General features: G+C 53.3%; 47 protein-coding genes and 1 pseudogene (1 of these 48 running past the window's edge). 22 read left to right on the plus strand and 26 right to left on the minus strand.

Going from position 1 to position 57,671, the window contains the following annotated elements; genetic code table 11:
• The 4 genes and pseudogenes from UC14_RS15275 to gsiD form a co-directional block, all read left to right on the plus strand.
• A pseudogene (locus UC14_RS15275) lies at window positions 1-1,360 on the plus strand (dipeptide ABC transporter ATP-binding protein); the annotation flags it as partial.
• A 72-nt stretch (window positions 1,361-1,432) separates the two neighbouring features.
• Window positions 1,433-2,989, plus strand: coding sequence for a glutathione ABC transporter substrate-binding protein GsiB (gsiB, locus tag UC14_RS15280; protein WP_112198003.1), 1,557 nt, complete (start codon window positions 1,433-1,435; stop codon window positions 2,987-2,989).
• Between the two features lie 108 nt (window positions 2,990-3,097).
• A complete protein-coding gene (gsiC, locus tag UC14_RS15285) occupies window positions 3,098-4,018 on the plus strand; it encodes a glutathione ABC transporter permease GsiC (protein WP_112198004.1) in 921 nt (306 codons plus the stop codon).
• An 8-nt stretch (window positions 4,019-4,026) separates the two neighbouring features.
• Entirely contained in the window at window positions 4,027-4,947 is a 921-nt protein-coding gene (gsiD, locus tag UC14_RS15290) for a glutathione ABC transporter permease GsiD (protein WP_037036082.1), read from the plus strand.
• 63 nt (window positions 4,948-5,010) lie between these two features.
• Here gsiD and fghA read toward each other — a convergent pair whose 3' ends face one another.
• From fghA to UC14_RS15305, 3 genes are read right to left on the minus strand one after another with little or no spacing between them, the layout of a single operon-like run.
• Window positions 5,011-5,868, minus strand: coding sequence for an S-formylglutathione hydrolase (gene fghA / locus UC14_RS15295; RefSeq protein ID WP_013574737.1), 858 nt, complete (start codon window positions 5,866-5,868; stop codon window positions 5,011-5,013).
• An 11-nt stretch (window positions 5,869-5,879) separates the two neighbouring features.
• Window positions 5,880-7,004: an S-(hydroxymethyl)glutathione dehydrogenase/class III alcohol dehydrogenase gene (locus tag UC14_RS15300; protein WP_013574738.1), complete on the minus strand. Its 1,125-nt coding sequence runs from the start codon at window positions 7,002-7,004 to the stop codon at window positions 5,880-5,882.
• Window positions 7,005-7,047: 43 nt separating this feature from the next.
• Window positions 7,048-7,977 carry a LysR family transcriptional regulator gene (locus tag UC14_RS15305; protein ID WP_013574739.1) on the minus strand — a complete coding sequence of 310 codons (930 nt, stop codon included), beginning with the start codon at window positions 7,975-7,977 and terminating at the stop codon, window positions 7,048-7,050.
• Window positions 7,978-8,175: 198 nt separating this feature from the next.
• Between UC14_RS15305 and UC14_RS15310 the strand changes: the two genes are divergently transcribed.
• The 7 genes from UC14_RS15310 to mglC all read left to right on the plus strand — a co-directional run bounded on the left by UC14_RS15310 (window position 8,176) and on the right by mglC (window position 16,763).
• Window positions 8,176-9,303 (plus strand): YbfB/YjiJ family MFS transporter, encoded by a 1,128-nt coding sequence (locus UC14_RS15310; RefSeq protein ID WP_112198005.1) that lies wholly within the window; start codon window positions 8,176-8,178, stop codon window positions 9,301-9,303.
• Between the two features lie 125 nt (window positions 9,304-9,428).
• A complete protein-coding gene (folE, locus tag UC14_RS15315; RefSeq protein WP_013574741.1) occupies window positions 9,429-10,094 on the plus strand; it encodes a GTP cyclohydrolase I FolE in 666 nt (221 codons plus the stop codon).
• A gap of 175 nt (window positions 10,095-10,269) precedes the next feature.
• The gene (gene yeiB / locus UC14_RS15320; RefSeq protein WP_015689565.1) at window positions 10,270-11,424 is read left to right on the plus strand and encodes a DUF418 domain-containing protein YeiB; all 1,155 of its coding nucleotides are present in this window, start codon (window positions 10,270-10,272) and stop codon (window positions 11,422-11,424) included.
• 270 nt (window positions 11,425-11,694) lie between these two features.
• A complete protein-coding gene (gene galS / locus UC14_RS15325) occupies window positions 11,695-12,726 on the plus strand; it encodes an HTH-type transcriptional regulator GalS (protein WP_013574744.1) in 1,032 nt (343 codons plus the stop codon).
• A gap of 250 nt (window positions 12,727-12,976) precedes the next feature.
• Window positions 12,977-13,975, plus strand: coding sequence for a galactose/glucose ABC transporter substrate-binding protein MglB (gene mglB, locus UC14_RS15330; protein ID WP_013574745.1), 999 nt, complete (start codon window positions 12,977-12,979; stop codon window positions 13,973-13,975).
• 226 nt (window positions 13,976-14,201) lie between these two features.
• Entirely contained in the window at window positions 14,202-15,734 is a 1,533-nt protein-coding gene (gene mglA, locus UC14_RS15335) for a galactose/methyl galactoside ABC transporter ATP-binding protein MglA (protein WP_112151158.1), read from the plus strand.
• 18 nt (window positions 15,735-15,752) lie between these two features.
• Window positions 15,753-16,763, plus strand: coding sequence for a galactose/methyl galactoside ABC transporter permease MglC (gene mglC / locus UC14_RS15340; protein WP_013574747.1), 1,011 nt, complete (start codon window positions 15,753-15,755; stop codon window positions 16,761-16,763).
• A 139-nt stretch (window positions 16,764-16,902) separates the two neighbouring features.
• On the opposite strand, the gene sanA is transcribed toward mglC, so the two are convergent.
• From sanA to UC14_RS15385, 9 genes are all read right to left on the minus strand, one after another.
• Entirely contained in the window at window positions 16,903-17,826 is a 924-nt protein-coding gene (sanA, locus tag UC14_RS15345) for an outer membrane permeability protein SanA (protein ID WP_013574748.1), read from the minus strand.
• A gap of 226 nt (window positions 17,827-18,052) precedes the next feature.
• A complete protein-coding gene (locus UC14_RS15350; RefSeq protein ID WP_013574749.1) occupies window positions 18,053-19,750 on the minus strand; it encodes an NAD-dependent malic enzyme in 1,698 nt (565 codons plus the stop codon).
• Window positions 19,751-19,908: 158 nt separating this feature from the next.
• Complete coding sequence (gene cdd / locus UC14_RS15355) at window positions 19,909-20,793, minus strand: cytidine deaminase (RefSeq protein ID WP_112198017.1); 885 nt, start codon at window positions 20,791-20,793, stop codon at window positions 19,909-19,911.
• 173 nt (window positions 20,794-20,966) lie between these two features.
• Window positions 20,967-21,701: an arginine ABC transporter substrate-binding protein gene (locus UC14_RS15360; RefSeq protein ID WP_013574751.1), complete on the minus strand. Its 735-nt coding sequence runs from the start codon at window positions 21,699-21,701 to the stop codon at window positions 20,967-20,969.
• A 227-nt stretch (window positions 21,702-21,928) separates the two neighbouring features.
• A complete protein-coding gene (artM, locus tag UC14_RS15365; RefSeq protein ID WP_112151156.1) occupies window positions 21,929-22,597 on the minus strand; it encodes an arginine ABC transporter permease ArtM in 669 nt (222 codons plus the stop codon).
• Entirely contained in the window at window positions 22,597-23,313 is a 717-nt protein-coding gene (gene artQ / locus UC14_RS15370; RefSeq protein WP_013574753.1) for an arginine ABC transporter permease ArtQ, read from the minus strand. Before artQ ends, artM begins: the two co-directional genes overlap by 1 nt.
• A 12-nt stretch (window positions 23,314-23,325) precedes the next feature.
• Window positions 23,326-24,057, minus strand: coding sequence for an arginine ABC transporter substrate-binding protein (artJ, locus tag UC14_RS15375; RefSeq protein WP_013574754.1), 732 nt, complete (start codon window positions 24,055-24,057; stop codon window positions 23,326-23,328).
• A gap of 47 nt (window positions 24,058-24,104) precedes the next feature.
• Window positions 24,105-24,833, minus strand: a complete 729-nt coding sequence (artP, locus tag UC14_RS15380) for an arginine ABC transporter ATP-binding protein ArtP (RefSeq protein ID WP_015689572.1) — start codon at window positions 24,831-24,833, stop codon at window positions 24,105-24,107.
• Between the two features lie 210 nt (window positions 24,834-25,043).
• Window positions 25,044-25,625, minus strand: a complete 582-nt coding sequence (locus UC14_RS15385; protein WP_013574756.1) for a lipoprotein — start codon at window positions 25,623-25,625, stop codon at window positions 25,044-25,046.
• Window positions 25,626-25,812: 187 nt separating this feature from the next.
• Between UC14_RS15385 and UC14_RS15390 the strand changes: the two genes are divergently transcribed.
• Together UC14_RS15390 and UC14_RS15395 are read left to right on the plus strand one after the other, a co-directional pair.
• Window positions 25,813-26,139 (plus strand): heavy metal-binding domain-containing protein, encoded by a 327-nt coding sequence (locus UC14_RS15390; RefSeq protein WP_013574757.1) that lies wholly within the window; start codon window positions 25,813-25,815, stop codon window positions 26,137-26,139.
• Window positions 26,136-26,984: an N-acetylmuramoyl-L-alanine amidase gene (locus UC14_RS15395; protein WP_112198006.1), complete on the plus strand. Its 849-nt coding sequence runs from the start codon at window positions 26,136-26,138 to the stop codon at window positions 26,982-26,984. The genes UC14_RS15390 and UC14_RS15395 overlap by 4 nt, the downstream gene beginning before the upstream one ends.
• Window positions 26,985-27,006: 22 nt before the next feature.
• On the opposite strand, the gene UC14_RS15400 is transcribed toward UC14_RS15395, so the two are convergent.
• From UC14_RS15400 to UC14_RS15430, 7 genes are all read right to left on the minus strand, one after another.
• Window positions 27,007-28,041, minus strand: a complete 1,035-nt coding sequence (locus tag UC14_RS15400; RefSeq protein ID WP_013574759.1) for an NAD(P)-dependent oxidoreductase — start codon at window positions 28,039-28,041, stop codon at window positions 27,007-27,009.
• Window positions 28,042-28,197: 156 nt separating this feature from the next.
• Window positions 28,198-29,652, minus strand: a complete 1,455-nt coding sequence (locus tag UC14_RS15405) for a DUF2867 domain-containing protein (RefSeq protein WP_112151154.1) — start codon at window positions 29,650-29,652, stop codon at window positions 28,198-28,200.
• An 82-nt stretch (window positions 29,653-29,734) separates the two neighbouring features.
• A complete protein-coding gene (gene ltaE / locus UC14_RS15410; protein WP_112198007.1) occupies window positions 29,735-30,748 on the minus strand; it encodes a low-specificity L-threonine aldolase in 1,014 nt (337 codons plus the stop codon).
• A 77-nt stretch (window positions 30,749-30,825) separates the two neighbouring features.
• Window positions 30,826-32,547 (minus strand): ubiquinone-dependent pyruvate dehydrogenase, encoded by a 1,722-nt coding sequence (poxB, locus tag UC14_RS15415; RefSeq protein ID WP_112198008.1) that lies wholly within the window; start codon window positions 32,545-32,547, stop codon window positions 30,826-30,828.
• A 295-nt stretch (window positions 32,548-32,842) separates the two neighbouring features.
• Window positions 32,843-33,856, minus strand: a complete 1,014-nt coding sequence (gene hcr, locus UC14_RS15420) for an NADH oxidoreductase (protein ID WP_112198009.1) — start codon at window positions 33,854-33,856, stop codon at window positions 32,843-32,845.
• A gap of 6 nt (window positions 33,857-33,862) precedes the next feature.
• On the minus strand, window positions 33,863-35,515 hold the full coding sequence (gene hcp / locus UC14_RS15425) for a hydroxylamine reductase (protein ID WP_112198010.1): 1,653 nt from the start codon (window positions 35,513-35,515) through the stop codon (window positions 33,863-33,865).
• Window positions 35,516-35,681: 166 nt separating this feature from the next.
• Window positions 35,682-36,581: a lysine exporter LysO family protein gene (locus UC14_RS15430; protein WP_013574765.1), complete on the minus strand. Its 900-nt coding sequence runs from the start codon at window positions 36,579-36,581 to the stop codon at window positions 35,682-35,684.
• Between the two features lie 189 nt (window positions 36,582-36,770).
• On the opposite strand from UC14_RS15430, the gene UC14_RS15435 reads away from it, so the two are divergent.
• Window positions 36,771-38,504 (plus strand): ATP-dependent endonuclease, encoded by a 1,734-nt coding sequence (locus tag UC14_RS15435; RefSeq protein ID WP_013574766.1) that lies wholly within the window; start codon window positions 36,771-36,773, stop codon window positions 38,502-38,504.
• Here UC14_RS15435 and UC14_RS15440 read toward each other — a convergent pair.
• Window positions 38,501-39,490 carry a VirK/YbjX family protein gene (locus tag UC14_RS15440; protein WP_037036068.1) on the minus strand — a complete coding sequence of 330 codons (990 nt, stop codon included), beginning with the start codon at window positions 39,488-39,490 and terminating at the stop codon, window positions 38,501-38,503. The two genes, UC14_RS15435 and UC14_RS15440, sit on opposite strands and share 4 nt — an antisense overlap.
• A 292-nt stretch (window positions 39,491-39,782) precedes the next feature.
• Window positions 39,783-40,004, minus strand: a complete 222-nt coding sequence (cspD, locus tag UC14_RS15445) for a cold shock-like protein CspD (protein WP_013574768.1) — start codon at window positions 40,002-40,004, stop codon at window positions 39,783-39,785.
• 393 nt (window positions 40,005-40,397) lie between these two features.
• On the opposite strand from cspD, the gene clpS reads away from it, so the two are divergent.
• The gene (gene clpS, locus UC14_RS15450; RefSeq protein ID WP_013574769.1) at window positions 40,398-40,718 is read left to right on the plus strand and encodes an ATP-dependent Clp protease adapter ClpS; all 321 of its coding nucleotides are present in this window, start codon (window positions 40,398-40,400) and stop codon (window positions 40,716-40,718) included.
• A gap of 27 nt (window positions 40,719-40,745) precedes the next feature.
• A complete protein-coding gene (gene clpA / locus UC14_RS15455) occupies window positions 40,746-43,028 on the plus strand; it encodes an ATP-dependent Clp protease ATP-binding subunit ClpA (RefSeq protein ID WP_112198011.1) in 2,283 nt (760 codons plus the stop codon).
• A 221-nt stretch (window positions 43,029-43,249) separates the two neighbouring features.
• Here clpA and infA read toward each other — a convergent pair whose 3' ends face one another.
• The 5 genes from infA to trxB form a co-directional block, all read right to left on the minus strand.
• Window positions 43,250-43,468, minus strand: a complete 219-nt coding sequence (gene infA / locus UC14_RS15460; protein WP_002211347.1) for a translation initiation factor IF-1 — start codon at window positions 43,466-43,468, stop codon at window positions 43,250-43,252.
• 93 nt (window positions 43,469-43,561) lie between these two features.
• Window positions 43,562-44,296: a leucyl/phenylalanyl-tRNA--protein transferase gene (gene aat / locus UC14_RS15465; protein WP_015689576.1), complete on the minus strand. Its 735-nt coding sequence runs from the start codon at window positions 44,294-44,296 to the stop codon at window positions 43,562-43,564.
• A gap of 51 nt (window positions 44,297-44,347) precedes the next feature.
• Window positions 44,348-46,069, minus strand: a complete 1,722-nt coding sequence (gene cydC / locus UC14_RS15470) for a cysteine/glutathione ABC transporter ATP-binding protein/permease CydC (protein ID WP_112198018.1) — start codon at window positions 46,067-46,069, stop codon at window positions 44,348-44,350.
• Between the two features lie 2 nt (window positions 46,070-46,071).
• A complete protein-coding gene (gene cydD, locus UC14_RS15475) occupies window positions 46,072-47,838 on the minus strand; it encodes a cysteine/glutathione ABC transporter permease/ATP-binding protein CydD (RefSeq protein ID WP_013574773.1) in 1,767 nt (588 codons plus the stop codon).
• A 148-nt stretch (window positions 47,839-47,986) separates the two neighbouring features.
• Complete coding sequence (gene trxB, locus UC14_RS15480) at window positions 47,987-48,955, minus strand: thioredoxin-disulfide reductase (protein ID WP_015689578.1); 969 nt, start codon at window positions 48,953-48,955, stop codon at window positions 47,987-47,989.
• Between the two features lie 732 nt (window positions 48,956-49,687).
• Here trxB and lrp point away from each other — a divergent pair.
• The 6 genes from lrp to ynfE form a co-directional block, all read left to right on the plus strand.
• On the plus strand, window positions 49,688-50,182 hold the full coding sequence (gene lrp, locus UC14_RS15485) for a leucine-responsive transcriptional regulator Lrp (RefSeq protein ID WP_013574775.1): 495 nt from the start codon (window positions 49,688-49,690) through the stop codon (window positions 50,180-50,182).
• A gap of 120 nt (window positions 50,183-50,302) precedes the next feature.
• Complete coding sequence (locus tag UC14_RS15490) at window positions 50,303-53,749, plus strand: DNA translocase FtsK 4TM domain-containing protein (RefSeq protein ID WP_112198012.1); 3,447 nt, start codon at window positions 50,303-50,305, stop codon at window positions 53,747-53,749.
• Window positions 53,750-53,943: 194 nt separating this feature from the next.
• A complete protein-coding gene (gene lolA, locus UC14_RS15495) occupies window positions 53,944-54,555 on the plus strand; it encodes an outer membrane lipoprotein chaperone LolA (RefSeq protein WP_013574777.1) in 612 nt (203 codons plus the stop codon).
• Window positions 54,556-54,562: 7 nt separating this feature from the next.
• Window positions 54,563-55,906, plus strand: coding sequence for a replication-associated recombination protein A (locus tag UC14_RS15500; protein ID WP_112198013.1), 1,344 nt, complete (start codon window positions 54,563-54,565; stop codon window positions 55,904-55,906).
• A 106-nt stretch (window positions 55,907-56,012) separates the two neighbouring features.
• Entirely contained in the window at window positions 56,013-57,305 is a 1,293-nt protein-coding gene (gene serS, locus UC14_RS15505) for a serine--tRNA ligase (RefSeq protein WP_112198014.1), read from the plus strand.
• A 199-nt stretch (window positions 57,306-57,504) separates the two neighbouring features.
• Window positions 57,505-57,671 carry the 5' portion of a selenate/tellurate reductase subunit YnfE gene (gene ynfE / locus UC14_RS15510; protein ID WP_112198015.1) on the plus strand. 2,290 nt of this gene lie beyond the right edge of the window, so the window shows 167 of its 2,457 coding nt (coding positions 1-167); it begins with the start codon at window positions 57,505-57,507; its stop codon lies off the right edge, out of view.

The following is a 57,671-nucleotide window of genomic DNA, read 5'->3' on the forward strand; positions in this document are numbered from 1 at the left end:
CAGCTTTCCGGCGGTATGCGCCAGCGGGTGATGATTGCGGTGGCACTCGTCCTGTAAACCTGCGTTGCTGATTGCCGACGAACCGACCACGGCGCTGGATGTCACCATTCAGGCGCAAAGTTCTGCAACTGATCCGGGTGCTGCAAAAAGAGATGCAGATGGGGGGTGATTTTTTATCACGCATGACATGGGGGTGGTGGCTGAAATTGCTGATCGTGTGCTGGTGATGCATCAGGGCAACAGTGTGGAAACGGGGGAAGTGAACGCGATATTCCGTTCTCCGCAGGCGCCTTATACCCAGACGTTGCTGGCGGCGGTGCCAAAACTCGGCTCGATGGCGGGTAAACCGCTGCCCGCACGCTTCCCGGCACCCACACAACAGGAAAGCGATCCGGAACTGATTCAAAACACCCTGACGCCAGGCATGCCCCCGATATTACAGGTGCGTGATCTGGTTACGCGGTTCGACCTGCGCAGCGGCATTTTCAATCGCGTGACCCGCCGGGTTCATGCCGTGGAAAAAGTCAGTTTTGATTTGCATCCCGGTGAAACGCTGGCGCTGGTGGGGGAGTCAGGCTGTGGTAAATCCACCACCGGCCGTTCGCTGCTAAAACTGGTGAAGAGTCAGGGGGGCACCATCACCTTTAACGGCCAGACGCTGACTGATATCGGCGGCAGTGAACTGCAACATCTGCGCCGTGATATCCAGTTTATTTTTCAGGATCCCTACGCCTCGCTCGATCCGCGCCTGACGGTAGGATATTCCATTATGGAACCGCTGCTGGTTCACAATCTGGCAAAAGGCGCAGAAGCCGAAGCCCGTGTGGCGTGGTTGCTGGAAAAAGTCGGACTGCTGCCGGAACACGCGCAGCGCTATCCTCATGAGTTTTCCGGCGGCCAGCGGCAGCGAATTTGCATTGCGCGTGCGCTGGCCCTTAATCCAAAAGTGGTGATTGCCGATGAATCGGTTTCGGCGCTGGATGTGTCTATCCGCGCGCAAATCATCAATCTGCTGATGGATTTGCAGAAAGAGTTTGGTCTGGCATTTTTGTTTATTTCTCACGATATGGCCGTTGTTGAACGCATCAGCCACCGCGTGGCGGTGATGTATCTCGGGCAGATAGTGGAAATCGGCTCGCGCCGTGCGGTATTTGAAACACCGCAACATGCGTATACCCGCAAACTGATGGCGGCTGTACCGGTCGCCGATCCGGCGCACAAGCGAAAAGACCAGGCGCTGCTGGTGGATGAAATCCCCAGTCCGATCCGCGGGCTGCACGATGACCCGGTGGTGATGCCATTGGTGAAGGTGGGCGAAGGCCATTTCGTCGCCAGACATACGATTGCGGGTATTTACTGATTTTTGTGGCGGCTTATTTTGAGTCGTCAATTCTTAGTAAGACAAACGGGTAAGACAGGAAAAGGAACTGACATGAATCAGCAGAAATCTAAAGGTAAGAACGTTGTCCGTCAGGCCGTGCTCGCTGCCGCTGTTTTCGGTTCGCTGGCGTCGGCTTCTGCATGGGCGGCAAAAGACGTGGTTATCGCCGTAGGTTCTAACTTCACCTCGCTTGATCCGTATGACGCTAACGACACCTTATCGCAGGCGGTCGCCAAATCTTTCTATCAGGGTCTGTTTGGCTTTGATAAAGATATGAAACTGGAAAACGTTCTGGCGGACAGCTATACCGTCAGTAAAGACGGTCTGGTTTACACCATCAAACTGCATCCGGGCATCAAATTCCAGGACGGCACCGATTTCAATGCGGCGGCCGTGAAGGTCAACTTTGATCGCGCCAGTAACCCGGACAGTCACCTCAAGCGTTATAACCTGTTTAAAAATATCGCCAGCACTGAAGCCGTTGATGACACCACGGTGAAAATCACGCTGAAAGCGCCGTTCTCCGCCTTTATCAACATTCTGGCGCACCCGTCTGCGGTGATTATTTCCCCGGCGGCGCTGACCAAATACGGCAAAGACATCGGTTTCCATCCGGTCGGTACCGGCCCGTATACGCTTGAACAATGGAACCAGACTGACTTTGTGAAAGTGAAGAAGTTCGACGGTTACTGGAAAAAAGGTGAGCCGAAACTCGATACCATTACCTGGCGTCCGGTGGCAGATAACAACACCCGGGCAGCCATGCTGCAAACCGGCGAAGCGGATCTGGCGTTCCCGGTGCCTTACGAACAGGCAGCCTTATTGGAGAAAAATGCCAAACTGGATCTGGTGACGGCGCCGTCGATTCTGCATCGCTACATCAGTTTCAATGTCACGCAAAAACCGTTCGATAATGTGAAAGTGCGTGAGGCGATTAACTACGCGATTAACAAGCAGGCGCTGATCAAAGTGGCGTTTGCCGGTTATGCTGTGCCGTCTGAAGGGCCATTGCCGCAGGGCATCGAATACGCCGCGAAATTTAAACCGTGGCCGTATGATCCGGCAAAAGCCAAAGCATTGCTGAAAGAAGCCGGTTACCCGGATGGTTTCACCACTACGCTGTGGTCCTCACACAACAACAGTACCGCGCAAAAAGTGTTGCAGTTCACCCAGCAACAACTGGCACAGGTCGGTATCAAGGTGACGGTTACCGCCATGGACGCCGCACAGCGTGCTGCGCAGGTTGAGAATGTGGGGCAGAAAGAGGCGGGCATCCGCATGTTCTACACCGGCTGGTCGGCGTCTACCGGTGAAGCAGACTGGGCGTTGTCTCCGCTGTTCTCCACACAGGCCGCGCCACCGAAGCAGTTCAATACCGCGTTCTACAGCAATGCGCAGGTGGATAAAGATTTGACCGATGCGCTGAAAACGACTGACAAAGCTGAGAAAGCTAAACTGTACGCTGATGCCCAGAAGCAAATCTGGAGCGATGCGCCGTGGGCGTTCCTGGTCACTGAACGTCTGGTTTCAGCCAAAAACAAACGTCTGACCGGCTTCTATGTGATGCCCGATACGGCGTTCAGTTTTGATGATGCAGATGTGAAATAACAGGCGGTGAGGCTTTCAGGGCGCGTGGCGCACAGCGTGCGTGCCCTGAACTCGTGTGTTCCGGGTCCGGAACATGGATGTCTACCGTGAAATCACAGACAGCGAATCATGCTTAATTATTTTTTAAAACGATTACTCGGACTGATCCCGACACTGCTGATTGTGGCCGTGCTGGTGTTTTTATTTGTGCATCTGCTGCCGGGCGATCCGGCGCGGCTGATGGCCGGGCAGGATGCCGATGCCAGCGTAGTGGCGCTGGTGCGTCAGGATTTGGGGCTGGATAAACCGCTTTATCAGCAATTCTTCACTTTCTTTGGCAATGCGCTGACCGGTGATTTCGGCCACTCAATGGTCTCAAAACGCCCGGTCATTGATGAAATCAGTTCGCGCTTTATGCCGACCTTTTGGCTGACGCTGACCAGCATGGTGTGGTCGGTGATTTTCGGGCTGGTGATTGGCGTGGTATCCGCCGTGTGGCGTAGCCGCTGGCCGGACAGACTGGGCATGGCGCTCGCCGTTTCCGGTATTTCCTTCCCGGCCTTCGCGCTGGGCATGCTGCTGATGCAAATCTTTTCTGTTGAACTGGGCTGGTTGCCGACGGTGGGCGCTGACAGCTGGCAGCACTATATTCTCCCTTCTGTCACACTCGGTGCAGCGGTGGCGGCGATCATGGCCCGCTTTACCCGCGCCTCTTTTGTCGAAGTGATGCAGGAAGATTATATGCGTACTGCGCGTGCCAAAGGCGTGCACGAAGCGGTGGTCGTGGTCAAACATGGCCTGCGTAACGCGATGATCCCCGTCGTGACCATGATGGGACTGCAATTTGGCTTCCTGCTCGGCGGTTCGATTGTTGTGGAAAAAGTGTTCAACTGGCCGGGGTTAGGGCGGTTGCTGGTCGATTCGGTTGAGATGCGCGATTATCCGGTGATTCAGGCAGAAGTGCTGTTGTTCTCGCTGGAATTTATCCTCATCAATCTGCTGGTGGACATGCTGTACGCCGTCATCAACCCTTCCATCCGATACAAGTGAGTAAGCGCATGAAAAACTGGCGGCGAAATGCCGTACTCGCGGGTTTACCGGTAATCACGCCGGGAACTGTGCAACCACAGGCGGGAAGGACACCGTGGAAAGCGTTCTGGCGTCGTTTTCGACGGCAGCACATTGCGATGATTGCGGGAGTTTTTATCCTGCTGCTGATTGCTGCGGCCATTCTTGCGCCGTGGCTGGTGCCCTTTGACCCGGAAAATTATTTTGATTACGACCGTCTGAACGAAGGCCCGTCGCTGATCCACTGGCTGGGTGTGGATTCGCTGGGGCGTGATATTTTCAGCCGTATTCTGATGGGGACGCGGATTTCACTGACGGCTGGTGTCCTTTCTGTGGTGCTCGGCGCGGCAATCGGCACGGTATTCGGCTTGCTGGCGGGATATTACGAAGGCTGGTGGGATCGCATCACTATGCGCGTCTGTGACGTCCTGTTTGCTTTCCCCGGTATTTTGCTGGCGATTGCCGTCGTGGCGGTGATGGGCAATGGCATGTCGAACGTGATTATTGCCGTGGCGATTTTCAGCATTCCTGCCTTTGCGCGACTGGTGCGCGGCAACACGCTGGTACTCAAACAGCAAACCTATATTGAATCGGCGCGCAGCATTGGCGCCTCTGACGCCACGATTTTATTCCGCCACATCCTGCCGGGCACGTTGTCATCGATAGTGGTGTATTTCACCATGCGTATTGGTACCTCGATCATCACCGCCGCCAGTCTGTCGTTCCTGGGCATGGGCGCACAGCCGCCAACGCCGGAGTGGGGAGCGATGCTCAACGAAGCCCGCGCCGACATGGTGATGGCACCGCACGTCGCCATATTCCCGAGCCTGGCAATCTTTCTGACCGTACTGGCGTTTAATTTGCTGGGGGATGGATTACGGGATGCGTTGGATCCGAAATTGAAGAATTGAGATTTTTGCTTCTCCCCCTTCGCAGGGGAGAAGCAGATGGCTTCTATTTTTAGGAACCTGCACTCATGAAGGGGAGTGCAAAAACTCCGCATGGAATTTCAGGTGATCTTCCACAAATGACGCAATCGTAAAGTAACTGTGATCGTACCCCGGCTGAACCCGCAGTTGTAACGGCCAGCCGCGTTGTCGGGCGATCTCCGCCAGTTTTGCCGGTTGTAGCTGATCCGCCAGGAACTGATCGCTATCGCCCTGATCGACTAAAATCGGGAACGGTTTTTGATCCGCTGGCAATGAACTCAGCAGGTGGCAACTGTCGTATTGTAGCCACTGACTTTCGTCATCCCCCAGATACGCGCTGAACGCTTTACGTCCCCACGGCACCTGAGCCGGATTCACGATGGGCGCAAACGCTGACACCGAACAGAAACGCTGCGGATTACGCAGCGCCAGCATCAGCGCACCGTGGCCGCCCATTGAGTGGCCGAAAATCGACTGACGTTCGCTGACCTTGAAATGGTCGCTGATCAGCGCAGGCAGTTCATCAAGCAGGTAATCGTACATCCGGTAATGCGCTGCCCATGGCGCCTGCGTGGCATTCAGGTAAAAACCGGCGCCCTGACCGAGATCGTAACCGTCGTCGTTGGCGACACCTTCACCGCGCGGGCTGGTATCCGGCATCACCAGAATCACACCGAGTTCTGCCGCGACGCGCTGCGCCCCGGCTTTGATCGTGAAGTTTTCATCATTACAGGTCAGGCCCGACAGCCAGTACAGCACCGGCGGCGGCGCGTCGTGTTGCGCCGGAGGCAGATAAATGCTGAACGTCATGCTGCAATTCAGGCTCTCAGAGGTATGGCGGTAGCGCTGCTGCCAGCCGCCAAACATCCGGTGTTCTTCGAGTAGTTCAATCGAGCTGCTCATTGACACATTCCTTACTTATTAAAATGAATAACCGTACGGATAGATTTCCCTTCGTGCATCAGGTCAAAGGCTTGGTTGATTTCTTCCAGCGGCAGGGTGTGGGTAATGAAATCGTTCAGGGCGAATTCACCGTCCAGATAACGTTGCACAAGGCCCGGCAACTGGCTGCGACCTTTCACACCGCCGAAAGCAGAACCACGCCATACGCGGCCTGTCACCAACTGGAAGGGGCGGGTGGAGATTTCTTCGCCTGCACCGGCCACGCCGATGATGACAGATTCGCCCCAGCCTTTGTGGCAGCATTCCAGTGCGGAACGCATCACATTGACGTTACCGATACATTCGAAGGAGAAGTCCACGCCGCCGTCGGTCATTTCGACGATAACGTCCTGAATCGGCTTGTCGAAATCTTTCGGATTGATCAGATCGGTTGCGCCGAGTTTACGCGCCAGATCGAATTTGCTGGTGTTCAGATCGATACCGATGATGCGGCCTGCGCCAGCCATCACCGCGCCGATAATCGCAGAAAGACCAATCCCGCCGAGACCGAAGATCGCCACGGTGTCGCCTTTTTTCACTTTAGCGGTGTTGATGACCGCGCCCATCCCGGTGGTCACGCCACAACCGAGCAGACACACTTCTTCCAGCGGCGCTTCTTTATTGATTTTCGCCAGGGAGATTTCAGGCACCACAGTGTATTCGGAGAAGGTCGAAGTGCCCATGTAATGGAAAATCGGCTTGCCGTCTTTAAAGAAACGGGTGGTGCCGTCCGGCATCAGGCCTTTACCTTGTGTGGTGCGGATCGCCTGACACAGGTTGGTCTTGCCGGATTTGCAGAACTTACACTCGCCACATTCCGGTGTGTACAGCGGGATCACATGGTCGCCCACGGCCACGCTGGTGACACCTTCGCCGACGGCTTCGACGACACCGCCGCCTTCATGGCCGAGGATCGCCGGGAAAACACCTTCCGGATCTTTGCCGGACAGCGTGTAAGCATCAGTATGACAAACACCGGTGGCGACAATACGCACCAGCACTTCGCCTTTTTGCGGCGGCATCAAATCCACTTCTTCGATGGACAGAGGTTGATTCGGGCCCCAGGCGACGGCCGCACGTGTTTTGATCATTTGCATTTTTTAGCTCCAGTCAGGTGTTTTTACTTATTCGGATTTTAAGTTAATAAGTCGGATGCAACGCCGGATCGTGTTCTGCGGCGAGCGGATGTTTCAGTAACGGGATCACCCCGTCATTCTGTTCGATGATCAGTTCTTTCAGCGCCCGGACATTCGGACTGAACGCATCCCGGCGCCAGATAAGCCAGGTGGCGGTATCGGCGAATTCATCCGGCATTTCGTGAATTTCTACCCGCTCGTGGCCGGGCAACTGTTCCAGCACAGAACGCGGGATCATGGCGATACCCGCACCGCTGGCGACACAGGCCATCATGGAATGATAGGACTGAATCTCCAGGGTGTTAGCGACCGGCACATTCATGTGTTTGATCCAGCCCTGTAAACGCTGGCGGTAGGAACAACTGGGGCGGAATGCAAAAACGGTGTGGCCGCTGCGACCCGCAGGCACTTCCAGCGGCGACTCGCCCGGCGGGGTAATCACTACCATGCGTTCGCGAAAAGAAATACAGCCATTGATATCGTCAAAATCGATCGGACCATCAACCAGGGCTGCGGCGAGACGTCCGGCACGCACGCTGTCGATGATTTCTCCGGAAGTCGCCGTCACCAGCGACAGCGCCACTTGCGGAAACTTCTGATGATAAGCGGCGAGCAAAGAAGGCAGGCGTGTTGCCGCCGTGCTTTCCATCGACCCCAGCGCGAAATTCCCGGCCGGTTCACCGGCATGCATGATGCTCATCGCTTCGTCGCTCAGCGCCAGAATGCGCTCGGCGTAGTTGAGGAAGTTATGGCCCATGGCGGACAGGCGGATGCGTTGCTTCTCGCGGATAAACAGATCGGTGCCCAGTTCGAGTTCGAGCTGGCGCAGGCGGGTGGTCAGGTTCGACGGGACACGATGCAGTTGCTCTGCCGCACGCGCCAGCGAACCGGTTTCCGCTACGCAGCAAAACATCCGTAACTGAGTGAGATCCATGATGGGTTCCTGTGTTCTCTAATCGTAAACAAGTTGGTTTGTATTATTCAGTTTCCGTGATTGTACTCATAAGGCATCATAGCGACAACTTCCAATTAACTTTCTTTTAAGAAATCTGCTGTTTTCGGCGACAGGTTTGAGTATGTTTACTCACTGTTTCTAATATGTTGCATTGCGGTTTCTTTTGACGGAGCAGTTATGGCTTTTCGTATTGCGCTAAGTGGTTTTCTGGCTTTTGTCGTCGCGATGGGTATCGGGCGTTTTGCCTTTACGCCGCAGGTTCCTTTAATGATAGCTGAACATCAGTTCAGCCTGACCGGCGCGGGGCTGGTCGCCGCGTTCAACTATCTCGGTTATCTGTGTGGCGCGTTTGATGGCATGCGTGCCAGCAAACATCTTGAACGCCGTTTGTGGCTGGGCGTGTGGGGCGGCGTGATCCTGACATTGCTGTCGGCGGTAATTTCCGGCGAAGTGCTGCACAGTATTGTGCGCTTCCTGATCGGCTGGACCAGCGGCTGGGCGATGGTCATGGTATCAGCGTGGTGTAACGAACGGCTGGCGCATTATGGCCGTCCGGCAATGAGTGCCGCGGTGTTTGCCGGGCCGGGCGCGGGGATTTTCCTCAGCGGCATGCTAGCGGTGGGTATTCACAGTTTGCAGCTCACCTCTGCGCAGGCCTGGTGTGTTTACGGCGTGCTGGCGCTGATTTTCGTGGCAATTATCACGCCGAATCTGCCGCGCAAAGGCGACCTGCACCGTTCGCACATGGCGACTGAGCCGCTGATAATGACGCCTGCGCTGAAACGTCTGGTGTGGAGTTACAGTCTGGCGGGCTTTGGCTATATCCTGCCCGCGACGTTTTTATCTCAGATGGCGAGTGCACGTTTTCCTGACAGTCTGTTCGCGCAGTTTGTCTGGCCGGTGTTTGGCGGCGCTGCGGTTATCGGCATCATCATCGGTATTCTTACCCGCCATTGTCTGACTACGCATACCCGCCTGGCGCTGACACTATGGATTCAGGGGCTGGGGATTTTGTGCGCGGAAGTGGTGCCGGGCGTCAGTGGTCTGGTGCTTGGCGCGCTACTGACCGGCGGTGGTTTCCTCAGCGTGGTGCAATTGGCCTTACAATACAGCCGCGAGCTTGCACCCAATCACAGCCGTTATATGGCCGGGTTGCTGACGACCGGTTACGCTGTTGGCCAGTTATTCGGACCGGTTCTGTCGGCGATTTCTACCGCGCTGACCCATCGTCTGGAGCCTGCGCTGTATGTCGCGCTGGCCGGTTTTATTATTGCCGGGGCGCTGGTCTTCCGGCATAAACGATAAGTTGCAGCTATTTCATCCATCATGAAGCACATTCACTGGATTCTGAACCGGCTCTCTACTACAGTAAGCCACCTCATTTTAGCGTGATCTGCGTCAAAGTGATTACATCTGCCGGAGAAGAAAGAATGCCAATCCTGAGTAAAGAAGCCATTTTGGTTCACGAGGCCCTGTTAGCCCGTGGTCTGGAAACCCCTCTGCGTGAAGCTTTGCCGATCGACAATGAAACGCGCAAGCAGCGGATCCAGGAACATATGACCGGCATCATGCAGCTTCTCAATCTGGATCTTTCCGATGACAGTCTGGCGGAAACGCCGCACCGCATCGCCAAGATGTATGTGGATGAAATCTTCTCCGGACTTGATTACGCCAACTTCCCGAAAATCACCGTCATCGAAAATAAGATGAAAGTGGATGAAATGGTCACCGTGCGCGATATCACCCTGACCAGCACCTGCGAACACCATTTCGTGACCATCGACGGCAAAGCGACTGTGGCGTATATCCCGAAAGACACCGTAATCGGCCTGTCGAAAATCAACCGCATCGTGCAGTTCTTCTCACAGCGCCCGCAGGTTCAGGAGCGTCTGACCCAGCAGATACTGGTTGCCCTGCAAACCCTGCTCGGCACCACCAATGTCGCGGTTTCCATTGATGCGGTGCATTACTGCGTGAAAGCGCGTGGTGTGCGTGACGCGACCAGCGCAACGACGACGACTTCGCTCGGTGGTCTTTTCAAATCCAGCCAGAATACGCGACAAGAATTTTTAAGAACCGTCCGCCATCCGTCGTAACTAAAGCCGCAGCGGTGTTCGCTGCGTTCGGAGACCCGAATCACTGACATCAGTCAGCTCATCGGGTTCTTCTCGCTGGCTGCCATGCTGCAACTTCATTTACTTGGATGGTAGCCACCCTGATTTTCTTCCCTTATTCTTAAATATCTCAATAATCTTCAAAAGGAATGTCAGGGTGCGCTCACGTATTGCCACGCTCGACTTTGCCCGTGGTCTCGCCATTTTTGGCATTCTTCTGCTCAATATCAGCGCCTTCGGTTTACCGAAAGCCGCTTACCTGAATCCGGCATTTGCCGGAACGCCTTCAGCTTCTGATACCTGGACCTGGGCGGTGCTCGACGCGCTGGCGCAAGGCAAATTCCTGATGATGTTCGCCATGCTGTTCGGCGGCGGTCTGTTTTTATTGCTGCCGCGCGGCAAACACTGGATCCAGGCCCGGCTGTCGATTTTATTACTGTGCGGTTTTCTTCATGCCACCCTGATGTGGGACGGTGATATTTTGCTGTCATACGGGCTGATTGGTCTGGTGTGCTGGAGGATGGTGCGGGAAGGGCGCAGCAGTCAGTCGCTGATTTCAACGGGCATCATTTTGTATCTGATCGGTGTGGCCGTGCTGGCGATGCTGGGATTTATTACCTCGCCAAAGCCCGGTAGTTTCTGGCTTCCGGGACCGGCGGAAATTCAGTATGAACAATACTGGCGGCTGAAAGGGGGTTGGGAAGCTATCCGCAACCGGCTCGATTTACTGTCATCCAGTTTGCTGGCGATTGGCGCGCAATACGGCTGGGAACTGGCGGGCGCCATGCTGATTGGCTCCGGCCTGATGCGCAGCGGATGGCTCAAAGGTGCGTTTCGCGTCTCGCATTACCGCAAGGTCGCAGCCGTACTGTTACCGCTTTCATTGCTGATTCAGATCCCGGCGATTTATCTGCAATACCGTACCGGCTGGGACTACCGCTGGAGCGGTTTTCTGTTGCAGGTGCCGCGTGAAATTGGCTCGCTGATGCAGGCGGTGAGCTATCTGGCGCTGTGCTACGGCTTCTGGCCGCTGATTTCCCGCTGGCGCATAACGCACTGGATTTCGCAGACTGGCCGCATGGCACTGACCAATTACCTGTTACAGACGCTCATCTGCATCACCTTCTTCAATGTTTTCGGCTTCTATCAGCACTTTGACCGCCTGCAACTGGTCGCACTGGTCCCGCTGGTCTGGGTGTGCAATGTGCTGGTGACATTGCTGTGGTTGCGTCATTTCCGCCAGGGGCCGGTGGAGTGGCTCTGGCGTCAACTGACGGCGAAAGCAGCGGGTGAAGAACTAAAAGCTGCCTGAACCTGACGTTGATATATCATCCTAAATGATGGATTTGGGATGAAGGTTGCATATTTGTATGTAAACGTTTTCTTTCCTGTGACGAGATTCACGCAGGCGTTTTCGCAAAATGTTTAGGATAGCGGTCGTGCCTCTCCGATGACCACTACACTAAAAAAGGAAACGCCATGCGCACTTCACCTCGCTTCTCTTTGTCTGGTTTCTTTACCTCCTGGGTCAAAAATTTCCGTATTCCTCCGTACCATTCCCTGACTGATCACGGAGCGACGCATGGTCACAATTCGTGATGTCGCCCGGCTGGCGGGGGTTTCTGTCGCCACCGTGTCACGTGTTCTGAACAATCCGTCTATTGCCAGCAAAGAAGCGCGCGAGCAGGTGTTACAGGCCGTCGCCACGCTGGGATACCGGCCCAATGCCAATGCGCAGGCACTGGCGACGCAAAGCAGCGATACCATCGGCGTGGTGGTGATGGATGTTTCAGACCCGTTCTTTGGCGCGCTGGTGAAAGCCGTTGATACCGTCGCGCAGCAGCATCAGAAATACGTCCTGATAGGCAACAGCTATCATATTGCTGAAAAAGAAAGGTACGCCATTGAAGTCCTGATTCGTCAGCGCTGTAACGCACTCATTGTGCATTCCAAGGCGCTGGGGGATGACGAGCTTTCGCGATTTATGGATCAGGTGTCGGGCATGGTGCTGATTAACCGTGTCATTCCGGGCTACGAGCACCGCTGTGTCTGGCTTAACAACGTCAGTGGCGCGGAAATGGCAACCCGCCTGTTGCTGTCTCAGGGGCACCAGCGCATTGGTTATATCGGTTCAAGTCATGGCATCGAAGATGATTTACAGCGTTATCAGGGTTACTCACAGGCAATGATGCAGGCAAATCAGAGCGGTGACGCGCCCCCTGCCGCATGGCGGGCGCAAAGTTCGCCGGATTTGCAGGGTGGAGAAGCGGCAATGGTGGAACTGCTCGGGCGTAATCTGCACCTCAGCGCGGTGTTCACCTACAACGATTCGATGGCTGCGGGGGCGATGGCCGTGTTGAAAGAAAACGGAATTAACATTCCCGATGACTTTTCGCTGATCGGTTTTGATGACATTCCGATTGCCCGCTATACCAGCCCGAAAATGACCACTGTGCGTTATCCGATCGTTTCCATGGCGACGCTTGCCACTGAACTGGCTTTAAAAGGTGCGGCAGAACAGTTAGCTGCGGGCATTTCGCATTGCTTCATGCCTACGCTGGTCAGACGCCACTCGGTAGCTCCCTGGCAAAATGTGGCACCCGTCACTTATTGATCAAATAACGCGATGTAACCGTTTTCAATCTGTGAGAACTTTCACAGTTTATTAACATCGGGCGCATTATGATTCATTCGTTTTAAATATGATTCAATTTGGGTCCGGTTTACCGGACTTGTTTCACAGCGAGTCAGGACGTTATAAGTCAAGGATGGCAGGCACCCACAATCGTGACGTGGAGCTGTACTGCTCCCGCAGGGATTTCCGGTGCCAAATTCTGTAACACCCTACATAACCGGAGATACAAATGAATAAGAAGGTCTTCACCCTGGCGACTCTGGCTGCAAGCATGATGTTTGGTTTTGCCGCACATGCTGCTGATACTAAAATCGGTGTCACCATCTACAAATATGACGACAACTTCATGTCCGAAGTTCGTAAAGCCATTGAGAAAGATGCGAAAGCCACTCCAGATGTGCAACTGCTGATGAATGACTCGCAAAACAGCCAGTCTACCCAGAACGACCAGGTTGACGTTATGCTGGCGAAGGGTGTTAAAGCGTTGGCCATTAACCTGGTTGACCCGGCTGCTGCCCCGGTCATCATTGAAAAAGCCCGCGGTGCTGGCATTCCTGTCGTTTTCTATAACAAAGAACCTTCCCGTAAAGATTTAGACAGCTACGACAAAGCCTATTATGTCGGGACTGATTCTAAAGAATCCGGCGTGATCCAGGGTGAGCTGATTGCTAAACACTGGAAAGCTAACCCGGCCTGGGATCTGAACAAAGACGGCGTGATCCAATACGTGCTGATCAAAGGCGAGCCGGGCCATCCGGACGCTGAAGCGCGTACTAAGTACGTCATCAGCACCCTGAATGGCAAAGAAGGCCTGAAAACTCAACAACTGCAGCTTGATACCGCCATGTGGGATACCGCACAGGCGAAAGACAAGATGGATGCGTGGTTATCCGGTCCTAACGCTAACAAAATCGAAGTGGTTATCGCCAACAACGATGCGATGGCAATGGGTGCTGTAGAAGCGCTGAAATCCCATAACAAAACCAGCATTCCGGTATTTGGTGTGGATGCCCTGTCAGAAGCGCTGGCACTGGTGAAATCTGGCGCAATGGCCGGTACCGTGTTGAACGATGCAAACAACCAGGCGAAAGCCACGTTTGATCTGGCGAGAAATCTGGCTGACGGTAAACCAGCGGCCGAAGGGACTAACTGGAAAATCGAAAACAAAGTCGTGCGTATTCCTTATGTCGCCGTGGATAAAGACAATCTGTCTTCCTTCGTGAAATAAGAATGCAACGGCAGCAGTAACGACAGACAGCAATAAAAAACAAAGCTAAGCAGTGGCAAAAATAATTGCGGTTAAGCCGTAAATAAAGACTAAGTATGATTAGACGTTAATGCTTATCTGACAGGACGTCATGTCGCTCTGCGTGTGGTGCGTATACCGGCCATACGCAGGGCTGACATCAGGTATTAATACACCCGTTTATTTTTATCTTTAGCCAGGTATAACTATGGCCGATAATACGTTATCTGACACAACATCAAAACCGGACGAATTCCTTCTGGAAATGAGTGGTATCAATAAATCATTTCCTGGCGTCAGGGCGTTAGATAATGTGAATTTAAAAGTGCGTCCTCATTCTATTCACGCCCTGATGGGTGAAAATGGCGCAGGTAAATCCACATTATTAAAATGCCTTTTCGGGATATACAGCAAAGATTCCGGTACCATTCTTTTTCAGGGACAGGAAGTTAATTTTAAAAGTTCGAAAGAAGCGCTGGAACAAGGCGTGTCGATGGTCCATCAGGAATTAAACCTGGTGTTGCAACGTACGGTCATGGACAACATGTGGCTGGGACGTTATCCGACCAAAGGACTATTTGTCGATCAGGACAAAATGTACAAAGACACCAAGGCGATTTTCGACGAACTGGATATTGATATCGACCCGCGCGACAAGGTCGGTAAGTTGTCCGTTTCGCAGATGCAGATGATCGAAATCGCTAAGGCGTTTTCCTACAATGCAAAAATCGTCATTATGGACGAACCGACGTCCTCGCTGACGGAAAAGGAAGTGAACCATCTGTTCACCATCATCCGTAAGCTGAAAGATCGTGGCTGCGGCATTGTGTATATCTCGCATAAGATGGAAGAAATCTTCCAGCTGTGCGATGAGATAACCATTCTGCGCGACGGTCAGTGGATTATTACTCAGCCGCTGGAAGGCCTGGACATGGATAAAATCATTTCCATGATGGTCGGCCGCTCACTGAGCCAGCGTTTCCCTGACCGCCAGAACGTACCGGGTGAAGTTATCCTCGAAGTCCGTAATCTGACCTCGCTGCGCCAGCCTTCCATTCGTGATATTTCCTTTGATTTACACAAAGGGGAAATCCTCGGAATTGCCGGTTTAGTCGGTGCAAAACGTACAGATATCGTCGAGACGTTATTTGGTATCCGCGAGAAAGTCGCCGGAACCATTAAATTACACGGCAAAAAAATTAATAATCACAGTGCCAATGAAGCCATTAACCATGGTTTTGCACTGGTGACGGAAGAACGTCGTTCCACCGGTATTTATGCATATCTGGACATCGGCTTTAACTCGCTGATTTCTAATATTCGTCAATATAAAAATAAAGCCGGTTTACTCGACACTGCCCGGATGAAAAGCGATACCCAATGGGTTATCGATTCCATGCGGGTGAAAACGCCGGGACATAAAACCAGCATTGGTTCATTGTCGGGCGGTAATCAGCAAAAAGTTATTATCGGGCGCTGGTTATTAACCAACCCTGAGATATTAATGCTGGACGAACCGACGCGCGGCATTGATGTTGGCGCTAAGTTTGAAATTTACCAGTTAATCACCGAGTTGGCGAAAAAAGAGAAGGGGATCATTATTATCTCCTCTGAAATGCCGGAGTTGCTGGGTATTACTGACAGAATATTGGTTATGAGTAATGGACAGGTTGCGGGTATTGTTGAAACTAAAAATACCTCGCAGAACGAAATATTACGCCTGGCTTCCTTGCATCTCTAATTTTTAAGGGTTCTTATTATGAAAGCATTAAATAAGAAAAGTGTGCTCACTTATTTAAAAGAGGGCGGGATTTATGTGGTCCTGCTGGTCTTACTGGCCATTATTATCATCCAGGATCCGAGCTTCCTCAGTCTCGTCAACTTAAGTAACATTCTGACTCAGTCATCCGTGCGCGTTATTATCGCACTGGGCGTGGCAGGGCTTATCGTCACCCAGGGTACTGACCTGTCAGCCGGGCGTCAGGTCGGGTTAGCAGCGGTTGTTGCGGCCACCATGTTGCAGGCGATGGACAACGTCAACAAAGTATTCCCGAATCTGGAAGTGGTGCCCATTCCGCTGGTTATTCTGACCGTGTGTATTGTTGGTGCATTAATTGGTTTGCTGAACGGTATTATTATCGCTTACCTGAACGTAACGCCGTTTATTACCACGCTGGGCACGATGATTATCGTCTACGGGATTAACTCCCTGTATTACGATTATGTTGGTTCTTCACCGGTCGCAGGCTTTGACCCGGGCTTCTCCCAGTTTGCACAAGGCTTTATCCATTTAGGTGGTCTGAAGCTTTCCTACATTACGTTCTACGCGCTGATTGCGATCGCCTTTGTCTGGGTGTTGTGGAACAAAACCCGCTTCGGTAAAAACATCTTTGCTATCGGTGGTAACCCTGAAGCCGCGAAAGTTTCCGGCGTTAACGTCCCGTTAAACCTGATTATGATTTATGCATTGTCTGGTGTGTTCTACGCGTTCGGCGGTTTGCTCGAAGCGGGGCGTATCGGCAGTGCGACCAACAACCTCGGCTTTATGTATGAACTCGATGCCATCGCAGCCTGTGTGGTCGGCGGCGTGTCATTCGCCGGTGGTGTGGGTTCTGTGGCAGGGGTGGTGACAGGGGTGCTGATTTTCACCGTCATCAACTACGGCCTGACCTACATCGGCGTGAACCCTTACTGGCAGTACATTATCAAGGGCAGCATCATCATCTTTGCGGTGGCGCTGGACTCTTTGAAATACGCCAAGAAGAAATAAGTGATCGGGCAGTAAAAACAAAAGGCCGCATACGCGGCCTTTTTGCTGTCGTAAATTCGGAACCGGACTGCTCCCTCCCCTTTCGCAGGGTGAGGCGCTAAAGGCCAAACCCTTTCGAAGGGGAGGCGCAGTCCGGTTCTTACTGCTGGAAAGGATTTCTGCCCACCGGTTTCGGTGGTTCAGGTTGCGGTGCCGGTGCGGCATCCTCGGTTTCATCCTGAGCGGCGTCATTGGCTTCCTGCTCCGCTTTGACTCTGGCCGCTTCGTCTGCGGCCGCTTTTTCCGCAGCAGCTTTATCCGCTGCTGCCTTATCTGCCGCGGCTTTGGCGATAGCGGCTTTCTTCTCGGCTTCAAGTTGCTGTTGTAATGCCAGCAGTTGTTCCGGTGTTACCGCCGGGTAGCCCTGGGCATCGTCCGGAATGGTGTGTACCGCAGGAATAGGGATCAGCGGGCCAAGGAAGCGGGGTTCGCGTTTAAGCAGATACAAATCCGTCAGCGCGCCGAGGCGGGCGAAGATCTCGCGGCTGCGCACGCTGAGCATATTTTTTGGCGATGGTACGGCGAAACATTGTGCCTGAATGCCCATGTGCAGCGCGATAAACAGCGCGCGTTCGCAGTGGAAACGCTGGGTGATAATGATGAAATCGTTAGTGTCGAAGACTTTACGGGTACGCACGATGGAGTCGAGCGTACGGAATCCGGCGTAGTCGAGCACGATATCGCTGGCGGGAATACCGGCGGCAATCAGATCGCGGCGCATGGTGCTCGGCTCGTTATAACTTTGCTGTGCATTGTCACCGCTCAGCAGCAGATATTTTACCTTGCCGCTGTTGTAGGCATTAATCGCGCCCTGAATCCGGTACAGGTAATACTGATTAATGACGCCGGTGCGGTAATACTTCGCTGTTCCGAGCACCACGCCGACCTGACGGTGCGGCAGGGTTTGTACTTCGTCATAAATGTAGGGCTGGGTACGTAAGCTTATCCACTGATCAAGCCCAATAGCGACAGCCAGCATCAGAATAATGATGCCGAAAACGCCAGCTATAAGTCGCTTAATCATAGGTATCCCTGTTATGACCGGATGGAAATCGGATCCAAGGCTACTTTACCTGTTCGGGGTTCGCAATACGTTGGACTCTGCATCCACAGGCTTCGCAGCTTTTTTCAGCACTTTTCAGTGAATTACTTCTTAATCTGCGCGACGTACTGCAATTTGGACGAAAAAAAAGACCAATGCATAAGGCATTGGTCTGGATCATAGCCGGACTTCTTTTACTACCGTCGGATCAGAAAGACGTGCGCTTATAACTTCGGTACTGCGGTGCCCAGAAGTTGTGCTCAATGGCTTTCGACAGAGAATCTTCTGACGTTACCATCGCCACGCCCTGCAACTGCGCGGCCTTACCGACGGCCATCGCGATGCATTTAGACACGCCCTGAATATCGTCAACGTCCGGCAGCAGCGAGCCTGTGCCTTCTGTGGCCAGCGGCGAACACTCTGCCAGTGTTCTGCTGGCGGCCATCAGCATCCCGTCGGTAACGCGGGTGGCGCCCGAGGCAATCACACCCAGCCCGATCCCCGGGAAGATGAAGGAGTTGTTGCACTGTGCGATAGGGTAGAGCTTGCCTTTGTGGCTCACCGGTGCAAACGGGCTGCCGGTGGCGACCAGCGCGGCGCCGTCTGTCCAGTTCAGGATATCGGCAGGTGTGGCTTCCACGCGGGACGTCGGATTGCTCAGGGGCATCACCACCGGACGTGCACAGTGTTTGTGCATTTCGCGGATAATTTCTTCGGTGAACAGCCCCGGCTGGCCGGAAACGCCGATCAGCACGGTTGGCCTGGCGTTACGCACCACATCCAGCAGGGAAACGCTGTCGCTTTCCATGCCCCAGCTGGCCAGTGCGCTGCTTTTCTGCACCAGTTTGCTCTGGAAATCCAGCAGGTTAGGCAGTTTATCGGTGAGCAAACCAAAGCGGTCGACCATAAAGACTTTGGCGCGGGCTTCTTCTTCGCTCAGACCTTCAGATTTCATCTGCGCAACGATTTGTTCTGCGATACCACAACCGGCAGAACCCGCACCGAGGAAGGCGACTGTCTGATCGCTCAGTTTGCCCCCGGCGGCTTTACTGGCGGCAATCAGGCTACCCAGCGCCACGGACGCTGTGCCCTGAATATCGTCGTTAAAGCAGCACAGTTCATCACGGTAGCGTTCGAGGATCGGCATGGCATTCTTCTGTGCGAAATCTTCAAACTGCAGCAGCACATTTGGCCAGCGGATTTTTACGGCCTGAATGAACTGATCAACAAACGCTTCATATTCTTCACCCGTAATGCGCGGATGACGCCAGCCCATGTACAGCGGGTCGTTGAGTAACTGCGGATTGTTGGTACCGGCGTCCAGAACCACCGGCAAGGTATACGCCGGGCTGATGCCGCCACAGGCGGTATACAGGGAAAGCTTACCGATCGGAATGCCCATGCCGCCGATGCCCTGGTCGCCCAGACCGAGAATGCGTTCGCCGTCAGTCACCACCACCACTTTTACGTGTTGTTTGGTGGCGTTCTGCAACATGTCATCGATGTGGGCGCGGTTGGGATAAGAGATGAACAGGCCACGGGCGCGGCGGTAGATATCTGAAAAGTGTTCGCAGGCCTCGCCGACGGTCGGGGTATAAATCACCGGCATCATTTCGCTGAGATGGTTGTCCAGCAGACGGTAGAACAGCGTCTCATTGGTGTCCTGAATGTTTCTCAAATAGATGTGTTTATCGATGTCGGTTTTGAAATTCTGAAACTGGCGGTAGGCACGGTCAGCCTGTTCTTCGATGGTTTCCACCGCTTCCGGCAGTAAACCGTGAAGGTTAAAGTTGCTGCGCTCTTCTTCAGTAAAAGCGCTGCCTTTATTCAGTAACGGAAACTCTAACAGGATCGGGCCAGCGTGGGGAATGTACAGGGGGCGTTTACTTTCGTATTCAAGTTCCATCGTTTTACTCTTCCGGTTTTCAGAATGTTGTTTTTTATATTTCGGAGCGGTGAGGGTAACAGAGAGGAAATAAGGATTTCAAATGACAAATGTAATGACAATGTTATGTAACTAAAGACTCCGGAAACAGAGTCTTTAGTGTTAACCGGCTCACACTATCAGCAGGTCAGCGTGGTGATATCTTTGCAGCCCAGTGCTTTTAACGTGGCACGCGTGGCATCGTTTTGCGTGATCAACGCATCTTTTTGCTCGACCAGTACTGCACGGCGCACTTTCAGGCAATCTTCACCTGACATATTCAGCAGGATTAACGCGGCCTGCAAAGGAGGCAGGCTCGGATTGAATGCGGCGTTTTCGGCGTAACGGCCACCGAACTGTTTGCCGTTATGAGTTTCCAGCGCCACACCACTGTGCGACTTACTGTAAGGCGCATGACTTTGATTGCAGGCATCCAGTGCCATGAGTGCCAGGGAGTCGGTGCTTTCCAGTGTGTAACCGTGATTCACTTGGTCCATCAGCAGGGTGGTGATGTCCAGATCCTTCGGGCCGAAGGAGTGCGGCAGATAATCGCCAAGTGTTGCTACATCACGATCGGGCAGATGGATATCCAGCGCTGTGCCGCTGGTCAGCTCATTCATAAACTGACGACAATGCCCGCAAGGGGTGTAATTCACGGTGATGGAGGCCAGACGGGTTTCACCACGCAGCCAGGCGTGCGTGACTGCGGATTGCTCAGCGTGAACCGTTTGTTGCATCGGCGCACCGGCGAATTCCATGTTGGCACCGAAATACAAATTGCCTGAAATTCCGCGTGCAACCGCACCGACATTGAAATGAGAGATAGGCGTAACGGAACAGGCTGCGGCCAGAGGCAGCAGGGCAAATGCCAGCGCGTCATCGTCCAGTCCGGTAGCCTGTTTTATCTGCGCAACATCAGCCGCAGTGAGCATTGCCGGGAAGTCATCATGACGCAAACACGGCTCAAGCGCGGAGGATAAATTTTCAGGGAGTGCCGCAAAGGCGGTGTGAAAACGTGCGTGCATAAACATTCGATCTCGCAGTGATTACGGTTGAACAGTGTAAAAGTCATTCCATGAATGTAGTGTGATGAATGTCACTTTTTCGATGTAATAAGTTCTGCTTCGTTGCATATTTGGGAGATGTTACGCAGAACAGCCGCCTTTCCAGACGGCTGTTAAAAAAGGATGACGGGGAATCAGTGAGCCGGGAACCACTTGTCATTGATCTTTTTAAATTCGCCGTTAGCTTTGATCCCTTCCAGCGCTGTGTTCAGCTTCGCCAGCAGTTCCTTATTATCAGGACGCACCGCCATGCCGACGCCGGTACCAAAGTATTGCGGATCTTTAATCAGCTCGCCGACTTCACCCAGATTCGGGTTGGATTTCAGCCAGCCGTTCAGCACGGCGGTGTCGCCTAACAGCCCGTCCAGACGACCACTTTTCAGATCCAGAATCGCATTCTGATAGCTGTCGTAACCGACGGTAGTGATTTCAGGATGCTTTTCCATCAGGTATTTCTGGTGCGTGGTGCCATTTTCCAGGCCAACACGCTTACCTTTCAGATCCGCAATAGAAGCAAACTTGCCTTTCGGCCCGATAATCATTGCCGTGTTAGCGTAGTAAGGCTGGGTGAACGTCACCTGTTTACTGCGCTCTTCCGTGATATCCATACCGGAAATAATCACATCGAAACGACGGAATTTCAGTGCCGGGATCAGACCATCAAACGGCTGATTGGTGAAGGTACAGGTTTCCTGCATTTGCTTACACAGCGCGTTCGCCAGGTCGATATCAAAACCAATAATCTGGTTGTCAGCGCCGATAGATTCAAACGGCGGATACGTGGCGGAAGTACCGAAACGAATGGTGTCCGCAGCGGTGGCAGTGAAAACCGTGGCAGACAAGAGGGCGGCGAGGATCAGCTTTTTCATGCAATATATTCCTGTTCAAAAAATGACATTCCCTTCATGGTACAGTTTACTGATTTTATTAATTTAATCGGGTAACTGGCAGGAAGTGAAACCTGAGAACAAAGTGCCACTAAATGAATTTATATGCAATAAATTTGATTAAAAAATTATAAATTGAAACAGGGGGATGTTTTTTCCGGCACAAAAAAAGGGACGATTTCTCGTCCCTTCAGATTCTTCTCTGGCTATCAGTTACGGCGTTCAAATGCCAGTGCACGACGCTCAATCAGGCGCATCATCAGGGTCAGCAACCCGTTCACGCACAGATAAACCACACCGGCCGCACCGAATACCATCACGTCATACGTACGACCGTACATCAGCTGGCTGTGACCCATCACATCCATCAGCGTAATGGTGTAGGCCAGCGAGGTACTTTTAAACACCAGCACCACTTCGTTGGAATACGATGACAGCGCGCGTTTAAAGGCGTACGGCAACAGAATGCGCAAGGTTTGCGGCTTCGACATGCCAAGTGCTTCGCACGACTGCCACTGGCCGGACGGAATAGCGCGTACCGCACCGGTAAACAACTGTGTGGTATATGCCGCACTGTTCAGCGCCAATGCAAACATCGCGCAAAGCCACGGCTGCGACAGGACTTCCCATAACCACGGAATTTCGCGGATCGACGGAAACTGGCCCGGTCCGTAGTAAATCAGGAAGATTTGCACCAGCAACGGTGTGCCGGTAAACAGCGTGATGTAACCTTTAACGATCTGACTGGCAACCGGCACTTTCAGCGTCAGAACGACGGTGAAAATCATCGCCAGTAACAGTGCAACAATCAGTGCCGCCACGGTCAGTGTCAGGCTGGTGTGCAATCCTTTCAGGACTTCAGGTAAATATTCCCACATCAGGATGCACTCCGTTCAAAGCGTGTGGTACGCAATTCGATACGTTTAATCACGAACTGGCTGAACAGGGTAACAAGCAGATAGATACACGCCGCAATCACATACCAGGTAAATGGCTCCTGCGTACGGGTCGCAATGCTTTTGGTTTGCAGCATCAGGTCGTTCACGCTGATAAGGGATACCAGTGCGGTATCTTTCAGCAGCACCAGCCACTGATTACTCAGCCCCGGCAACGCATGACGCCACATCTGCGGCATGATCAGGCGGAAGAAAATCGCCGACTTTTTCATGCCCAACACCTGACCGGACTCCCATTGCCCTTGCGGCACGGCTTTCAGTGCGCCGCGCAATGTCTGCGATGCATAAGCCGAATACAGCAGGGAAAGGGCGATCACACCACACACAAACGGGCTGACTTCGAAGTTCTCAATCGGCAACTTGATCGGTATGGCGAACAGGCCAAGGTTGATGCTGAAGCCATCGGCCAGCACCATCAGCAGTTGTGAGGAACCAAAATAGATGAACAGTACCACCAGGATTTCCGGCAGACCGCGCAGCACGGTAACCCACGCGGTGCCCAGCCAGCTAAGCGGCTTCCACGGCGCGGATTCCCAGACTGCGAAAATCATCGCCAGCACCAGGCCGAGGATCAGCGCACAAACGGCAAGGCCGACGGTCATCCCGGCGGCGCTTGCTAAAGGTTGGAATTCAGTCATTGATAGGCAAACTTATTGCTGGAACCATTTTGAATACAGCGTCTTGTAAGTGCCGTCTGCTTTCACTTTTGCCAGAGCATCATTCAGTTTAGTCAGCAATTCGGTATTGTTCTGACGAACCGCAACACCCAGGCCGGTACCGAAGTAAGTCGGGTCAGTGATTTTGTCACCCACAGCGGCCAGATTTTTGTTCTGTTTCAGCCATTCATTCACCACGGCGGTGTCACCGAATACGGCATCCAGACGACCGTTTTTCAGGTCCAGTACGGCATTCTGATAGCTGTCGTAAGGTACGGCGGTGATTTCAGGGTGCTTATCCATCAGGTATTTCTGATGAGTCGTGCCGTTTTGCATACCGACTCGTTTGCCTTTCAGCGCAGCAACGTCAGTGAACTGACCAGAATGGGCGATGAAAATAGCAGAGTTATCGTAGTACGGGTTGGTGAAAGCCACTTGTTTCTGACGTTCAGGCGTGATGTCCATACCGGAAATCACCGCGTCAAAACGGCGGAATTTCAGGCTCGGGATCAGGCTGTCGAACGCCTGATTGGTGAACGTACAGGTTGCCTGCATCTCTTTACACATGGCGTTCGCCAGATCGACGTCAAAGCCCTGGATCTGATTGCTGGAGTCTACAAACTCAAACGGAGGATAAGACGCTTCCATCGCGAAACGGATGGTATCAGCAGCGCTGGCAGACAAACTGACGGTAGCCAGAACCGCGGCAATTACTAATTTTTTCATCGCAAACTCCGTAGAAACATCAATCAATGTATTGATAGAAATACAGTTTAGTGGGAAAGGTAGCTGGCAAACTCTTTGGTTTGCGGCTGTGCGAAAACGGAGGCATCGCCTTGCTCGACAATGCGGCCATTTTCCATGTACACCACGCGGCTGGCGGTCTTACGCGCAACTTCAACTTCGTGGGTCACGATAACCTGAGTAATGCCGGTGCCGGCCAGTTCGCGAATAATGCTGACGATCTGGGCGGTGATTTCCGGGTCAAGCGCGGCGGTAGGTTCATCAAACAGCAGAACCTGAGGCTCCATCATCAGCGCACGGGCAATCGCCACACGCTGTTGCTGGCCACCGGAAAGATGCAACGGAAAACGATCGGCGTAATCGGTCAGACGCAGACGGGTCAGCAATTTCTGGGCACGCGCGAGCGCAACGTCTTTGGTCAGCCCCAGCACTCGCATAGGCGCTTCCAGTAAGTTGTCGAGCACCGTGCGGTGCGGCCACAGATTGTATTGCTGGAAAACCATGCCGACGTTCTGACGCAATTCGCGAACGGCTTTTTCATCCGGTTTGCGGGTGAAATCGAAGGTATTACCGGCGATCTGCAAAGTGCCTGAACGCGGCATTTCCAGCAGGTTCAGAACACGTAACAGGGAGCTTTTGCCTGCACCACTTGGGCCGAGTAAAACCAGAGTTTCACCGGCAGGGCAGTCGAGCTGAATGTCAAAAAGCGCCTGATGCACGCCGTAGAAGCAGTTGATGCTATTAAGTTGAATACTCATGCGCAAATAGTGAATAGCCATTGATGCCGCAGATGGTAACTTCCGCAGCATAGTTATGCAACGATCGCGGCTTAAAAATTATGTGTTACCGCAGGAATGCCAAAGTGTAGCACATCATATTGTTAAACCGCTGTGACGGGGATGTTGGTCAATGACGATATTCATCACTGACCCACATTATGCAACCGCTATTTTAGAGAAAGGAATGGCTTACTGGTGTTCTAAAACCTGGCGCAGTGTGCCACTTGAAGCGAAATCGAGGTTTGCCATATAACGCACATCATCAACCGTCCAGCATTGGCCTTCACGCACCATCAGCACTTCATCTTTCCAGCTTGTCGATGCGCCTTTGTCTTTCTCATGTGTGAAGGTGACACGCAGGGGAATGTTACGGGCGTCGGTGTTCGGTATGGTGGAGGCGCTGTCTACGGAGGCAGACGTCGGTCCATCAAACAGGCTGGAGAAAATGTCACCATCGCCAGAACCAGCACCCGTTTTCTCGTTCGGTGAGGCGGCGATATCGACTTTCGGATGTGACTGCGCTTTCAGCAGCGCATCATACAATGCGGTGCTCAGATAAGGTCGGTATGCCGCCAGTTGGCTGGAATTGGGTAATCCGCTGCCGCCTTGTTTAATGCGAAAATCATAGAATTGCTGAGCAACGCTGTCAGGGCCGCCATCGACACAGGGTGCGGTGCGGCTGCCAATGTCCTTATATGCAGGTTCTACCGTGGTGCAGGCACTTAACATCAGTACCAGCGGGATGGCGGCGACAAGGGTTTTCTTTTTCATTGTATTCCTTACTGAAAGATTGAACATTTTCACCATGACGTTCTTTACCATACAGTATAAAACCGATTTGGCTTAATGCATGACGAAGAGAAATCAGTCAAAGGTAATACCTTGATCTCTCAAGCAGGGTTTATGCTATTAATGACATTATTGCCAGGATTTGGACGACAACTGATAAGGAATACGCATGCAAATTTCAACCACTCCGACCCTCGAAGGTTTCACCATCGCTGAATATTGCGGCGTAGTGACGGGCGAAGCGATTTTAGGGGCAAATATTTTTCGTGATTTCTTTGCTGGTGTGCGCGATATCGTCGGTGGGCGTTCCGGCGCTTATGAAAAAGAGCTGCGCAAGGCGCGTGAAATTGCTTTCCGTGAACTGGAAGAACAGGCGAAAGAGCGCGGTGCGAACGCGGTTGTCGGTATTGATATCGATTATGAAACCGTGGGCAAAGACAGCAGCATGCTGATGGTCAGTGTGTCCGGCACCGCAGTGATTGTGCATCGCAAATGATCTGTCAGCGTGTGAAACGGGGTCTGTTCACTGTCGCATTACTCATGCTGGCCGGTTGTCAGCACGCCAGCCAGCAGGGCGCGGATGCGCCATTCCGGCTGGAAACGGCGCGACAGGCGCAGGGCGCAGATCAGCGGATCCGTTTTCTGGTGATCCATTACACCGCTGAAGATTTCAACAACGCATTAAATACGCTTACAGATGAGCACGTCAGCGCACATTATCTGATCCCGGCGCAACCGCCACTTGAAGCGGGTAAACCGGTGGCGTGGCAACTGGTGCCTGAAAATATGCGCGCCTGGCATGCCGGTGCCAGCGGCTGGCGCGGGCGTACCAATCTTAACGATACGTCGGTGGGCATCGAACTGGAGAACAAAGGCTACAGCAACTATTTGCTCGGCAAAAAATTCTATCCGTTCCCGCCTGCGCAAATAGATTTACTGGCTAATCTGAGCCAGGAGATTGTCGCGCGTTATCAGATAGAACCGCGCAATGTGGTGGCGCACAGCGATATCGCGCCGCAGCGCAAAGATGACCCCGGTCCGCTGTTCCCCTGGCAGGAAATGGCCGAACGTGGGATTGGCGCGTGGCCGGATGCGGCGCGGGTGAATCAGTATCTGGCGGGACGTAATCCGCAACAGCCTGTCGATCAGGCGCAGTTGCTGGTGTTGCTGAAAGCGTACGGATATTCAGTGGAAGATAATATGACGCCGCGTCAGCAGCGTCGGGTGATTGCGGCATTCCAGATGCATTTCCGCCAGAGTGATTATCGCGGCCATGCGGATGCTGAAACTGAAGCGATCGTCCGGGCGCTGTTACAGCAGTTTCCGGAGAAGAACGACTGAAACCAGCGACTGACCTGTACGGTCAGTCGCGTTTCGGACCGATGCCGTGCAGCCCCTGAAGTTTACCGTGATCGCGTAACCAGTCGGCGGTGCGGATAATCCCCTGATCGAGTGAAATCACCGGCACATAACCGAGTTCTTTCTGCGCACGCTGTGTGTCGAGCGTGAGATCGAAATTGAGTTTTGCCACACTGTAATGCGTCAGCACCGGTTCTTTCTGCGAGCTTTTGCTGATGCGCTCCATGCCCCGCGCCATCATATCCAGCAGCGGATACGGTACCGAACGGATGCGATATTTGATATCCAGATTTTCCATCAGTTGTTTCACCAACGTACACAGCGGACGCGGTTGCTGATTTGTAATATTGAACGCGCGACCTGATTCTGTTGCCTGCGACTGCGTCGCCAGCCACATTGCATGCACGGCATTCTCAACGTAGGTCATGTCCACCAGCGCTTCTCCGCCGCGTGGCAGCATCAGTGTTCCGCCATATTTCAGCATTTGCAGCAAACGCGGCATCATGACGTTGTCGTGCGGGCCGAAAATGCCCTGCGGTCGCAAAATGGTGAAATGCGTTTGTGGATTCGACAATGCCAGCGTGTGGATCACCTGTTCACCGGCGGCTTTGCTGCGTGCAAAGGAGTTGGCGAAACGGTGCGGGCGAAAGTCTTCCTGAATATCACGGTGATGGTGAAAATCGAAGTAGATCGCCGGTGACGAAATATGCACGAAGTTTTCCACACCATATGCCGCGGACCATTCACCCAGACGCCGTGTGGCGCGCACATTCGCCAGCTCGAATTCCTGTTCACTGCCCCACGGCGACATCAGCCCTGAGCAGTGCCAGACGGTATCGATATCTGCCAGCAGGGCTTTGGCCTGAGCAGACACCAGCGTGGTGAGATCGGCGTGAATAAATTCTGCGCCCATTTTCTGCAAAAGCGATCCCATGGCGGCATTCCGTCCCGTCGCCCTGACTTTGATGCCTTTATTTCGCAGAAACTCAACGGCATTTCTTCCAAGACCGCCGCTCGCACCGGTAACCAAAACCTTCATATACAGGCCAATGCCTTCATAAATAGAGAAAAATTGTTGTCAGCGTCGGGGTTCTGGCACCCCTGAGCAATAAGGGTGCCATTCTTTCGTGAAATTGTGCGGGTTGCAATGGGAAAGGGGGAAAGCTGTGTCTGAAAGCAGATTAAATGACCCTCTTTAGCGTCCGCAACGGTCTTTCTGCCGGGCAAGGCTGGCGATGCGTTTTGCCATACCACGAAAAATAAACTGATGAGCGGGCATCATACTGAACCAGTAAAGCAGGCCGCTGAACCCTGCCGGATGCCACCAGGCGCGCACATCCAGGCTGCGGCTTTCACCGTGGTCGGTAATCGTGAACGTTAAACGACCGAGCCCCGGCGCTTTCATGCCGAATAACAGCGCCAGTTCGCGCTGAGGTTTCAGGCCGATCACTTTCCAGCCATCAATTTTATCGCCAGGTTTCAGGAAATCACGATCCGGACGGCCGTATTTCACGCCGCCGCCGAGTAAATCGTCGATCCGTGCCCGCGTTTTCCACAAACCGTTGGCATAGAAATACCCTTCAGCGCCCCCAAGCTGCTGAATGACTTTCCATAATGCGGCTTTTGACGCCGACGTTTCCAACGTGAAACCCGCCTGTTTCGGATAATAACCGTAGCCTGGACGCCAGCGCGCACGGGCGTCAGGATCGTATCCCCAGTCCGGTGAATCCATGATCTGTTGCTGTTCTTTTTCCAGCGTACTGCGGATCGCCTCATCAATGGGGATCAGTGTTTGCGGGATCAGCTTTTGCAGTTTCTCACTGTCGGCCGGTAAATCGTGGTTCAGCCCCTGGATCAGCGCTTTTGCCAGTGACGTCGGCACGGAGGTGATCAGGCTGAGAAAATATACCGAAACAAAAGATGTTGGCAGGGGAACGGGGAGCAGCCAGCGGCGTTTACCGCTCATCGCGATAAAGCGTTTAAACAGCGTCTGATAGCTGATGTATTCCGGCCCCGCCGCCTCCAGAATCTGATTTTCTGTGGCAGGCAGTGTCACCAGCCCCTGTAAATAATTAAGCAGATTTTCCAGTGCAATGGGCGATGACTTTGAGCGAACCCAGCGCGGCGGCGTCAGCACCGGCAGGTTGTACACCATGTCACGCATCACTTCGAACGCGGCAGAACCGGCACCAATCACGATGCCGGTGCGCATTTCCGTCACCGGAATGGTACTCATGCGCAGCAAATCGCCGGTGAGTTTTCTCGCCTGCAAATGCGCTGAATGATTGCCTTCCGGCTGCATTGAGCCGAGATAAACAATGTGCTTAATGGAGGAATCTTTCAGTGCCAGCAGAGTGTGCTGCGCCGCCTGCCGTTCTTTTTCCAGTAAATCATCATCTTCTGCCATGGCGTGAACCAGATACACCAGCACGTCAGCGCCTTCAAAGGCGGCAGCCAGCGTTTTACTCTGATAGACATCCGCGAAGCAGCAGCGGACGTTTGGCCATTTTTGCTGTTGCAGCCATTCGATACGGCGTGCGGCGGCCGTGACCTTGAAACCTTGCTGGCTCAGATGCGCCGTCAGATGTTGTCCGATATACCCGCTGGCACCGAGAACGACGATCCGGCCAGTGTGTGTCGTGATTGGCATTTCCATTTGCTCGGTCAGTGTAAGGGAGATAAAGCAGAAAGTACGGCGATACCCGCGCAGGCTATCGCCGTCAACCGGATTGTCAGGCGTGCTGATGCAGGAATTCCTGCCACAGCGCCACGACTTTTTGCAGATCTTCACGACTGATATTGATATGCGTCAGCACGCGTGTGACCGGCCCCGCACTGATGATCACACCGCGCTCCTGCATCCACGGCCCCATTTTGGCCGCCAGTTCCGCGCTTTGTTTAATGTACAGCACATTGGTTTGGGCACCGGGTTCAGCGATTTCTACGCCGATTTTGCGCAGTTCCTGTGCCAGCCACTGTGCATTGTCGTGGTCATCTTGCAGACGTGAAACGTTATTTTCCAGCGCGTAAATTGCTGCTGCGGCCAGAATACCGGACTGGCGCATACCGCCACCGGTCATTTTGCGCCAGCGGTTAGCACGCTGGATGTACTCTTGGCTGCCGACCAGAAGGGAACCAATCGGTGCGCCCAGACCTTTCGACAGGCAGATGGTCAGCGTGTCGCAATACTGAGTGATCTCACGTAATTCCACGTTCAGTGCCACTGCCGCATTCATGATACGCGCGCCATCAATGTGCAGTGCCAGCCCTTTTTCACGGGTGAAGGCGAACGCCTTTTGCAGATAATCCAGCGGAAGCACTTTGCCACTGTGGGTGTTTTCCAGGCTCAGCAGACGGGTCCGGGCAAAATGGATATCATCGGGCTTGATGGCTGCCGCGATCTTATCCAGCGGGATAGAACCGTCAGCATCCATGTCCAGCGGCTGAGGCTGGATACTGCCGAGCACCGCGGCTCCACCTGCTTCATACATATAATTGTGAGCTTTCTGACCAACAATATATTCTTCGCCACGCTGGCAGTGCGTCAGCAACGCCACCAGATTGGCCTGCGTACCGGTTGGTAAAAACAGCGCCGCGTCTTTGCCACACAACTTTGCCGCCATGTCCTGTAAAGCATTTACCGTTGGGTCATCGCCGTAGACATCATCGCCGACTTCAGCGCGGGCCATGGCCTGACGCATAGCTTCACTGGGGCGGGTTACGGTATCACTGCGTAAATCGATCAACGTGGCTTCCTTCTGGGTGAATGCCCCTTAAGGGGGCAGGTATGATTATTTAATCATGCACTATAGCCCTGTCGGGGTTATCGCAGCCAGTTGGTTTTTGCCAGTTCGACCACTTCGTCGCCCCGGCCGCTGATCACCGCGCGCAGCATGTACAGGCTGAAGCCTTTTGCCTGTTCGAATTTTATCTGCGGTGGCATCGCCAGTTCTTCAGTGGCGGTGATCACATCGATCAGCACCGGCCCCTCGTAGGCGAACGCATCCTGCAAGGCGGTGTCGATATCGGAGGATTTTTCAACCCGAATACCTTTGATGCCAGCAGCTTCAGCGATAGCGGCGAAATCCGGGTTTTTCAGCTCGGTGCCATCCGTCAGATAACCGCCGGATTTCATTTCCATTGCGACAAAGCCCAGTACGCTGTTATTGAAAATAATGATTTTCACCGGCAGCTTTTGCTGCGCCAGCGTCAGGAAATCCCCCATCAGCATGGCAAATCCGCCGTCGCCGCACAGCGCCACAACCTGACGTGAGCGGTCAATGGCCTGCGCACCAATCGCCTGCGGCATGGCGTTGGCCATCGAGCCGTGATTGAACGAGCCGAGCAAACGGCGCTGGCCGTTCATTTGCAGATAACGACACGCCCAGACGGTCGGCGTGCCGACGTCGCAGGTGAAAATCGCATCGGCAGCGGCAAAGCGGCTAATCTGCTGCGCCAGATATTGCGGGTGGATCGGTTGCTTGTCGTTCGGCGTCGCCAGCCCGTCGAGATCTTTGCGCGCTTCCTCGTAATGCTTCAGCGCCTTGTCGAGGAACTTGCGTTCATTTTTTACCTGCAACTGCGGCAGAAGGGCGGTCAGGGTGGATTTGATGTCGCCGACCAGCGCCATATCCACATGGCAATGTGCACCGATGCTGCCCGGATTGATATCAATCTGAATGATTTTGGCATCGGTCGGATAAAACGCGCGATACGGGAATTGCGTGCCGAGCAGGATCAGCGTGTCGGCATTGAGCATGGCATGATAACCGGAAGAGAAGCCGATCAGCCCGGTCATACCGACGCTGTACGGGTTATCCCATTCGATATGTTCTTTGCCGCGAAGTGCATGCACCACCGGCGCTTTCAGGGTTTCAGCCAGTCTGATCACTTCATCGTGCGCACCCGCGCAGCCGCTGCCACACATCATCGTAATGTTGGTCGCGCCGTTCAGCAGTTCCGCCAGCTTTTCCAGTTCTGTAGGCTGTGGCGTGACTTTTGGCAGCACAGGCGGATACCAGCTGACTTTAGCATCTTCCGGCGCAGGCTTGAGCGCCACATCGCCCGGCAGCACAATCACCGACACGCCACGGTTGAGAATGGCTTTGCGCATGGCGATCGCCAGCACCTGCGGCAGTTGCTCGGGATTGCTGATCAGTTCGCAGTAATGGCTGCATTCACGGAATAATTCGGTCGGGTGGGTTTCCTGAAAGTAACCGCTGCCGATTTCACTCGACGGGATATGCGCGGCAATCGCGACAACCGGCACATGATTGCGATGGCAATCGAACAGGCCGTTGATCAGATGCAGGTTGCCCGGGCCACAAGAACCGGCGCACACCGCCAGTTCGCCGGTGATTTGTGCTTCGGCTCCGGCGGCGAATGCGGCCACTTCCTCATGGCGCGTACCCAGCCATTCGATGGTACCCATGCGGTTCAGGCTGTCGCTTAACCCGTTCAGGGAATCGCCGGTGACGCCCCAGATCCTTTTTACGCCTGCTGCCTCGAGAGTTTTCGCCAGGTATGCTGCTACGCTTTGTTTCATAGTCCCTCCGGTGCGCCCGTCATCCTTCGAGCTGCCTCTGCGTTGGCTGCTTTCGCGAACCCGGTCACATACTTATGTATGCTCCCGGCGATTCACTCAGTTGCCGCCTTGATCCAACTCGAATGATTTAGGGCTAATTTTCAAATAAGTGGATTAAGCATAGTCCACTGATTACATCCTTGAATGTTCAGCCTTAAACCATACAAAAATATGCGGAGGAGGGAGGTGAAGAATTGTAAATCTGCCCGCGCAGACTGTAAAAAGTCATGAGCGGGCAGTGAGTTACTGCGGGAGATCAGGCGAGGGTGACGTCGCCCTGGAGCTGACAGCTACAGGCCAGCACATAACCCTGAGCGACCTCTTCGTCGGTCAGTGTCATGCGGCTGGTGGTCTGGTAATCACCGGAAAGTATCCGGGTTTTACAACTGCCGCAGACGCCTGCACGGCAGGCTGCGGTGACCGGCAAACTGTGCTGTTCCATGGCTGCCAGCAATGTCGTTCCAACCGGTACGCGGTAATTCTGTAACGGTGTCAGGCGGGTCAGCGTCAGTTGCTGGTCGGCAGACACTTCAGTTTGCTGTGCCTGAAACTGCTCTTTGACGATATTCTCTGCCGTTGCGCCCAGTTGTTTCACCCATTCTCCGGCCAGTTGCATATAAGGCGCAGGGCCGCAAATCATTACCCGACGTTCACGGATATCCGGCACCTGACTTTGCAGTAGATCCTGGCTCAGGCGACCGGCGATTTGGCCGGGTTTTGCATCCTGTTCCACAAGAAGAATCAGATTAAGCTGCGGATACGCTGCGGCCAGTTGCTGCCATTCTTCGGCAAAAATGATGTCCTGCGGGCTGCGCACGCTGTAAAACACCTGCACGCTTTGCGCCGGATGATGCGCCAGAATATCGCGCGTGATCGACATAACTGGCGTCACGCCACAGCCAGCCGCCAGCAACAACAAAGGCTGTGGCGTATCGCAGGTGAATTCCCCCTGCGCATCGCTCAGCCAGAGATAATCACCGGCTTTCACCTGCTGCGTCAGCCATGGCGAACCTTCGCCGCCCCCGATGCGGCGCACCGTCAGCTGAATAAAGCGGCTATTGCCCGGTGTGGAAGACAGTGTATAGGCACGCTGTACGTCACCACTCTGGCCAATATTCACCAGAGCAAACTGGCCGGGACGGTACGAATACACATCGTGATTAATCAGCGACAGCGTGCGGACATCCGGCGTTTCCTGTGTGACGGAATACACCTGCATGCGGTTCTGGCACAACGCGGTCGGCTGATCGGGAAATAAAGGAAATTTCATGTCAGCTTACTCCGGCAGCATGGTTTTCAGATCCTGCTCAACCGAGGTGATTGCGCGCAGGCCAAATTTTTCATTCAGGATCGCCAGCAGGTTATCGGTGAGGAAGGCCGGTGCCGTCGGGCCGGTGGCGATATTTTTTACGCCAAGCGACAGCAGGGTCAGCAGGATCACGATCGCTTTCTGTTCAAACCAGGAAAGCACCAGACTCAGCGGTAAATCATTCACACCACAGCCTAATTTCTCGGCCAGATTCACGGCCAGAATAATGGCGGAATAGGCGTCGTTACACTGGCCGACGTCCAGCAGACGAGGCAGGCCTTCAAGCGTACCGAAATCCAGTTTGTTGAAGCGGTATTTGCCGCAGGCCAGCGTCATGATCAGGCAGTCCTGCGGTACGCTAAGCGCCAGATCGGTGAAGTAGCTGCGTTCTCCGCGACTGCCGTCACACCCGCCGATCAGGAAGATGTGGCGCAGTTTTTTTGCGGCAACCAGATCGATGACGGTGTCTGCTGCGCTGAGTAAGGTCTGGCGGCCGAATCCGACGGTAATTTCCTGTTCAATCTCGCTGTAACGGAAGCCCGGAAGCTGCAATGCCTGCGCAATGACCGGCGCAAAATCTTCGCCTTCCAGATGCTGCACGCCCGGCCAGCCGACAATGCTGCGGGTCCAGATGCGGTCGCCATAATTGCCGACATTCGGGTCAATAATACAGTTTGAGGTCATGACGACAGGGCCGGGGAATTTGGCGAACTCCACCTGCTGATTTTGCCAGCCGCTGCCGTAGTTACCGGCCAGATGCGGGAATTTTTTCAGTTCGGGATAACCGTGCGCCGGCAGCATTTCGCCGTGGGTGTAAATATTGATACCGGTGCCGACGGTTTGCTCGAGCAGCATCTGCAAATCTTTCAGGTCGTGACCGGAAATCAGAATCGCTTTACCTGCCAGCGGACGGACATTGACCGCCGTCGGTTGCGGATGTCCGTAAGCATCGGTTTCGCCTTTGTCCAGAATGGCCATCACGCCAAAGTTCATTTTGCCGATTGCCATCGCGTTCGCGAGCAGCTCGCCCATGTCGGACGGTTGCGTGCCCAGCCACGCCATCAGGCGATGATATTCGGCGTAAATGGCGCTATCAGACTGGCCCAGAACATGCGCGTGCTCCATATACGCCGCTGCACCTTTCAGGCCATACAGGCACAGCATACGCAGGCCGTGAATGTCATCACCGATCTGCGCTTTGTCACCGTTGAGCGCAAATTGCTGTGCCTGCTGTTGCAGCTCGCTGAGATTATCGCTCACCAGTTCCAGTGTGGCCAGCGGATGGTTAATGGTGATTTCCGCATCCATCAGACGGCAGCGGGTAGCCAGCGATTCGCGATAAAGAACGGCTTCACGGGCATAGCCGACGATACGCTCAGAATCGAAGTTTACGTTGGTCAGCGTGGAGAAAAAGGCGCGGGGTGCGAAGCTGTCGATCTCTTCATCAATGATGCCATACCCGCGTGCGGTCAGTGCCCAGGCAGATAAACCTTCTAACACCGCGACCAGTAAGTCTTGTAAATCAGAAGTTTCGGCTGTTTTGCCACACATACCTTGCGCATACGCGCAACCATTGCCCACCGGGGTACGGACTGTTTGTTCACATTGCACACAAAACATAATGAGGTCCTTTTAAAGTTGCATTTGAAATGCTTGTTTTTATGCAAGCCTAGAGCTGGCTGAGACAGAAATGAAGGGATTTTTAAGACAAAGTGACGCGGAGTTGATTTACCGCAAGTTTTGCCGGGCGGTTCCCGCTGCGGGATGGCAGCGGGACGGGCAGGGATCAGGCAGAAAAAAAGGCCATTAAGACCGGGGCAATCAGGCTGAGGATAAAGCCGTGCACCACGGCCGGAGGCACCATATCCAGTCCGCCGCTGCGCTGTAACACCGGCAGGGTAAAGTCCATGGATGTCGCGCCGCACAGGCCGAGAGCCGTCGAACGACTGCTGCGCACCAGTGTCGGGATCAGCATGATGGCGCAAAGTTCGCGGGCAAGATCGTTAAAGAAGGCCGCGCTGCCAATCACCGGTCCGAAAGAATCTGTCAGAACGATGCCTGAAAGCGAATACCAGCCATAACCGGAGGCGATGGCCAGCCCGGTTTTCAGCGGTAAACCCAGCAGCAGTGCGGCAAGTGCACCGCCAATCAGGGCGCTGAGGGCCACCACGATTGCTACCATCATGCCGCGACGGTTCAGGATAATCTGGCGCAGGGTCATGCTGCTGTTGCGCAGTTGCAGACCGACCAGCGCCAGCAGGAATAACAACGCGATTTCGCTGGCCTGCGACGCGAAGGTAAGCCAGTGCCATTGTGTCAGACCCAGCGCAAAACCCCCGACCACCACGCCGCACAGTTTCAGTGATTCCAGTGCCATGTGAATGCGGGACGGCAATTTTTCCTGTTTATACTGCGTTTTCCAGGGCTTGCGGCGTTCCAGCAACCACAGCGCGGCGTAGTTCATCACGAAGATGCACAGGAAACAGACGGCGGCATATTTGAAAATCAGCAGCAAATTGGTGCTGAGATTGTCCAGGAAAGCCAGACTGATGCCCATAATGAACAGGATGACGTACACCATCCAGCTCAGTAACTGGTTAACAAGATGCAACAGGGCACGGTTTTTGAGCGGAATAAGGTAGCCGGCAATCAGCGGCAAAAGAATAATTAACAGCCCGGAGTACATGATGCAAAAGTCCCTGAAAAGTAAGATCCCATGAGTGGCGCGCAGCACATAAAATGCCGCCCGCCACGCTAACGAAAAGTTATCTGACTGTAAAGCAGCTTCGGCACGCAGAGATATCTCTGCGTGCTTGACCTGAACCGATTTTTAACGCCATGCTCAGGAAAGTTTTGAGCACACAGGAGGCGTCTGATGTATCTGGAACGTGTTGATATTGTCGGTTTTCGCGGGATTAACCGCCTGTCTTTGACGCTGACGCAGCCCGCGCAACGTGGCGCATCGATTACCGGTTCTGCCCATCAGGGGCAGGCCGAATCCTTTCTGACCAACACCGTGTTAATCGGCGAGAACGCCTGGGGGAAATCCAGCCTGCTCGATGCGTTAACTCTGCTGCTTTCCCCCGAATCTAAATTGTACTGCTTTAAAGAGGAGGATTTCTATTTCCCGGCAGGCGAAGAGGAGGCCAAATCACAGTACCTGCACGTGGTGTTTACATTTTGCGAGAACCAGGCCGGTCATCATATGTCGCCGCGCTTTAATCCGCTCTCACCGCTTTGGGTGAAATGTGCCGATAAACTGAACCGTATCTATTATCGTCTTGAAGGAGAGCTGGACGACGATGGCAGCGTGATGACGCTGCGCAGTTTTCTGTCGTCCAACGGTCAGCCTTTAAATCTGACGACGATTGACCCGCTTGCGCAGGCGTTGATCCGCCTGAACCCGGTATTACGCTTACGCGATGCGCGCTTTATTCGCCGTCTGCGCAGCGAAACACTGGCGCCGCGGCTGGCAGTCAATAATGAAGAGCTGGCAAAACAGCTTGATGAACTGACGCGCGAATTGGTTCACAGCCCGCAGACGCTGAAAAACAGTGAACTGCGCAGTGGCCTGTCGGCGATGCGACAGTTGCTGGAACACTATTTTGCCGAGCAAGGGACGTCCAGCAGCGCACCCTGGCAGCAAAAGCGTCATGGCCGGGCGGAGAGCCGCCGCGCATGGCGTTCGCTGGATAACATCAATCGCATGATTGCCGAACCCAACAGCCGCAGTATGCGGGTGATGCTGCTCGGCATGTTCTCGACATTGTTACAGGCGAAAGGCTCGGTGGTGCTGCATCCGGATGCCCGGCCACTGTTACTCATTGAAGACCCCGAAACCCGTTTGCATCCGATCATGTTATCGGTGGCCTGGGGATTACTGGATCAGTTGCCGTTGCAGCGCATCACCACCACCAACTCCGGCGATTTGTTGTCGCTGGTGCCCGTTGAGCAAATATGCAGACTGGTGCGTGAGTCCGGCCGCGTCGCGGCTTACGCCATCGGTCCTGAAGGGCTGAGTATGGAAGACAGCCGCCGCATCGCTTTCCATATCCGTTTTAACCGTCCCTCGTCTTTATTCGCCCGCTGCTGGCTGCTGGTGGAAGGCGAGACCGAAGTCTGGTTGCTGAACCAGCTGGCGCGTCAGTGTGGTTATCATTTTGAATCGGAAGGGATAAAGGTTATTGAGTTTGCACAATGTGGCCTGAAGCCTCTGCTGCGTTTTGCGCGGCAAATGGGCATCGAATGGCATGCGCTGGTCGACGGTGACGAAGCCGGTCGCAAATATGCTGCGACAGTGATTGCGAACGTGGAAAACCACAATGATACGCTGCGATATCGCCTGACGGCGTTGCCGTCGCAGGATATCGAACACTTCCTGTATCGCGAGGGTTTCGAAGACGTTTACCGCAAGAATGCGGCGATACCGGACAATGTGCCGATGTCGCCGAGAAGAATTATCGATAAAGCCATTCACCGCAGTTCGAAGCCAGATCTGGCGATTGATGTGGCACTTGCGGCCTCGTTGCGGGGAACCTCGTCTATTCCTCCGCTGCTGCGGCAAATGTTTTCCCGCGTGGCATGGCTGGCACGCGGCAGGGCGGATTAAGCGGCGTGGCTGTTTTCGGTTATCACGGGGTTGCCATGTCCGCTGGAAAAAGTGTGACGGATCTGCGTTTCCAGATCGTCTAACAGCTGGTAACGGCGACGGTATTCCGAGCGTCGTTTACTGGCGATTTCTTCCAGCGGGCGATGGGCAATCTGTGAGGGTAAGTGGAAATAACCGTCATCGCCCGGTTTAGCATCCAGCGTTTCCCAAAAACTGTCGTAATCGGCAAACACCATGCCTTTGCGTTTTTTGTAGCGCGGGTTTTCATAAATATGGGTGTGATTTCCCACCGCCACGATTTGCTGCATGCCGGTGACGTCCGCGAGTGTGGTCAGCGCTTCAATCACCAGACGTTTAGGGAATAAACCGTGGCAGGCTTTGGTCGCTGTTTGTATTTCCAGATGATCCACGTGCGCGCGTGGCCCCTGTAACGCGCCGATAAACAGCGTAGGACGCCCCTGATATTCAATAAACGAAAACGTCACGATCGCAATCGGTTCACCCTGCGGAGTATTAAATGTCAGGGTGGCTTCGCCTTCTTTATCGAGACGGCTGATGGCATTAAAGGCGACAAAAAAATGTTGCCCCTCTTTGCCTGTCAGCGTGGCGATCGCCATCGGCTTTTTATTCAGATAACCGTGATTAATAGCGTCGGGCAGGCAATGACCAATCATATCGTAGTGATCAGTGATGCGTTTCATCGCCTGTTGCGGCGTGATATTTGCCGACTGATACGCCCTGTGCAGCTTACAAGGCAGGCTGGGCATGGCGGTCAGGATTTCGTCGCGCTGCGGATGCTGTGCCAGATAATCAAGCATCCCAAACGTTCTGCGCGGGTGCGCCAGCGTGCGGAAGAGGAATTTGAGGCGATAGCGTGGTAATTCCCATGATGGCCCCGGCGTTATCTGACGGGTGAGCAATGCCTTCATTAACTGAAGGCCGGTAAGTGGCGCCTTTTCTACAGAAGGGTAGCTGAAAGTAGTCATGGAAATACCTGTTGTCGTGAGCCAGAGTTTTGTGGTGGCTATTTCATCAGGCCAAGAATAAACAGGTATACAACGGTGGGAATTATGGAGAAATTGCATGTAATTTGTTGAGATGATGTTTAGATTTACATCCTCATATGACGTGTCTTAGCAATTTGTGTCTAAAAAATGTACTTTTTTTCACGCTCAGGACTTGAAGCCGGAAGCATTCTCCCCCATAAATAAAAATGCCAGTCAGTAAGTGACCGGCATTTGCAGTTGAAGCGTTATCTGATGCGTGATGCTGAACCGGTCAGGCGACCACTTCACTTTCCACTGGAATAATGAGACTGGCATGATTCCCCTTTGGGCCTTCATGAACGTCGAAATTGACCTGCTGGCCGGCTTTCAGAGTCCGGTAACCCTCCATCTGGATTGTGGAGTAGTGAGCGAAGATGTCTTCACCGCCATTTTGCGGGCAAATGAAGCCAAAGCCTTTAGCATTATTGAACCATTTAACAGTACCCGTCTGCATGCTTCTTCATCCCTCTCATGACTAGTCTGGTAGTAAATAGATAAAGCCAGTTGAGTGAGCCCGAAGGCCGGAACACGGCGGATAAGCGTCTGTTCAGGCCGGTTTAAACTCCGTTCAGCTCACGAATTTACACTCTAGTGGAATAGAGTTAGACGTCAAGGAAACGGCATTTGTCGCGGGGGAGCAGATAACCAAAGTTTGAAGCAGGTAACGCTATTGACATATTTTGTTAAGTTTTGCCCGGCGTTGTCTGACGTACGTAGACATTTTGTGCAGCGGCAAGGTGAGGCCAGAGATGGTAAAATACGGTAATAACAGCGCGAGGCTCTGCAGAAAGTCTTCCCGTTTGTGTATTTGGCTTCCAATACGATCTTCACAGGTGATGAACAGGCAATGGGTAATAATCAAGACTGGCTAAATTTTGAACATTTGGCGGCGGATAAGCAAAAGGATGAGGTAAAACCGCCATCTATGTATAAAGTTATATTAAACAACGACGATTACACTCCAATGGAATTTGTGATTGACGTTCTGCAAAAGTTCTTTTCTTATGATATTGAACGTGCAACGCAACTGATGCTCCAGGTGCACTACAGAGGTAAAGCGATATGCGGCGTTTATACTGCCGAAGTCGCGGAAACCAAGGTCGCACACGTAAATGAGTACGCCAAGGAGAATGAGCATCCGTTGCTGTGTACGCTGGAAAAAGCCTGATTAAGGCAATCTATTTGGGAGGTGCCTATGCTCAATCAAGAACTTGAACTCAGTCTCAACATGGCTTTCGCAAGAGCCCGTGAGCACCGGCATGAGTTTATGACCGTGGAGCACCTGTTGCTGGCGTTGCTCAGCAACCCTGCTGCCCGTGAAGCGCTCGAAGCTTGTACAGTTGATTTAGTGGCCCTGCGCCAGGAACTGGAAGCCTTCATCGAGCAAACCACACCCACCTTACCTGCCAGTGAAGAGGAACGTGACACCCAGCCTACGCTGAGTTTCCAGCGCGTTCTGCAACGTGCGGTATTCCACGTGCAATCTTCTGGCCGCAGTGAAGTGTCCGGCGCCAACGTTCTGGTCGCGATTTTCAGCGAACAGGAATCTCAGGCTGCCTACTTACTGCGTAAACATGATGTCAGCCGCCTTGATGTGGTGAACTTTATCTCGCACGGCACCCGTAAAGATGAATCGTGTAGCCAGGCGCAAAACAATGCGGAAAACCCAGTTAACGAAGAACAGTCGGCGGGGGAAGATCGTATGGAGAACTTCACCACTAATCTTAACCAGTTAGCGCGCGTAGGTGGTATCGATCCGCTGATTGGCCGTGACAAAGAACTGGAGCGCGCCATTCAGGTGCTCTGCCGTCGCCGTAAAAACAACCCGCTGCTGGTGGGCGAATCCGGCGTAGGTAAAACGGCCATTGCCGAAGGGTTGGCATGGCGAATCGAGCAGGGCGATGTGCCGGAAGTAATGGCGGATTGCACCCTGTATTCTCTGGATATTGGTTCGTTGCTGGCGGGTACCAAATACCGCGGTGATTTCGAGAAACGTTTCAAATCTCTGCTGAAACAGCTGGAGCAGGATAAAAACAGCATTCTGTTTATTGATGAAATCCACACGATTATCGGTGCCGGTGCGGCGTCAGGTGGTCAGGTGGATGCGGCGAACCTCATCAAACCGTTGCTGTCGAGCGGCAAAATCCGCGTGATCGGTTCGACGACCTATCAGGAATTCAGCAATATCTTTGAGAAAGATCGCGCTCTGGCACGGCGTTTCCAGAAAATTGATATTACTGAGCCAAGCGTTGAAGAAACCGTCCAGATTATTAACGGCCTGAAAACCAAGTACGAAGCGCATCACGATGTGCGCTACACCGCAAAAGCGGTGCGTGCGGCGGTCGAGCTGTCGGTCAAATACATTAATGACCGTCATCTGCCGGACAAAGCCATCGACGTGATTGACGAAGCGGGCGCACGTAGCCGGTTAATGCCGGTCAGTAAACGCAAGAAAACCGTGAATGTCAGCGATATCGAAAGTGTCGTAGCGCGTATTGCCCGTATTCCGGAAAAAACTGTGTCTGCGACAGACCGTGATGTCCTGAAAAGTCTGGGTGACCGCCTGAAAATGCTGGTCTTCGGACAAGATCCGGCCATTGAAGCACTGACCGAAGCGATCAAGATGAGCCGCGCCGGTCTGGGTCAGGATCACAAGCCTGTCGGTTCGTTCCTGTTCGCCGGTCCAACCGGGGTGGGGAAAACCGAAGTGACGGTTCAGTTGGCGAAAGCGATGGATATCGAACTGCTGCGTTTTGATATGTCCGAATACATGGAACGTCATACGGTCAGCCGTCTGATCGGTGCGCCTCCGGGATATGTCGGTTTTGATCAGGGCGGTTTGCTGACGGATGCGGTGATTAAACATCCGCACGCCGTCGTGCTGCTTGATGAAATAGAGAAGGCGCATCCGGATGTCTTCAACCTGCTGCTGCAGGTAATGGACAACGGTACGCTGACCGATAACAACGGTCGCAAAGCAGATTTCCGTAACGTGATTTTGGTGATGACCACTAACGCCGGTGTGCGTGAAACGGAACGTAAATCGATTGGTCTGGTGCATCAGGATAACAGCCCGGATGCGATGGAAGAGATCAAACGGACCTTTACGCCGGAATTCCGTAACCGTCTGGACAACGTTATCTGGTTCAACCATTTGTCTACGGAAGTTATCCAGCAGGTTGTCGACAAGTTTATCGTCGAACTGCAGGCGCAACTGGATGCGAAAGGCGTTTCTCTGGAAGTCAGCGACGAGGCTCGCGACTGGCTGACAGTGAAAGGCTATGACCGTGCGATGGGTGCGCGTCCGATGACCCGTACCGTTCAGGAAAACCTGAAAAAACCACTCGCTAACGAGCTGCTGTTTGGTTCACTGGTGGATGGCGGTTCCGTCTCTGTGGCACTGGATAAGGCGGCTGACAAGCTCACTTATCACTTTATGAGTGCGCAGAAGAAAAAACCGGAAGGTGCGGTGCATTAATTTTTCATAAAGCATGAAAAAACAAAAGGCGATGTGAAAACATCGCCTTTTTTCTTTCTGAAATTCTTTATTTAATTGCAGTAATTAGTGAGGGATTTCAGAAAGGATAATGGAACAAAACGCCGGATTGCGGATACCACAAAACGCCCTTGCAACAGCAGGAAGGGCGAAAAGGGTATCCTCAGGTATCGCCGGAAAATCAGCGATGAGTGAGCCGCTTATTAACGGCTACGGAAGACAATGCGGCCTTTGCTCAGGTCGTACGGGGTCAGCTCTACAGTGACTTTGTCGCCCGTCAGGATGCGGATGTAGTTCTTACGCATTTTACCGGAGATGTGAGCGGTAACTACGTGTCCGTTTTCTAATTCTACACGGAACATAGTGTTTGGCAGCGTATCAAGTACGGTGCCTTGCATTTCAATGTTGTCTTCTTTGGCCATCGAATCCTCTAGGTCTAACTACCATAGTTTTTAACCGGCAAGATAATGCCGAAAAACCCACATTATGTAAAGAAGTATGGTCCATGACCGCACCTATTCCCTATCCTTCGGGAACACCGGCAGGTCTTCATCATGTGGGGATAAGTCTTGTGGCAACCAGCAATCCGGTGCTAACGCGCGTTGCGAAAGTGCGGATAACTGCTGCAAAAATTGGCGGCGGGGGATCTCTCTCGCACCCAGCGACGCAGTGTGAGGGTTGAGCACCTGACAGTCAATCAGTTCTCCTCCATTGCGGGAAAAATGTTGGCAAAAAAGCATAAGCGCGCACTTAGAGGCATTCTCCCGCCGGCTGAACATCGACTCACCGCAAAATAATCCGCCGACAGAAACGCCGTACAAACCGCCAACCAGTTCTTCACCTTCCCAGACTTCAACCGAGTGCGCGCGTCCGGCTTCATGCAATTCCTGATAACCACGCTGCACCAGCGGCCCGATCCAGGTGCCATCTTCACGCTGCATGGCGCACGCATGGATCACCTGCTCAAATTGCTGGTTGAGGGTGAAACGAAACGGCATCTTGCGCATAAAACGTTTCAGACTGCGGCTGGCGTGGCGTTCTCCCGGGACCAAAATTGCGCGGGGGTCAGGTGACCACCAGAGGATCATTTCCCCCGGCTCGAACCAGGGGAAAATGCCATGCTGGTACGCGGAAAGCAGGCGGGGAGCGGTAAGATCGCCCCCGATAGCCAGCAGGCCATTCGGCTCCTGCAATGCGGTTTCAGGTTCCGGGAAATTCAATGAATTGGCCTCAAGCTTAACTAACCGCATAGATCTCCTTATCCGGCGGACACGTCCGCCGTAAAACCACAAACAACCCCGTCAGGCGCGGGCAAGGAACCTTGCATAACGACTTTGTGCCGCGGCTAACGTCTGGTGATCGCCTTGTTCCACAATCTGCCCCTCTTCCATAACACATATCCTGTCGAGGGCTTCCAGACCGTGCAAACGGTGCGTCACTAAGAGTAGCGTCTTATTCTGACAATGCTTGTGCAGCAGTGCCAAAATGTGTTGTTCCGTTTCTGCATCCAGCCCTTCCGTGGGTTCATCCAGCAACCACAGTGGCGCGTCATGTAACAAAGCTCGCGCCAGCCCGATACGACGCTGTTCGCCGCCGGAAAGCTGACGTCCGCCTTCACCGAGCCAGGCATTCAGGCCTTCGTTTTCCAGCAGGACATGTAAATCAACTTGTTTCAGAGCATCGGCGATTTGTTCGTCGGTGCTCTGCGGCGATGCCATGCGCAGGTTTTCGCGCAGCGTGGTGTTAAAGACGTGCGCACGCTGGCTGACGACGGTGATCATTTTGCGCAGTGTCGCTTCATCATAATCAGCAACCGGATGACCGTTGATTTCCAACGTACCGTTGCTGATATCCCAGGCGCGAGTCAGCAGTTGCAGCAGGGTGGATTTGCCACAACCGGTCTGACCAAGCAGGGCGATGTGCTCACCGGCACGGACATCCAGATTGATATTTTTCAGCACCGGCAAAGGTTGCCCCGGATAGGTGAAATTCACATTTTTCAGCGACAGACTAACCCGTTCACCGGCCAGCGGGCCCTGAGACGGGAAGGTCACATCTGCGGGCTGGTCGATGATCTGGCTGACGCGCTGAGCTGAGGCGATAACCTGCCCGAGATGCTGGAATGCGGCGGCTACAGGTCCCAGCGCTTCGAATGCCGCCAGCGGGGTGAAGACAAACAGTGCGATCAGTGCGCCCGGTTGCGGGAACTGGTTGATACCACCGGCAGCCAGCCATAGCATCAGTGTGACGGTCAGACCGGCCGCCGCGATCACCATTGCCTGAGACAGGCCCGTGAGTTTTGCCTGCTGCTGCTGGCGCAACATCCAACGCTGTTCGATATCATTGAGTTGCTGGCGGAACCGCGACTGAGCGCCGAAAACCACCAGTTCAGACTGCCCCTGTAACCACGATGTCAGTTGCATCCGGTAGTTACTGCGCAGCGCCGTCAGTTCACGTCCGGCAGGTTTTCCCGCGCGGTAGAAAATCACCGGCAGGAGCAGCATCAGCACCAGCATAATCGCGCCCAGCGTCAGCGCCAGTTTCACGTCGAGGAAGCTCAGGCCGAAGGTCACCAGAATGATCACCACCAGCGCACTCACCAGCGGAGAAATGACCCGCAGATATAAGTGATCGAGCGTATCGACATCGGCGACCAGGCGGTTAAGCAGGTCAGCCTGACGGAAATGTGCAATTCCCCCCGGTGACAGCGGCAGAATTTTTGTGAATGTAAACACCCGCAAATGCGCCAGCACACGGAAGGTCGCGTCGTGGCTGACCAGACGTTCAGCATAGCGGCCTGCGGTACGAAATATCGCAGCACCGCGCACACCGGCTGCGGGCAGCATATAGTTGAAGCTGTATAAACCGGCGACACCGGCCACTGCCGAGGCTGCCAGGAACCAGCCAGAGAGCGTCAGCAGGCCGATGCTCGCCAGTAAGGTGACGATGGCCAGAATAACACCCAGTGACAGACGGAACCCGTGGCGGCGGTACAGAGTAAGATAAGGCAGAAGGGTTTTCATCATTAAAGCTCCTTATTCCGCCGGGAAAGCAGACTGGCGAATAAACCGTTCTGAGTCACCAGTTGCGCGAAGGTGCCACGCTCAGCGATCAGGCCTTTCTCCATCACCCAGATTTCGTCATAGTCACGGGTATCTTCCAGTTGATGCGTTACAAGCAGTGAAGTCTGTGCTTTAGAGGCTTCGCTCAGCGCGCTCATCACACGTTTTTCGCTGTGCGCATCCAGGCTGGCGGTCGGCTCATCGAGCAGTAACAAACTGCATGGTGAGAGCAGGGCGCGGGCAACGGCGACGCGTTGCGCCTGTCCGATAGATAACCGCGCAGCACTGTCACCCAGTTCAGTTTCCAGCCCCAGCGGTAACAAGGGTAGAAATTCATTCACATACGCACGTTCAATGGCGGACTGAAGCTGTTCGTCACTGACCTCCGGCTGATTAAGCAGAATGTTGGCGCGCAGGGTAAGTTCGGGCAGATACGGGTTCTGGCCCACCCAGCTCAGCTGTTTACGCCATTCGTCACTACGCAATGATTTCAGTTCAATACCGCTGGCAGTAAGGGAACCCTGGTAAGGCAGGAAGCCCAGCAGGGCGTTGAGCAGGGAGCTTTTCCCCGCGCCGCTCAGGCCGACAATCGCGATACGTTGTCCGGTCTGAATGCTAAACGTTAACGGACCGGCCAGCGTTTTGCCTTGCGGTGACTGAATAATGACGTCGCGGGCTGCCAGTGCCACTGTCTGCCCGGCTGGCCAGGGTTGCTCGCCGTCACCCATATCGGCACTTTCTGCGCTCAGAAACGTGACTAAACTTTCTGCTGCGCCGATGGCTTGCGCTTTGGCGTGGTAAAACGCGCCCAGATCACGCAGAGGCTGGAAAAACTCAGGGGCAAGTATCAGTACCAGAAAGCCAGCGAACAAGGTCACAGGCGTGCCGTAACTGCCAAAATTGAGTTCACCGAGATAGGAGAAGCCGAAGTAAACCGCGACAACGGCGATAGAAATAGAGGCGAAGAATTCGAGTACAGCGGAAGATAAAAAGGCCAGACGCAGAACGTCCATCGTGCGGGCGCGGAAGTTTTCAGTTGAACGCTTAATCTGGTCGATTTCCGCTGTGCCGCGATGGAAAAGGCGAAGCGTATCAAGACCGCGCAGGCTGTCGAGAAAATTCCCACTCAGACGCGCCAGCGCGACAAAGTTACGACGGTTCGCATCAGCGGCCCCCATACCGACCAGTGCCATAAACAGCGGGATCAGCGGCGCTGTCACCAGCAAAATAAGCCCGGCGGCCCAGTTAATCGGGAAAATACTGACCAGAATGAGGAGGGGAATAATACCTGCGAGAGCGATCTGCGGCAGATAACGGGAATAGTAATCCTGCATATCTTCGATTTGTTCAAGAATAATGCTGGCCCAACTGCCAGCCGGTTTTCCCTGGATCCAGGCAGGTCCCAGCTTCTCGAGACGATCCAGCACCAGCTTGCGCATTTCCTGACGGATAACACGTCCGCAAATAAAGCCCACCTGTTCACGCAGCCAGGTGACCACAGCGCGCAGAACAAACGTCAGCGCCATTAACAGGAAACTTTGCAGCAGGGCATCACGCGGTGTGTGGTCAATGATCAGGCTGTGCAGTAATCCGGCCATCAGCCAGGCTTGCGCGAGGATCAGCAAACCGGAAAGTAAACCCAGCATCATAGACAGACGGATCCAGCCTTTGGCGCGTGAGCTTTGTTGTTTTAACCAGCGGATAAGTTCTTGTTGTCGTGTTTTATTCATCAGGCATCAGTCTGTGCAGCAATCCGGATGGGAGGGCGCTCATGTTACATGCTTGGCTCAACACTGAAAACAATAAGGCGGCAATTAAGCCGCCTTATTCGTTACTCTTTGTATGGACTCTTGGTCCGATAACTAGCCGCAGGCGTAATTATAAATCCGGGGCTTGAGATAAACCGTCCAGATAGCGTTCTGCATCCAGTGCGGCCATACAACCGGTTCCGGCAGAAGTGATCGCCTGACGGTAGATATGATCCATAACATCGCCCGCTGCGAAGACGCCCGGAATACTGGTCTGGGTGGCGTTGCCATGAGAGCCGGACTGCACTTTGATGTAGCCATCTTTCAGTTCCAGCTGGCCTTCAAAAATGCCGGTATTCGGGCTGTGGCCGATAGCAATGAACACGCCCGCCACATCCACTTGCGATTTCTCATCAGTGCGCACGTCGAGCAGGCTCGCGCCTGTCACACCCATCTGATCGCCGACCACTTCATTCAGGGTCTTATGGGTATGCAGAACGATATTGCCGCTGGCCACTTTGTCATTCAGACGATCCACCAGAATTTTTTCTGCACGGAAGTTGTCACGACGGTGAATCAGATGCACTTCAGAGGCAATATTGGCCAGATAAAGAGCTTCTTCAACAGCGGTGTTGCCACCGCCGACAACCGCGACTTTCTGGTTGCGATAGAAGAAGCCATCACAGGTTGCGCAGGCTGACACGCCGCGACCTTTAAAAGCTTCTTCAGAAGGCAGACCGATATAACGTGCTGAAGCGCCGGTTGCGATGATCAGCGCGTCACAGGTGTATTCACCGCTGTCACCGGTCAGGCGGAACGGACGGTTCTGCAAATCGACTTTGTTGATGTGGTCGAAAATGATCTCAGTATTAAATTTGGTGGCATGCTCATGCATACGTTCCATTAAGCCCGGACCGGTCAGACCCTCCGGATCGCCTGGCCAGTTTTCCACTTCGGTAGTGGTGGTCAGCTGACCGCCTTTTTCCACACCGGTAATTAATACCGGATTGAGGTTTGCACGCGCAGCATAAACCGCTGCGGTATAACCCGCCGGACCGGAACCCAAAATCAATAACTTACTGTGTTTAACCGTACTCATGCGTAATTCATCTCCGCGATGGCGACAAGCGATAAACCGATTGTAGGGAAAACGGCGCAGTAAAAAAAGTAAACTCAGATGTTGTTAACGATTTGTCTGATAGTTTTTACTGCTTAACCCGCGTAAAAAGGATTTCGCCAATATTGATGAGGCAGATAACTGTTTGATGGATAGGATGAAAAACCAGCATTCCGGCGACCGATCGTTGTGAACGTTGTTCATCAGAACGCGTTAATTTAGCCACAATTCAGGATTGTTTGTAGGGATTTGGCCGAAATAATGGGTGAGATGCGTTGTTATTGTTCATAGATAAAAGACAGCTAAAAAGGGGGCGTCCGCTTTTCAATCTGGCACGTTCTTCTGATTTTGCTTCTTTTACTTTGACAATCCGCTGTGCATTTGCGAAAACATCAGGGGAAGAAGAAATTAACTGCCTGTCTGTGACTTGAATTTATGCAATTGGCTGCTACGGACCCGTCCTGGTATTGCTTTTTGGTTTTTATGTCGCAGCAGGGTTTAGTGAATCAGGTTGGTGGTTTTCAATCTATTAATTTCACAAGGTTATTTCTTTTGAGTATCCGTTTTATGGCCGTGTTCCTTTTGACAGGGGATCAACGCGGCTTTTGGATGCGTAAACCTTAATCATCGGGTCTTCGCTTGGGACAACCCTTAGACATTGAAGTTGGCTGGGGTATGGCAGGTGCAGGGAAGGACAGCAGAGAGACAATAATAATGGTAGACAACAAAAAACGTCCGGGAAAAGATCTCGACCGTATTGACCGTAACATCCTCAACGAATTGCAAAAGGATGGCCGGATTTCAAACGTCGAGCTTTCCAAACGTGTGGGATTATCTCCAACTCCATGTCTGGAGCGCGTTCGTCGTCTTGAACGTCAGGGCTTCATCAATGGTTATACTGCATTGCTCAACCCGCATTATCTGGACGCATCGTTGCTGGTATTTGTTGAGATTACCCTCAATCGCGGCGCCCCGGATGTGTTTGAACAGTTCAATGCGGCAGTACAAAAACTCGAAGATATTCAGGAGTGTCATCTGGTTTCAGGGGACTTCGACTACCTGTTGAAAACCCGCGTACCTGATATGTCTGCTTACCGTAAGCTGTTAGGTGAGACTTTACTTCGTCTGCCAGGTGTTAACGACACCCGCACCTACGTGGTGATGGAAGAAGTGAAACAGACAAATCGCCTGGTCATTAAGACCCGGTAATTGTTCTGGTGCAAAACCTTGTCATTTTAGCTACACTCCTGTGTATCTATACAGCTATGGCGCCGGGGAGTCTCGGCGCTGTTGCTTTTTCTCAGTTCACAGGAACCTGGAGAGCCTTTCTTGAGCCAGGAATATACAGAAGATAAAGAAGTTACCCTGAAAAAACTGAGCAATGGCCGCCGTCTTCTGGAGGCTTTGCTGGTTGTGGTAGCGATTTTTGCTGCTTATTTAATGGCGGCATTGGTGAGTTTTAACCCCTCTGATCCAAGCTGGTCTCAGACAGCCTGGCATGGGCCAATTCATAACTGGGGCGGTGGTGTAGGTGCATGGATGGCCGACACGCTGTTCTTCATCTTTGGCGTATTTGGTTACGCTATTCCACCTATTATTCTGTGTCTCTGCTGGGCGGCTTTCCGTCAGCGGGATAAACAGGATTTCGTCGATTATTTTGCCCTTTCGCTGCGCCTTATTGGCACGCTGGCGCTCATTGTCACGTCTTGTGGTCTTGCAGCCGTCAACGTTGATGACCTGTATTACTTCGCTTCCGGCGGTGTAATCGGCAGTTTGCTCAGTACCGCGATGACACCTTACTTTAATAATGTGGGGGCGACTCTGGTGCTGTTATGCGTCTGGGCTGCTGGCCTGACCTTATTTACCGGCTGGTCCTGGTTGACGATCGCCGAAAAGATCGGTGGTGCCGTGCTGGGTGTAACAAATATCGTGACCAACCGGTCCCGTCGTGACGATGATTATGATTACGACGAGGAGGACGCTCCGCTACTGGAAGACGATGACGCAAAACCGGCTGCTAAAGTCGCGCCGGCCGTCGCTGCTGCAGCGGCTCCTGCAACTGCCGCCGCTTCCGAAGCTGATGAAGATGACGTGCTGTTCTCTGCGCCTTCGGTGAATGAACCTGTGGCGCAGGCATCTTCTGAGGCTACCGCACCTGCTGCGAGCGCGGCTGTTGCTGAACCGGTACAGGCAGCGGATCCTTATGCGGCTGAGCCGCCGGTTGCTAATATTTCACCGCAGCCAGCACCGGCAACGGCCATTCCGCCGTTATACAATTTCGAGATCCCGGAAGAAACACCAGTGCCGCGCCATCCGCAGCCCGTTCAGCAATCGCCTTCACCAGCGCCAGTTGAGCGCAGAGAGGAAGATGGTCCGAGTCTGGGCAACTGGCAAACTGCCGTGGAGCATTCCCGTTCTCCGTTTGATTTCAGTTCAGCAGTGCCTGATGCCGCTCAGGCGGCCAGCGTGGCGGCCACCGCAGCACTGGCGACCGGCCTTGCACAGGCAGGGCAGTCCACGGCATCTTCCGCTGGTAACACCTTTATGCCAGCCTTCAGTGCTGTGAGCGATGAAAATCCACAGGTGAAAAAAGGCTTTGGCCCTGAGTTGCCGCGTCCTAATCCGGTGCGTATACCTACACGCCGTGAGCTGGCCTCGTATGGCATCAAGCTGCCTTCTCAGCGTATGGCAGAACAGCAGGAACAGGCACAGTCTGCGACGCATAGCGATCCACAGATCCAGGCAGACGTAGAAGCGCTACAGGAAGCAGCATTGCAGCAGGCGTTTGCCGCTCAGCAACAAGAGCGCTATGGCGATGCGGTCACTGAAAATGAACCTGATGAAGAAACTGCCTTGCAGGAAGCCGAATTGCGCAATGCGTTTGCTGCGCGTGAGCAGGCCCGCTATCAGCAGGATGTCGAACCGCTAAGTGGCGTGGTACAGCATCACCATTCACAAAATCAGCAGACTGAATTACCGGCTGTTGCTGATGATTTTGCCGCTGCAGCCATGAAACTCAGCCAGCATGATGCGTTCAGCTTCTCACCAATGGCTGACCTGGTGGACGATACGCCTTCTGAACCGCTGTTTACATTGCCGGCACAAGCGGAAGAAGAACCGCAGGCTGCAACGTTTGCACAACAACCTTATCAGCGCGCTACGTCTTCTGAGCCCGTACAGCATGCGCAGGAATATGAGGCTCCACGACAGTCTTCGCCATCGGCGCAGCCTGATATGGATAGCCTGATCCATCCGTTCCTTATGCGTAATGAACAGCCGCTGGTGAAACCGACCACACCGCTGCCATCACTGGATTTGCTGACCTCACCGCCGGCTGAAGCTGAGCCTGTGGATGAGTTCGCGCTGGAACAGATGGGAAATCTGATCGAAGCGCGTCTGAATGATTACCGCATTAAAGCCGATGTCGTGGGGAAATTGCCGGGGCCGGTAATTACCCGTTTCGAACTGGATCTGGCGCCGGGCGTGAAAGCTGCACGTATTTCTAACCTTTCGCGTGACCTTGCCCGTTCATTGTCTGCGGTTGCGGTGCGTGTTGTGGAAGTGATCCCGGGCAAACCGTATGTCGGCCTGGAATTACCAAACAAGAAGCGCCAGACGGTATATCTGCGCGAAGTGCTGGACTGTGCGAAATTTAAAGAAAGTACGTCGCCGCTGACAATTGTGCTGGGTAAAGATATTTCAGGTGAGCCGGTTATCGCCGATCTGGCGAAAATGCCTCACTTGCTGGTGGCCGGTACGACCGGTTCCGGTAAGTCCGTCGGCGTTAACGCCATGATCCTGAGTATGCTGTACAAGTCTAAACCTGAAGATGTGCGCTTCATTATGATCGACCCGAAAATGCTCGAATTGTCGGTGTATGAAGGTATTCCACATCTGCTGACCGAAGTCGTTACTGACATGAAAGATGCAGCCAATGCGCTGCGCTGGTGTGTCGGTGAAATGGAACGTCGCTATAAACTGATGTCGGCGCTGGGTGTGCGTAACCTTGCCGGTTACAATGAACGTGTTCTGGAAGCGGAGGCGATGGGACGTCCCATTCCTGATCCGTTCTGGAAGCCGGGCGATGGCATGGCTGCTGAGCCGCCGTATCTGCAGAAAGAACCGTTTATCGTGGTGCTGGTCGATGAGTTTGCCGACCTGATGATGACCGTGGGTAAAAAAGTTGAAGAGCTGATTGCGCGCCTGGCCCAGAAAGCCCGTGCGGCAGGTATTCACCTGGTTCTGGCGACTCAGCGTCCTTCTGTCGATGTTATTACCGGTCTGATTAAAGCCAACATTCCGACCCGAATTGCCTTTACAGTTTCGAGTAAAATTGACTCCCGCACCATTCTGGATCAGGGTGGCGCAGAATCACTGCTGGGGATGGGGGACATGCTGTATATGGCACCAAACTCCTCGATTCCGGTGCGTGTTCACGGTGCTTTTGTCCGCGATCAGGAAGTGCATGCGGTGGTTCAGGACTGGAAAGCGCGCGGTCGTCCAAAATACATCGAAAGCATTGTTTCCGGTGGTGAAGATGGTGAGGGTGGCGGTTTAGGGCTGGACGGTGATGAAGAGCTCGATGCGCTGTTTGATCAGGCGGTTGCGTTCGTAGTCGATAAACGCCGTGCGTCGATTTCGGGTGTTCAGCGTCAGTTCCGTATCGGTTACAACCGTGCGGCGCGCATTGTTGAGCAAATGGAAGCGCAGGGCATTGTCAGTACGCCGGGTCATAACGGTAACCGCGAAGTGTTGGCACCACCGTCACACGAGTAAACCCAGCCGGTTTGCCTGCATTTGTTAAGAAGGGTCGCGAATGCGACCCTTGTGCAAAGATGCGTAAAACTATTGTTTTTCAGATGAATGAGCTACCGCCGGGGCGCTGCCTCGGATAGAGTTCGCACCATACGTCTTTTGCCTGTGTAAAAGGCATCGTCTGAAGTTTATGGATTTCTGAGGTAAGTATAAGAATGAAAAAATTGTTAATGGTAGGGTGTTTACTGACCGCATTTACCTCTGCTTCCGTTTTAGCGGATGCCAGCAGTGATCTCAAATCTCGTCTGGGTAAGCTCAATACTTTCCATGCCAGCTTCACGCAGACGGTAACCAGCGATGATGGTGCAGCCGTTCAGCAGGGCGAAGGTCAGTTGTGGGTGAAACGTCCAAACCTGTTTAACTGGCATATGACTACGCCGGATGAGAGCATTTTAGTTTCCGACGGTAAAACCCTATGGTTCTATAACCCGTTCGTTGAACAAGTCACGGCAACCTGGCTTAAAAATGCCACCGGCAACACGCCGTTCATGCTGATCACGCGTAATGATAGCAGTGACTGGGCAAAATATAACGTGAAACAGAAAGGCGATGACTTTGAATTAACGCCGAAAGCTGCGACCGGTAATCTGAAACAATTTGCGATCAATGTGACCCCTTCAGGCACTATCAAAAGCTTCACTGCCGTTGAACAGGACGGGCAGAAAAGTGCTTATACCCTGAAAGGTGAGCAAAATGCGTCTGTTGATGATGCCAAGTTTAAATTTACTCCTCCGCAGGGTGTGACGGTGGACGACCAGCGTCAGTGAGGTTAGTTTGAGTAATCTGTCACTCGATTTTTCCCAAAATGAATTCCAGCCACTGGCCGCCAGAATGCGGCCAGTCACCCTTGCAGAATATATCGGACAGCAGCATCTGTTAGCGCCGGGCAAACCTCTGCCGCGGGCCATTGAAGCAGGGCAATTGCATTCGATGATTTTGTGGGGGCCGCCGGGTACCGGGAAAACGACGCTGGCAGAACTGATTGGCCGGTATGCAAACGCCGATGTTGAGCGTATATCTGCGGTCACATCCGGTGTTAAAGATATTCGGGAAGCGATTGAGCGAGCCCGGCAGAATCGCGATGCCGGGCGTCGTACCATTTTGTTCGTTGATGAAGTCCATCGATTTAACAAAAGTCAGCAGGACGCTTTCCTGCCGCACATTGAAGATGGCACCATTACATTTATTGGTGCGACCACCGAAAACCCTTCTTTCGAACTCAATTCCGCATTGCTGTCTCGCGCTCGTGTGTATTTACTTAAATCACTGACGGCTGAAGATATCGAGAAAGTGATTGATCAGGCACTGAGTAATTCTGAGCGCGGTTACGCCAATGAGAAAATCCGTGTTCCGCCGGAAACCCGCCGGATGCTTTCGGAGCTGGTGAATGGCGACGCGCGCCGGGCGCTGAACAGTATTGAAATGATGGCCGATATGGCGGAAATCGACGCCAATGGTTACAGGACACTCACGCCGGAATTACTCACTGAGATTGCCGGTGAACGCAGTGCGCGCTTCGACAATAAAGGCGATCGTTTTTACGATTTAATCTCTGCATTGCATAAATCAGTGCGGGGTTCTTCGCCTGATGCGGCACTTTACTGGTATGCCCGAATCATCACCGCCGGTGGTGATCCGTTGTATGTCGCGCGACGTTTGTTGGCGATTGCTTCAGAAGATGTCGGGAATGCCGATCCACGGGGCATGCAGGTGGCGCTCGCTGCCTGGGATTGTTTTACCCGTGTTGGCCCGGCTGAAGGTGAGCGTGCGATTGCCCAGGCGATTGTGTATCTGGCCTGTGCACCGAAAAGTAATGCTGTATACACCGCATTCAAATCTGCCATGCGTGATGCACGCGAAATGGCAGATTTTGATGTGCCGGAACATTTGCGTAATGCGCCGACCAAACTGATGAAAGAAATGGGGCTTGGTGCTGAGTATAGTTATGCGCATGACGAACCGAATGCATATGCGGCGGGAGAGGATTATTTCCCGCCTGAAATGGCCCGTACGCAGTATTATTACCCGACATCACGCGGGCTTGAAGGCAAGATCGGCGAAAAGTTGGCATGGCTTGCCGAACAAGATCAAAATAGCCCGACAAAACGCTACCGCTAATTTTATCGTTGCGGTAAGGTTACCGTGATAACTCTTTGACACGCTGCCATTTCAGACAGCGTGCATCATCAAATTAACATTCAATAACGACACGTACAGGATTAGCATGCTGGATCCCAATCTGCTGCGTAATGAGCTAGACGCAGTTGCAGAAAAACTCGCTCGCAGAGGTTTTAAACTCGATGTGGAAACGCTGCGTTCTCAGGAAGAACGCCGCAAAGTCTTGCAGGTAGAAACGGAAACTCTACAGGCTGAACGTAACTCCCGATCGAAATCTATCGGTCAGGCAAAAGCCCGTGGCGAAGACATCGAACCCCTGCGTCTGGAAGTGAATGCGCTGGGTGAGAAGCTGGATGCAGCGAAAGCTGAACTGGATGCATTGCAAAATGACATCCGCGATATCGCTTCTGCTATTCCAAACATGCCTGATGACTCCGTGCCTGCCGGTAAAGATGAGAACGATAACCAGGAAGTGAGCCGCTGGGGCACGCCGCGTCAGTACGATTTCACCGTGCGCGATCACGTATCGCTGGGCGAAATGGCTGGCGGCCTGGATTTTGCCGCTGCCGTTAAACTGACGGGTGCGCGTTTTGTCGTGATGAAAGGGCAAATCGCCCGTATGCATCGCGCGCTGTCGCAGTTCATGCTCGATCTGCACACAGAGCAACACGGTTATCTGGAAACCTATGTTCCCTATCTGGTCAATCAGGAAACGTTGTACGGTACCGGTCAGTTGCCTAAGTTTGGCGAAGACCTGTTCCATACCAAACCCCTGGATGAAGAGGCGGGCAGCAGTAACTATGCGCTGATCCCGACGGCGGAAGTGCCGCTGACCAACCTGACCCGTGATGAAATTCTTGAAGAAGAATCTCTGCCACTGAAGATGACAGCGCATACGCCATGTTTCCGTTCAGAAGCCGGTTCGTATGGTCGTGATACCCGTGGCCTGATCCGCATGCACCAGTTCGACAAAGTTGAGATGGTGCAAATTGTTCGTCCTGAAGATTCAATGGACGCACTGGAAGAACTGACCGGCCATGCAGAAAAGGTGCTTCAACTGCTGAATTTGCCATACCGCAAAGTTTTGTTGTGTACCGGCGATATGGGCTTTGGCTCTTGCAAAACCTACGATCTGGAAGTTTGGTTGCCAGCGCAGGATACATACCGTGAAATCTCCTCATGCTCCAACATGGGTGATTTCCAGGCCCGTCGTATGCAGGCGCGTTGCCGCAACAAAACCGATAAAAAACCACGTCTGGTTCATACCCTGAATGGTTCTGGTTTGGCTGTAGGCCGTACACTGGTCGCCGTGCTGGAAAACTACCAACAAGCTGATGGCCGTATCGAAGTGCCGGAAGTATTACGTCCGTACATGGGCGGTTTAGAATATATCGGTTGATCCCGTTATATCTGCACTAACATAGCGAAAAGCGCCTTAGGGCGCTTTTTTTTATGCATGAAATCATGCGTTACGTTACGAATTCCGTATTTCTTTCTCTTCAACCCCGCCTTTTTTGATAGCAGACAAGGTTTCGTACCCCCTAATAAGTAGTATCCATGCTGTTTGAGTGGGTATTGCCTCATTACCGGAGCGAAAAATGTCGGAAATCAAATCAGAAATCACCACGCTAAAAAGTGGTATCAGCCGCCGGACACTGATCAAAACATCAACGCTGGCAGGGCTGGCCGTTGCTGCGGATGGCGTATCCCTTCCTTTTAGCCGTAAAGCACTGGCCCAGGGAGTGGGTGAGGCGAAGCATTTAGT

The sequence above is a fragment of the Rahnella sp. NRRL B-41462 genome, from assembly GCF_003263525.1.
GTDB classification, from domain to species: domain Bacteria; phylum Pseudomonadota; class Gammaproteobacteria; order Enterobacterales; family Enterobacteriaceae; genus Rahnella; species Rahnella aceris.

Coding starts and splice junctions, on each gene's coding strand:
- aat (WP_015689576.1), bottom strand. CDS start 44,296: ATGCGGTTAGTTAAGCTTGAGGCCAATTCATTGAATTTCCCGGAACCT.
- poxB (WP_112198008.1), bottom strand. CDS start 32,547: ATGAAACAAAGCGTAGCAGCATACCTGGCGAAAACTCTCGAGGCAGCA.
- UC14_RS15440 (WP_037036068.1), bottom strand. CDS start 39,490: ATGACTACTTTCAGCTACCCTTCTGTAGAAAAGGCGCCACTTACCGGC.
- cdd (WP_112198017.1), bottom strand. CDS start 20,793: ATGCACGCACGTTTTCACACCGCCTTTGCGGCACTCCCTGAAAATTTA.
- UC14_RS15310 (WP_112198005.1), top strand. CDS start 8,176: ATGGCTTTTCGTATTGCGCTAAGTGGTTTTCTGGCTTTTGTCGTCGCG.
- UC14_RS15430 (WP_013574765.1), bottom strand. CDS start 36,581: ATGTACTCCGGGCTGTTAATTATTCTTTTGCCGCTGATTGCCGGCTAC.
- folE (WP_013574741.1), top strand. CDS start 9,429: ATGCCAATCCTGAGTAAAGAAGCCATTTTGGTTCACGAGGCCCTGTTA.
- hcr (WP_112198009.1), bottom strand. CDS start 33,856: ATGAAATTTCCTTTATTTCCCGATCAGCCGACCGCGTTGTGCCAGAAC.
- clpA (WP_112198011.1), top strand. CDS start 40,746: ATGCTCAATCAAGAACTTGAACTCAGTCTCAACATGGCTTTCGCAAGA.
- UC14_RS15360 (WP_013574751.1), bottom strand. CDS start 21,701: ATGAAAAAGCTGATCCTCGCCGCCCTCTTGTCTGCCACGGTTTTCACT.
- cydD (WP_013574773.1), bottom strand. CDS start 47,838: ATGAATAAAACACGACAACAAGAACTTATCCGCTGGTTAAAACAACAA.
- artM (WP_112151156.1), bottom strand. CDS start 22,597: ATGTGGGAATATTTACCTGAAGTCCTGAAAGGATTGCACACCAGCCTG.
- lrp (WP_013574775.1), top strand. CDS start 49,688: ATGGTAGACAACAAAAAACGTCCGGGAAAAGATCTCGACCGTATTGAC.
- UC14_RS15390 (WP_013574757.1), top strand. CDS start 25,813: ATGCAAATTTCAACCACTCCGACCCTCGAAGGTTTCACCATCGCTGAA.
- galS (WP_013574744.1), top strand. CDS start 11,695: ATGGTCACAATTCGTGATGTCGCCCGGCTGGCGGGGGTTTCTGTCGCC.
- UC14_RS15350 (WP_013574749.1), bottom strand. CDS start 19,750: ATGGAACTTGAATACGAAAGTAAACGCCCCCTGTACATTCCCCACGCT.
- UC14_RS15300 (WP_013574738.1), bottom strand. CDS start 7,004: ATGCAAATGATCAAAACACGTGCGGCCGTCGCCTGGGGCCCGAATCAA.
- gsiC (WP_112198004.1), top strand. CDS start 3,098: ATGCTTAATTATTTTTTAAAACGATTACTCGGACTGATCCCGACACTG.
- cydC (WP_112198018.1), bottom strand. CDS start 46,069: ATGAAAACCCTTCTGCCTTATCTTACTCTGTACCGCCGCCACGGGTTC.
- mglC (WP_013574747.1), top strand. CDS start 15,753: ATGAAAGCATTAAATAAGAAAAGTGTGCTCACTTATTTAAAAGAGGGC.
- artQ (WP_013574753.1), bottom strand. CDS start 23,313: ATGACTGAATTCCAACCTTTAGCAAGCGCCGCCGGGATGACCGTCGGC.
- artP (WP_015689572.1), bottom strand. CDS start 24,833: ATGAGTATTCAACTTAATAGCATCAACTGCTTCTACGGCGTGCATCAG.
- UC14_RS15435 (WP_013574766.1), top strand. CDS start 36,771: ATGTATCTGGAACGTGTTGATATTGTCGGTTTTCGCGGGATTAACCGC.
- gsiB (WP_112198003.1), top strand. CDS start 1,433: ATGAATCAGCAGAAATCTAAAGGTAAGAACGTTGTCCGTCAGGCCGTG.
- sanA (WP_013574748.1), bottom strand. CDS start 17,826: ATGATTAAGCGACTTATAGCTGGCGTTTTCGGCATCATTATTCTGATG.
- mglA (WP_112151158.1), top strand. CDS start 14,202: ATGGCCGATAATACGTTATCTGACACAACATCAAAACCGGACGAATTC.
- UC14_RS15405 (WP_112151154.1), bottom strand. CDS start 29,652: ATGCCAATCACGACACACACTGGCCGGATCGTCGTTCTCGGTGCCAGC.
- lolA (WP_013574777.1), top strand. CDS start 53,944: ATGAAAAAATTGTTAATGGTAGGGTGTTTACTGACCGCATTTACCTCT.
- mglB (WP_013574745.1), top strand. CDS start 12,977: ATGAATAAGAAGGTCTTCACCCTGGCGACTCTGGCTGCAAGCATGATG.
- serS (WP_112198014.1), top strand. CDS start 56,013: ATGCTGGATCCCAATCTGCTGCGTAATGAGCTAGACGCAGTTGCAGAA.
- gsiD (WP_037036082.1), top strand. CDS start 4,027: ATGAAAAACTGGCGGCGAAATGCCGTACTCGCGGGTTTACCGGTAATC.
- hcp (WP_112198010.1), bottom strand. CDS start 35,515: ATGTTTTGTGTGCAATGTGAACAAACAGTCCGTACCCCGGTGGGCAAT.
- cspD (WP_013574768.1), bottom strand. CDS start 40,004: ATGCAGACGGGTACTGTTAAATGGTTCAATAATGCTAAAGGCTTTGGC.
- UC14_RS15305 (WP_013574739.1), bottom strand. CDS start 7,977: ATGGATCTCACTCAGTTACGGATGTTTTGCTGCGTAGCGGAAACCGGT.
- infA (WP_002211347.1), bottom strand. CDS start 43,468: ATGGCCAAAGAAGACAACATTGAAATGCAAGGCACCGTACTTGATACG.
- clpS (WP_013574769.1), top strand. CDS start 40,398: ATGGGTAATAATCAAGACTGGCTAAATTTTGAACATTTGGCGGCGGAT.
- artJ (WP_013574754.1), bottom strand. CDS start 24,057: ATGAAAAAATTAGTAATTGCCGCGGTTCTGGCTACCGTCAGTTTGTCT.
- UC14_RS15395 (WP_112198006.1), top strand. CDS start 26,136: ATGATCTGTCAGCGTGTGAAACGGGGTCTGTTCACTGTCGCATTACTC.
- UC14_RS15400 (WP_013574759.1), bottom strand. CDS start 28,041: ATGAAGGTTTTGGTTACCGGTGCGAGCGGCGGTCTTGGAAGAAATGCC.
- UC14_RS15385 (WP_013574756.1), bottom strand. CDS start 25,625: ATGAAAAAGAAAACCCTTGTCGCCGCCATCCCGCTGGTACTGATGTTA.
- fghA (WP_013574737.1), bottom strand. CDS start 5,868: ATGAGCAGCTCGATTGAACTACTCGAAGAACACCGGATGTTTGGCGGC.
- trxB (WP_015689578.1), bottom strand. CDS start 48,955: ATGAGTACGGTTAAACACAGTAAGTTATTGATTTTGGGTTCCGGTCCG.